The 45,496-nt window shown below is 61.7% G+C and carries 28 protein-coding genes and 1 tRNA gene; 17 read left to right on the forward strand and 12 right to left on the reverse strand.

Going from position 1 to position 45,496, the window contains the following annotated elements; all coding sequences use genetic code 11:
• Window positions 1-226 precede the first annotated feature (226 nt).
• Entirely contained in the window at window positions 227-1,351 is a 1,125-nt protein-coding gene (thiH, locus tag JNK74_22595) for a 2-iminoacetate synthase ThiH (protein ID MBL7648976.1), read from the forward strand.
• A 300-nt stretch (window positions 1,352-1,651) separates the two neighbouring features.
• Here thiH and rmuC read toward each other — a convergent pair whose 3' ends face one another.
• A complete protein-coding gene (gene rmuC / locus JNK74_22600) occupies window positions 1,652-3,172 on the reverse strand; it encodes a DNA recombination protein RmuC (GenBank protein MBL7648977.1) in 1,521 nt (506 codons plus the stop codon).
• 357 nt (window positions 3,173-3,529) lie between these two features.
• Here rmuC and JNK74_22605 point away from each other — a divergent pair, with 357 nt between their 5' ends.
• The 3 genes from JNK74_22605 (at window position 3,530) to JNK74_22615 (ending at window position 9,273) form a co-directional block, all read left to right on the forward strand.
• On the forward strand, window positions 3,530-5,638 hold the full coding sequence (locus JNK74_22605; GenBank protein ID MBL7648978.1) for a hypothetical protein: 2,109 nt from the start codon (window positions 3,530-3,532) through the stop codon (window positions 5,636-5,638).
• A 184-nt stretch (window positions 5,639-5,822) separates the two neighbouring features.
• Window positions 5,823-8,003, forward strand: a complete 2,181-nt coding sequence (gene recQ / locus JNK74_22610) for a DNA helicase RecQ (GenBank protein ID MBL7648979.1) — start codon at window positions 5,823-5,825, stop codon at window positions 8,001-8,003.
• 403 nt (window positions 8,004-8,406) lie between these two features.
• Window positions 8,407-9,273 carry a DUF1080 domain-containing protein gene (locus JNK74_22615; protein MBL7648980.1) on the forward strand — a complete coding sequence of 289 codons (867 nt, stop codon included), beginning with the start codon at window positions 8,407-8,409 and terminating at the stop codon, window positions 9,271-9,273.
• A gap of 297 nt (window positions 9,274-9,570) precedes the next feature.
• On the opposite strand, the gene JNK74_22620 is transcribed toward JNK74_22615, so the two are convergent.
• Entirely contained in the window at window positions 9,571-11,094 is a 1,524-nt protein-coding gene (locus JNK74_22620; protein ID MBL7648981.1) for a hypothetical protein, read from the reverse strand.
• 588 nt (window positions 11,095-11,682) lie between these two features.
• Between JNK74_22620 and JNK74_22625 the strand changes: the two genes are divergently transcribed.
• The 3 genes from JNK74_22625 to JNK74_22635 all read left to right on the forward strand — a co-directional run bounded on the left by JNK74_22625 (window position 11,683) and on the right by JNK74_22635 (window position 16,116).
• Window positions 11,683-12,798, forward strand: a complete 1,116-nt coding sequence (locus tag JNK74_22625; protein MBL7648982.1) for a hypothetical protein — start codon at window positions 11,683-11,685, stop codon at window positions 12,796-12,798.
• An 18-nt stretch (window positions 12,799-12,816) separates the two neighbouring features.
• Window positions 12,817-13,383 carry a hypothetical protein gene (locus JNK74_22630; GenBank protein ID MBL7648983.1) on the forward strand — a complete coding sequence of 189 codons (567 nt, stop codon included), beginning with the start codon at window positions 12,817-12,819 and terminating at the stop codon, window positions 13,381-13,383.
• A 354-nt stretch (window positions 13,384-13,737) separates the two neighbouring features.
• Window positions 13,738-16,116 carry a carboxypeptidase regulatory-like domain-containing protein gene (locus JNK74_22635; protein MBL7648984.1) on the forward strand — a complete coding sequence of 793 codons (2,379 nt, stop codon included), beginning with the start codon at window positions 13,738-13,740 and terminating at the stop codon, window positions 16,114-16,116.
• Window positions 16,117-16,438: 322 nt separating this feature from the next.
• On the opposite strand, the gene JNK74_22640 is transcribed toward JNK74_22635, so the two are convergent.
• The 4 genes from JNK74_22640 to JNK74_22655 all read right to left on the reverse strand — a co-directional run bounded on the left by JNK74_22640 (window position 16,439) and on the right by JNK74_22655 (window position 23,984).
• On the reverse strand, window positions 16,439-16,924 hold the full coding sequence (locus tag JNK74_22640; GenBank protein ID MBL7648985.1) for a hypothetical protein: 486 nt from the start codon (window positions 16,922-16,924) through the stop codon (window positions 16,439-16,441).
• A 43-nt stretch (window positions 16,925-16,967) separates the two neighbouring features.
• The gene (locus tag JNK74_22645; GenBank protein ID MBL7648986.1) at window positions 16,968-19,409 is read right to left on the reverse strand and encodes a PD40 domain-containing protein; all 2,442 of its coding nucleotides are present in this window, start codon (window positions 19,407-19,409) and stop codon (window positions 16,968-16,970) included.
• A gap of 78 nt (window positions 19,410-19,487) precedes the next feature.
• Window positions 19,488-20,435 (reverse strand): hypothetical protein, encoded by a 948-nt coding sequence (locus JNK74_22650; protein MBL7648987.1) that lies wholly within the window; start codon window positions 20,433-20,435, stop codon window positions 19,488-19,490.
• 219 nt (window positions 20,436-20,654) lie between these two features.
• Window positions 20,655-23,984 (reverse strand): NPCBM/NEW2 domain-containing protein, encoded by a 3,330-nt coding sequence (locus JNK74_22655; protein MBL7648988.1) that lies wholly within the window; start codon window positions 23,982-23,984, stop codon window positions 20,655-20,657.
• A 401-nt stretch (window positions 23,985-24,385) separates the two neighbouring features.
• Between JNK74_22655 and JNK74_22660 the strand changes: the two genes are divergently transcribed.
• The 4 genes from JNK74_22660 to JNK74_22675 all read left to right on the forward strand — a co-directional run bounded on the left by JNK74_22660 (window position 24,386) and on the right by JNK74_22675 (window position 32,414).
• Window positions 24,386-26,842, forward strand: a complete 2,457-nt coding sequence (locus JNK74_22660) for a hypothetical protein (GenBank protein ID MBL7648989.1) — start codon at window positions 24,386-24,388, stop codon at window positions 26,840-26,842.
• An 8-nt stretch (window positions 26,843-26,850) separates the two neighbouring features.
• Window positions 26,851-29,391 carry a hypothetical protein gene (locus tag JNK74_22665; GenBank protein ID MBL7648990.1) on the forward strand — a complete coding sequence of 847 codons (2,541 nt, stop codon included), beginning with the start codon at window positions 26,851-26,853 and terminating at the stop codon, window positions 29,389-29,391.
• 43 nt (window positions 29,392-29,434) lie between these two features.
• Window positions 29,435-31,258 carry a cell surface protein gene (locus JNK74_22670; GenBank protein ID MBL7648991.1) on the forward strand — a complete coding sequence of 608 codons (1,824 nt, stop codon included), beginning with the start codon at window positions 29,435-29,437 and terminating at the stop codon, window positions 31,256-31,258.
• A 67-nt stretch (window positions 31,259-31,325) separates the two neighbouring features.
• Window positions 31,326-32,414, forward strand: coding sequence for a hypothetical protein (locus tag JNK74_22675; protein ID MBL7648992.1), 1,089 nt, complete (start codon window positions 31,326-31,328; stop codon window positions 32,412-32,414).
• A 106-nt stretch (window positions 32,415-32,520) separates the two neighbouring features.
• On the opposite strand, the gene JNK74_22680 is transcribed toward JNK74_22675, so the two are convergent.
• The 3 genes from JNK74_22680 to JNK74_22690 form a co-directional block, all read right to left on the reverse strand.
• Window positions 32,521-32,597 (reverse strand) — tRNA-Val (locus JNK74_22680).
• Window positions 32,598-32,657: 60 nt separating this feature from the next.
• Window positions 32,658-33,314 (reverse strand): lysoplasmalogenase, encoded by a 657-nt coding sequence (locus JNK74_22685; GenBank protein MBL7648993.1) that lies wholly within the window; start codon window positions 33,312-33,314, stop codon window positions 32,658-32,660.
• Window positions 33,311-34,132 (reverse strand): metallophosphoesterase, encoded by an 822-nt coding sequence (locus tag JNK74_22690; protein ID MBL7648994.1) that lies wholly within the window; start codon window positions 34,130-34,132, stop codon window positions 33,311-33,313. Before JNK74_22690 ends, JNK74_22685 begins: the two co-directional genes overlap by 4 nt.
• Window positions 34,133-34,235: 103 nt before the next feature.
• Between JNK74_22690 and JNK74_22695 the strand changes: the two genes are divergently transcribed.
• Window positions 34,236-35,372, forward strand: a complete 1,137-nt coding sequence (locus JNK74_22695; GenBank protein ID MBL7648995.1) for a glycerate kinase — start codon at window positions 34,236-34,238, stop codon at window positions 35,370-35,372.
• Window positions 35,373-35,377: 5 nt separating this feature from the next.
• On the opposite strand, the gene JNK74_22700 is transcribed toward JNK74_22695, so the two are convergent.
• A complete protein-coding gene (locus JNK74_22700; protein ID MBL7648996.1) occupies window positions 35,378-36,214 on the reverse strand; it encodes an ion transporter in 837 nt (278 codons plus the stop codon).
• Between the two features lie 131 nt (window positions 36,215-36,345).
• Here JNK74_22700 and mutY point away from each other — a divergent pair, with 131 nt between their 5' ends.
• The gene (mutY, locus tag JNK74_22705; GenBank protein MBL7648997.1) at window positions 36,346-37,419 is read left to right on the forward strand and encodes an A/G-specific adenine glycosylase; all 1,074 of its coding nucleotides are present in this window, start codon (window positions 36,346-36,348) and stop codon (window positions 37,417-37,419) included.
• A 60-nt stretch (window positions 37,420-37,479) separates the two neighbouring features.
• Here the strand turns inward: mutY and JNK74_22710 are convergent, their stop codons facing one another.
• Window positions 37,480-37,953: a bifunctional nuclease family protein gene (locus JNK74_22710; protein MBL7648998.1), complete on the reverse strand. Its 474-nt coding sequence runs from the start codon at window positions 37,951-37,953 to the stop codon at window positions 37,480-37,482.
• A gap of 306 nt (window positions 37,954-38,259) precedes the next feature.
• Window positions 38,260-39,579 (reverse strand): hypothetical protein, encoded by a 1,320-nt coding sequence (locus JNK74_22715; protein ID MBL7648999.1) that lies wholly within the window; start codon window positions 39,577-39,579, stop codon window positions 38,260-38,262.
• 159 nt (window positions 39,580-39,738) lie between these two features.
• Between JNK74_22715 and JNK74_22720 the strand changes: the two genes are divergently transcribed.
• The 4 genes from JNK74_22720 (at window position 39,739) to JNK74_22735 (ending at window position 45,403) form a co-directional block, all read left to right on the forward strand.
• Window positions 39,739-40,875 (forward strand): LptF/LptG family permease, encoded by a 1,137-nt coding sequence (locus JNK74_22720; protein ID MBL7649000.1) that lies wholly within the window; start codon window positions 39,739-39,741, stop codon window positions 40,873-40,875.
• Window positions 40,872-41,960, forward strand: coding sequence for an LptF/LptG family permease (locus tag JNK74_22725; GenBank protein MBL7649001.1), 1,089 nt, complete (start codon window positions 40,872-40,874; stop codon window positions 41,958-41,960). The genes JNK74_22720 and JNK74_22725 overlap by 4 nt, the downstream gene beginning before the upstream one ends.
• A 461-nt stretch (window positions 41,961-42,421) precedes the next feature.
• Entirely contained in the window at window positions 42,422-44,926 is a 2,505-nt protein-coding gene (locus JNK74_22730) for a LysM peptidoglycan-binding domain-containing protein (protein ID MBL7649002.1), read from the forward strand.
• Between the two features lie 90 nt (window positions 44,927-45,016).
• Window positions 45,017-45,403 (forward strand): hypothetical protein, encoded by a 387-nt coding sequence (locus JNK74_22735; protein ID MBL7649003.1) that lies wholly within the window; start codon window positions 45,017-45,019, stop codon window positions 45,401-45,403.
• The last annotated feature ends 93 nt before the right edge of the window (window positions 45,404-45,496 follow it).

The following is a 45,496-nucleotide window of genomic DNA, read 5'->3' on the forward strand; positions in this document are numbered from 1 at the left end:
AGGTTTTGGCGCTAGATCGAAACTGCTCAGTCCATTTTTGATCAAATTTGGCGCTACGTCAACAGCTAACTATCTGCTACACAAACAATTGCAAAGAATCGAAAACTGGGGATCACTCAGATTCTAGACTCATGCCATGGACAACCCCGTCTCCCAACCGCTAAAATACGCTCTGTAGTGCGCGGGCCTCTCCCCACACCCCGCTTCCATCGAAAGTACCCCTCCCATGAGTTTCAAACCCCTTATCGAGCAGTGGCCCGCCGAGCGCCTCAAGCCCCTTTATCAGGAAGCCACCCAAGCCGACGTTGAGCGCGCCCTCGTCAAAGATGACCTGGACGTCGCCGATCTCGCCGCGCTCCTGTCCCCGGCGGCCAGGAATTTTCTGGAGCCCATGGCCCGCAAGGCCAACCGCCTCACGCGCTGGCACTTCGGCCGCACGATTTCGCTCTACGCACCCATCTACATCTCCAACCTCTGCGCGGCGGATTGCGTCTACTGCGGCTTCTCCGTGCGCTCGGGCAATAAGGAAAAGCGCGTCACCCTGAAGCCGGCAGAAATCCACAAGGAGTGCGCCGCCCTCGCCGCCATGGGCTATGAGAACATTCTCATCCTCACCGGCGAAGCGCCCAAAGCGGTGGACGTGGAATACATCGCCGAGTCCATCGCCATCGCCCGCGAATATTTCAGCGGAGTCTCCGTGGAGATCTACGCCGTGGACGAGCCGGATTACCAGCGTTTCGTCGAGGCCGGCCTCGAAGGCGTCACGCTCTACATGGAGACCTACCACCGGCCTACCTATGAGCAGGTCCACCTCGAAGGCCAGAAATCGATCTACGATTACCGCCTCGACGCCACCGAGCGCGCTGGCAATGCCGGGGTGCGCAAGCTCAGCATCGGCGCGCTCCTCGGCCTCCACCAGTGGCAGGAAGAGTTGCTCTGGGTCGGCCTCCACGCCCGGCACCTGCAAAAGCAGTGCTGGCAGTCGGCCATCTCCATTTCATTCCCCCGCATTCTCCACATGCCCGAGCGCTTTCAGGTGCGCGACTTCGTGAGCGACGCCGATCTCGTCCAGGGCATGCTCGCCATGCGCCTCTTTCTGCCCGAGGTTGGCTTCAATCTTTCTACCCGCGAAGCTCCGTCCTTCCGCGACAAACTCATCCCTCTCGGCGTCACCCACATGAGCGCCGGATCCAGCACGCGCCCCGGCGGCTACGCCACGCGCGGCGTCGAAGTGCTCGAACAATTCGAGATCGAAGACACCCGCCCCCCCGCGGAAGTGATCGAAGTCATCCGCGCCGCGGGCTACGACCCCGTCTGGAAAGACTTCGACCGCGCCTTTGATCACGCCTAGGGACTGACGCACCCACAGTGCCCCATGGAAAGGGGGTGCCCCCTCAGACCCGATCAGCACGGTGTATTAACGTCAGGACGTCGCCGGGTGTGGCTGTCCCGTCGTGCGCGAGGTCAACCCGGTTGCATCGATCGCAACTTCAACAGGCGACACGTCGTCTGCTTGCGTGACGATAGGTATCGTGGTCACCTCCCCCGACAACGGGACAGCCACACCCTGCGACATCACGTTCACGCATTCGAGTAATGGATTGATTGTGGCCAACGAAGGTCTTCAGCTTTACCGTGGGTGCGTCAGTCCCTACGACGCATCATCCACCAGCCGCTTCGGCCCCTGCTCCACGCCCTCCAGTTCCGGGATATCCCCGCCCTTCGCCGCGCCGAGTTCCTTGAACTTCCGCGCACTTACCAGCACCCGGCTTTCGAAGGCGCCCGCCGCCTTGTTGTAGGCGTTGTTAGCACGATCCAGGCCCTTGCGCAGCTCGTGAAAATGCTCCGTCAGCGTGCGGAGACGCTCATAAAGCTGCTGACCCAGTTCGCTGATGGCCTGGGCATTCTCCGCGAGCTGTTCCTGACGCCAGCCAAAGGCCACGGCCTGCAACAGCGCGATCAGCGTCGTGGGTGTCGCGATGATCACCTTGTGCGCCACGCCCCGCTCGATCAAATCGGGCTGCTGCTCCAGCGCCGCGCCGAAGAAGTGTTCGCCGGGCAAAAAGAGCACCACAAACTCCGGCGACTGCTCGAACTGGCTCCAGTAGGCCTTCGCGCCCAACTGCTGCACGTGCGCGGCCACATGGCGCGCGTGCTCCTTCACGCAGAGCGCGCGTCCCGCCTCGTCGGCCATCTCAAGACCGTCCAGATAGGCCTTCAGCGGTACCTTCGCGTCCACCACGATCCGCTTGTTGTTCGGCAGCTTGATCACCATGTCCGGACGTTGCCGCCCCTGCTCCGTGCCCTGGCTTTCCTGCTCCACGAAGTCGCACCACGCCACCATGCCCGCCATCTCCACCACGCGCTTGAGCTGGATCTCGCCCCAGCGTCCCCGCGACTGGGGCGCACGCAGGGCCTTCACCAGATTCGCCGTTTCCGCCTGCAACTGACCGTGGCCCGCCGCCAATACCTTCACCTGCTCCGTCAACTGCGCATAGGCCGAGGCGCGATCTTTTTCCACCGCATTGATCCGCGCGTTGACCTGTTCCAGCGACTCCTTCAGCGGCTTTACCAGATCGCCGATAGCGTTCTGCCGCGTGGTTAAATCGCCCTGGGCTTTCTCCTGAAACTGCGCAAGGTTCTCCCGCGCCAATTGGAGGAACGACTGATTGTTGGTCTTCAACGCTTCCGCCGAGAGCGACGAAAACGCATCACGGAAATGGGACTTCGCCTCTTCCAGCATGGCGAATTTCTCGTCCGCCGCGCGGCGTTCATCGTCCAGCAGCGTGCACAATTCCGAGATGCGCGATTTGTGCGTTGAGTTCTCCTCCCGCAGCATGCGGTATTCCGCTGTGGCATTGGCCAGTTGCGCCTCCAGCTCCGGAACGCGCGTGTTGCGCTCCAGACTCGCCGCCAGCCGCGCCCGGGCCGTCTGCAACGCCTCTTGATACTGCTCCAGCGAGCGCCGCCCCTGTTCCGCGTTGTGCTGCAACTGGCCGAGATACTTCTCCAACTGACGGATGCGTTCTTCCGCCGCGCCCTGCGCCCGATCCTGCTGACCCGACAGCACCGCCTCCCGCGCCTGCGACTGGGCACGCACCAGCAGCCACGCAAAGACACCACCCACCAGCGCGCCACCCGCCACACCCGCAAATAAATGCCACAATTCCATACATCACTCCCGTAACCGATCAACTCCGCGTCATCTTGCGCCATCATAACAATAAACCGATATCGGCTTTGTCTTGAACCACGGAGCCCACGAAGGCACGGAGAAGAGTGGGATAACGAGACACGGTTCTTGAAGAAAAGCATCTATGGATTCGAGCGTTCCACTCTCCATAGTTAACGCTCCGTGCCTCAGTGTGCTCCGTGGTCAAATCTCTTAGCGTCTTCGCGCCTTTGCGTGCAACACATCCCTGTTTCAATTCCGTGAAATTCCGTGCCCTTCCGTGGTTAAAGCCTTTCCATGGTATTCCCCAACCCAAAGATGCTACCCTGCGAAATCACCACACAGGAGCAGGAACCCATGTCCCAACCCACGCGTAGAACCGTCCTGAAGCTCGGCGTCGCGAGCCTTCCCGCCGCCGCATTCCTCGCCCAGCCCAAGGCCCTGGCGGCGCCAACATCGCCTCTTGCAGGCCCGGACGCCATCGAAAAAGCCTCCGTCTGCTTTCGGATCGGACAGCCCATCTGGGCCAACGAAGCACGCTTCAACGAACTCCTCGATCTCTTCGATGCCCATCGCGGCGTGACCGACGAGGTCACCCTTTTCACCTCCGAGACCCATCCGCCCCTGCCGCTTGATGTGATGTTGGCGCGCATGACCGTGCTCCAGGCGCGGATGGTATCGGCCCGCGCGCGGGGCTATCGCTCGGGCGTCAACATTCTCGCGACCATCGGACACCACGAAGAGAATCTGCCCAATTCCCTCCAGGGCGACTTTACCCCGGCCACCGATCCCAACGGCAACGTCTGTCGCGGATCCATCTGCCCCAACGATCCGGCGCTGCATGCGTATGCCGTCAAAGTCTACCAGGCCCTCCCTTCCACACAGCCCGACTACATCTGGATCGACGACGACGTCCGGCTTTTCGGCCATTCTCCCGTTCGGGCCACGTGTTTCTGCGACCGCTGCGTGGGGATATTCTCGAAACAGGTAAGAACGTCCTATACGCGCGACAGCCTCCGCGAAGCCTTCGGCGCGGGCACCTTGGAAGAGCGCCTCCAACTTCGGCGCGCCTTCCTGCAGCACAATCGCGACACGCTGAGCCGGCTGTTTGCCCTCATCGAGGGCACGGTGCACAAGGCCGCGCCGGGCATGCCCCTCGGCTTCATGACCGGCGACCGATTCTACGAAGGCTACGACTTCGACACCTGGGCCGAGGTGCTCGCGGGCCCGAGTCATTCCCCCGTGCTGTGGCGGCCCGGCGGCGGCGCCTATCGCGAAGATCGTCTCGACGACTTCCCCGACAAGGCCCACGCCATGGGACGCCAGGTGGCCCTGCTCCCTCAGCACGTCCGCGTGATCCAATCAGAAGTGGAGAGCTTCCCCTATCAGCGCCTGAAGAAGAGTATCCACACCACGGCCATGGAAGCCGCCGCCTACATCGCAGCAGGCTGCACCGGCACCGCCTTCAACGTGCTATCCATGTACGACGAGCCGCTGGACGAATATGCGCCCTTGGTCGCGGGCTTGAAAGAAGCGCGACCCTTCCTCGATCTACTCGCCGCCCACCAGGGCCGCGTCGCGCCCACGGGCCTGCACAGCGGCTGGGTGAAGGACACCTATGCCGCATCCAACCCCGACGGCCCTTGGCTCGGCGATCCCGGCTCCCCCAACTACTGCAACGAACTCTGGGCCACCGGCCTGCCCGCGGCCTACGCGGCGGAGCACGCCGCCGTCACCGCCCTCTCCGGCGATGGCGTCCTCGCCCTCAGCGCGAACCAGATCGAGTCGGCACTCGCGGGCGGACTCTACATCGACGGACCCGCCCTCACGCGCCTGAACGATCTGGGCTACGGCGAACTCACCGGCTTCGCCGTGGACAAGGTCGAGCACATCGACTGCATCGAAGAGTTGACCAGCCACGTTCTCAACGGCGACTACGCCGGACGCCGCCGCAACGGCCGTCAGTCCTTCTACAAATCCCCCGCCAGCCTGCTGCGCCCAACCGCTGAAGGGACGATCTCCCTCTCCCGCATCGTGGACTATACCTACAACGAAATCGCCCCATGCTGCACGGGGCTCTTCGAGAACAAGCTTGGCGGCCGCATCTGCGTCGCGGGCTACTACCCCTGGGAACAAATGCAGAACCTCAGCAAGTCCTCTCAGCTCAAAGCCGTCATGCAATGGTTATCGAAAGATACCCTCGCCGCCCACATCGCCTCCTTCCACCGCATCAACCTCTGGGTGCGCGAGACCGCGCCCGACCGATTCGCCATCGCCCTCTTAAACGCCTACGGCGATCCCGCCGAGGCCATCGAAATCATCGTGCGCACCCAACAGCCAACACTGACTTTCTACGACAACCACGGCACCCAGAGCGCCGTCGCCGCAAGCGCAACACAATCAGGAGAGTCCCGTTTCACTCTCCCAACCATCGAGCCCTGGGGCATGGCTTTCTTGAGCATATGATAAGGGATATACAACGGGCATAGACGAGTCTTATGTCATTCACGAAAGTCTGCCGAAGGTTAACCCACCTTCGGTAACCATTCCATCTCAAATGGTCATACAGCTTCGGAGCGTGCCTCGCTGCGCGGGATGACGGTACCTCAGAGCGCACCCAAGGCCCTGCCTGTGCTAAAGTATCGCCGTCATGATCACACCCTCCGCCAACACCCCAACCCCTGCGCCGCAATCCGTCGATCTTGCGGAAATCGTGCGCCGTTTCTGGGGTTATGGGAGCCTTCGTCCTCTCCAGGAAAAGGCCATGGAGTCCGTGATTGCGGGGCGGGACTCCCTGGTGGTGCTGCCCACGGGCGGGGGAAAATCCCTGTGTTATCAGGCGCCCGCCCTGGCGCTGGACGGCATGGCGATTGTCATTTCCCCCCTGATTTCATTGATGAAAGACCAGGTGGACGGCTTGCGCGCCGTGGGGGCTGGCGCGGCCTGCATCAACAGCAGCCTCACCGTTCGGGAGCGGCGCGAGACCCATGAACTGATCCAGGCGGGCCAGGTGAAGCTCCTCTATGTCGCCCCCGAGCGCGTGGTGAAGCCTGACTTCATAGAATACTTGAAGCAGTTGAAGGTGTCCTTTGTCGCCATCGACGAGGCCCACTGCATCAGCCAGTGGGGCCATGATTTTCGGCCGGAATACCGCGCGCTGGAAAGCCTGCGCGGGGCCTTTCCCGAGATCGCCTTCCACGGCTACACCGCCACGGCCACGCCCCAGGTGCGTGCCGATGTGTGCGCGTCCCTCAAGTTGAAGAACCCCGAGATCCTCGTGGCCTCGGCCGACCGGCCCAACCTCGTCTATGCCGCCGAACGCCGCACCGATGAAGTCGCCCAGGTCCTCGAAGTCGTCGAGCGCCACAAAGGCGAATCGGGCGTGATCTACTGCATCACGCGCAAGAAGGTGGAGGAGCTGTGCATGCAGCTCAACGCGAAGGGCCACGCCGCCCTGCCCTACCACGCGGGGATGGATGCCGCCACGCGCCAGAAAAACCAGGAGGCCTTCTCCCGCGAGGGTGCAGAGATTATCGTGGCCACCGTCGCCTTCGGCATGGGCATCGACAAGCCCGACGTGCGTTATGTGGTCCACACGGGCATGCCCAAAACCATCGAGCACTACCAGCAGGAGAGTGGACGCGCCGGGCGCGACGGCCTCGAAGCGGAATGCCGCCTCCTCTATTCCGGCACCGACTTCAGCCTCTGGGAATACCTGCTGAAAGACCAGGACGAAGCGTCGAAGAAGATCGCGCGCGCCAAGCTTAACGACATGTACAACTACTGCACGGGCGTCACCTGCCGACACCGCGTGCTCATGGCCTACTTCGGCGAGAAGATCGAGAAGACCCATTGCGGCGCCTGCGATCTCTGCCTGGGCAACGCGGACATGGTGAAAGACGCCCTCGTCATTGCGCAGAAGATCCTGTCCTGCGTCGTGCGCCTTGGGGACGTCGCCGGACCGAGCTACACCACGCTGATCCTCACGGGCAGCCGCGAGGCCCGCGTGCTGGAAAAGGGCCACGACAAACTGAGCACCTGGGGGCTGCTGCAAGAGCACGACGCGAAGAATATCCGCAACTGGATCGAGCAACTCGCCTCCCAGGGTTACCTCCGCAAGGCGGGGGAGTACAGCATCCTCGAAGTAACAACCAAAGGACGCCTGCTCCTGCGCGGCGAAGAGACGCCCCGACTGCTCAAGCCCGCCGAAGGCCCGCGCGCGCGTTCCCGCGAATCCGCCGCCTCCGCCAAGTCCTGGTCCGGCGTGGACAAGGCCCTCTTCGAGGCCCTCCGCGCCCTGCGCCGCGAAATCGCCCAGGAAAGCGGAATTCCGGCTTTTGCCATTTTCGGCGATGCCGCCCTGCGCGACATGGCGCGGCGAAAGCCGGGGAACAAGAGGGAGTTCCTGCAGGTCAGCGGCGTGGGCGAGAAAAAGTGCGCGGACTACGCCGCCCGCTTTCTGCCTGTCATTCAGCAATACACGGGCGAGAAAAAGTCCGCTGCGAAGACCGAGAAAGCCGCCAAGCCGAACAAAGCCCGCGACGAAGCCTTCGCCCTCTACAAACAGGGCTGGGGCATCGCCGAAGTGGCGGAGCACCTCAACCGCTCCAGTTTCCAGGCGACGATGCTGCTCAAGGAATACATCCGCGCCAACGGCATCACCGATCCCACCGAGTGGGTCGATCCCGTGGTCGCGGAGGATATCGCCTATGCCGTGGAAGAGATCGGCAAGCGTCCCATGGAGGATCTATTCGAGCGCCTCAACCGCGAGGTGGATGTCGAGCTGATCAGCGTCGTCATCGCCTGCCTGGAGAACGAGGGCGTGGTGTAACGTCTGAAATTGAAATAACCTCAAAGGACTCAAATAGAACGATAACAGGCTCACTTTTGTGCTCTTTGAGTTCTTTGAGGTCTATCCCCCTCTTTGTTGTCTGGCTGCTGAGCGGTGGGCCTGTGAAAAAGCTAATTTCGAGGACGCGATCCCGATTTCTTATTCGTGTGGGTTCGTGTCCATTCGTGGTTGAGTTTTCTGCCTGACTTCAGACGACTGAAATATTACGGCCTTTCCTTTTTCCGAGAAATTCCGTGCCCTTCCTTGGTCCCGATCTTATTGACCACGGAATGACACGGAAGTTCACGGAAAAGACCGCGTCTTCCAAAACCCGGTTGCGCTTTTGCTGGTCCGTATATTACTGTTTAGCGGTTCAACCTACCCCACAGGAGATTTTCTTCCCATGCAGAAGCAGATAGCAATCTTAACAGCCGCCCTTCTCACCGCCACCTTCACCTTCACCGCCGCCCACGCGGACTTCGACAAGCCCGTCGTTAAGCGCTGGACCAAGATGGAGAAGAACGACAAGGGCGAGATGGAAGAAGTGAAGTACATGACCATCGACGGAATCATGGTTCACGAGACCGACCCGAAGATCGTGCCCCAGCCGCCCATCGTGACGCCCGGCCCCGCGCCGGAGAGCGGTGTCATCACGCCCGCGCCGTCCGATGCCATCGTGCTTTTCGACGGCACGAGCCTGGACAACTGGACGGCGACGGACGGCTCGGCGACGAAGTGGATCCTGAAGGACGGCGTGATGCAGCCCACGGAGGACTCCGGTTACATCCAGTCGAAGCAGCAGTTCGGCTCGTGCCAGTTGCACGTGGAATTCGCCACGCCCGCCGTGCCCGAGGGCGAAGGCCAGGGCCGGGGCAACAGCGGCGTGTTTCTCATGGGCCAGTACGAAGTGCAGGTTCTCGACTCCTACAACAACACGACTTATCCCGATGGCCAGTGCGCCGCGCTCTATGGACGCAATGTGCCGCTGGTGAACGCCTGCCGCAAGCCCGGCGAATGGCAGAGCTACGACATCATCTTCCACCGCCCGATTTTTGAAGGCGACAAGGTTGTGAAGCGCGCCACCTTCACCGTAATTCAAAACGGCGTGCTGGTCCACGACAACATCGAGCTGAGCGGCGGCAACGGGTGGGAAGGCAGCCATTCCATCAGCGAATACGTCGCCCACGGCGACAAGGGCCCCCTCCAGTTCCAGGACCACGGCAACCCGGTGTCCTTCCGCAATGTCTGGGTGCGGGAACTCAGGGACTGACGCGCCCATATACGCCGGGGTGATCGACGTACCCCTAGATTGCAAGTCCTTTTGCGATGGATGGGCGTGATGCCGTTGGGCGTGGCTGTCCCGTCGTCAGCGGGGAAGTCTTCACTTTTCGGCAATACTTCGCGCGGTACATGTTGCCTGTTGCAATGGCGTGCAGAAAGAGCGGGGTCTACTTCCCGCGCGACGGGACAGCCACGCCCGGCGACGTATCATGCTCGCGTTGCCGAGCGTGTCTGGTTCCGGGGCCACTGGATCTGCCTGGTATCGTTGGGCGCGTCAGTCCCCTGGTCACTCCAGTGCCTTCAGCACTTCGGCCGCCTTCGCCTCATACAGCGCCTGCCACTCGGGGGCCAGCAGGCACTCCACGGCTTCATAGCCACCCATGGCGTATTCCGAGGCCGGCGGGCCGTAGTGGATGTAGCCGTTGCTGTAGGCGGAAATGAACGTGTGCTCGAAGGGCGACGCGCCCTTCACATTCAGCCCCACCGTCGTGAGCATTTCCGTGGGCGAGCTCACCAGCACGAAGTCGCCGATGCGCAGGCCCATGACTTCCGTGGCCACGGTGGTCTCGCCCGAGTCCGCGTTGATCTTCTGGTGCCGCCGCAGCGTGGCGATGTCGTCCTGGATCCGGGTCAGTTCTTCCATCGTGCGGATGTTCTTCATGTACTTCGCGAGGTAATCCCGATTCTGCTGGTCGATCATGCCGAATTCGTTCTCGCCGATGGACGCAGACTGCAGGTAGCGGTAGGAATAGTCCAGGGGATGCTCCGGGTCCATCAGGTGCTTCATGTACAGCGGCACGAAGGTCTTGAAGTTCAGGCTCATGCCCCGGAGGGAAGCGAGCAACTGAGTCTCTTCCTCCTTAAACGCCGCGATGCGCTCTTCGAAGTCGGCCTTGCGCGGCAGGGGCAGCGCTTCGTTGACGACCTTCAGGTTGGCGGGCTTTGTTTCGACCGCCCGCACGGCCTTCAGCGTGCTCAGCCCGAGGATGCGCCCTTCCGGCGCCGAGTCCCGCGCGCGGTTCACGTCCTTGTAGAGAATCGGCGTGATATCGCCGCCCGCGCCCTGAATGAATATCGCCATGGCGCCGGGCAGGTTGTCTTCGATCACCTCCGAGGCAAAGCCGGGGTAGTCCGAAGTCACGCCGCCCTCCGGCACGGTGACATAAGGGTGGCACGCGAAGTTGTAGAGTACGGCCAGGGTCGAGCCGTCGGCGCGATCGAGCCGCAGCACGCCGATCTCCGGATCCACCGGCCCCACGCTCTCCACCACGTCGTCCGGCGGAGAAGGATTGCTGTGGCGGATGGTCCAGCCCGTGCCATCTTTCAGGCGGAGCGTGCGGTTCATGGAGATGCGCTTTTCCTCGCCCGCTCCCGCACCCGCGGTGACGGGTTCCAAGGCGTCGTGGGCCCGCTTAACGGCGTCAAAAGCCCGGGCCACCTGCTCCTCGTGGGAGCACAGGAAATTAAGGGGCGGATGGTTGTGAGAGGCGTTCACCAGCACGTGGAGCGGTGGGATGCCCAGCTCCGCTTCAAGCCTGGCGCGCAGCTCCGGAAGGAAGGCGTCGGTGACTTCGCCAATGCCGCCGATGGCCGTGACGTCCATCGCGATGATCGCAACCTTCGTATCGCCCTGCGCGAGCACGAGGGCCTTGGCGTATACGGGGTCGTTGATTCGGAGGCCCGCCTCCACGCGGGAGATATCGCTCTTCGCCGCGCCCGCCCGCAGCGGCGCGGTGGGCTGGGCGAGGGCGGGGCGCGCCGTAAGCGTGGAAAGAAGGAGCAGTGCGAGACTGAAATAACGCAGGCGCATGGGGAGATTCCTGTCTGGAAATAGGGCAGCCAATAGACCATTCACTGCGTTGAGTCTACTGGCCGACGGCGGACAGGGTCAAACCCTGCGAAGGGTCTGCGGCGCGGTGCAATCCGGGGGCAGGGCCCGGCGCGGGGGCCATCCGTGTATCAAATCGGGACGCGTTCGGGCGAGTGTCAGTCTCAAAATCCTGCTAAACGAGGATTAGGCAGATTCCATGCAACACAGTATTCGAGAACGGAATAAAAGTCCTTGACATTTTCCCTCGACAGGTATAGATTCGAATTCAGCGGCACATGTCGCGGCAGTATCAGAAGAATATCGGGCTCATAACATCAAGGAAGAGGGCTTCCGCCATGTTCCTGTTCGTACGCCATCATGTCATACTCCGTAGCGCCTTCGTCTTCACGTGCCTTATTCCCTCATTTGACCATGCTCATATTGCCATCCAGCCTATCTGTATGCTGGGATGTAACTAGAGAAGGTATTCAGATTGATAGTATGACGGCAGTTTACACAATAGTGAACTTCGAGCGGGTTGAGATTAGGGAATGAAAAACGACAATGTCTTAGTTTGGGAGAAAAACGATGTCACGATTCAACACTCTACTTCTTTCCTTAATCTTCTCCCCCTGCGTTACCTTTTTCTCCCCCGCATTTGCTCAGGTCCCGGCAATCACTGAAGAGCAGGACGCACTCCTCAAGACCCTCATCACGCAAAACGAGGCAACCGTCCGGAAGATCGAGTCGAGCCCGCTTTATGTAGATTTCTCCTGGCACACAACCCAAACCATGGAACTCGTTTCCGTGGGCGTTGGGAAAGCGCTTTCCGGTGCCATGGTGACCGATGGAAGATCAAAGTATTGGAAACACAACGGTCTCTTTCGACAAGACCAGAGAATGAAGCATACGTGGACGGATACCGGCGAAATACGCGAGCGAAACACGATTACCGTCCTAAATGATACGTACTGCGCGCTCTATATCGAGGATGGTCGACAGCTCCAGCTCTATCGAATCGACGATCGGGCCAATCTGTATCCGGCGTTGAACCAAGTGCTCGAAACGTGTCCTGTCCCGGATATTTTCGAATTCGGAATGCGATACAGCACCACTCGCAGTCTCAGGAAAGCTTTTGAGTTCGAGATGCTCCATGAGCCGCCAGCCTTCCAATGGACCCCACTCGAATCTTCCGCCGCCGGGCGGTCACAATACACGATTAAGAGCGACTATATAACGGAGGGGTTTGCAAGACCATGCTCGGTAACGGTACTAGATCCTCAATGCGGTTTTCTTGTATCGGAATCTTCTACATTCAATGAAAAGGGCGAAGCATTTTATATTGTCAAGACGCAGTTTCAGGACTTGGGTGATGGAGTCTGGTTCCCGAAATCCGCCACACGTAGTATTTCAGAGCGAGACGAAAAAATGTCGCTGCAAGTCAATGAAGTGCACGTGGGAAACCTGAAGGTCGACGAAGAGTTTACGCTGGAGGCCATGGGTTTCGACAAAGAGAAGGCGATTATGTATGAGTACTCGAGTAGAGGAAGACAACGAACTGTAAAAGGTTTTTGGGAAGGGCAATGGGTGCCGTGGGAGATTCTCCCAAAGGAAAGGAGGGAGGCAATTTCTGAAGCGCAACATGAAGTCGAGAGTAATGTGTCGGGTATGAAGAAACCAACCCTAAAGGAGATTGAACCATGAACACTAGAAAATGGATGTGTGTCGCGGGGGACAGTCGTTAGAACTCTGGATTTTCCATGGCCAGCAGGCGCAGATTTTAGAATTGAGGACATCCGTTACGACAAAGAAATTGGTGAGGCCGATCTCCAAAACTATTCAATGGAAAGAATGAGCACAGTAAGTCTTAAACCCGCCTCAACTTTGGGGTATGGGACTTTTACCTCTACAGTAGAAATAGTCACAAATGATCGTGAGCAGTTGATCTATACACTGCCTGTTAAGGGATATGTTGAATGTCCCATCGAAATCGTCAGTGATAGACTGGCTGCAGGGCTGATCGAGCGCAATAAGAAAACGATGGTTACTGCAGAGTTCAGGTCACCTTACGGTAATCCGATCAGTGTGTCCAAGGTTGAATACTTGAAGGGGACCGCAAGTAGTTGGCGTTTGCTGGAAGAGAGGAATGGCATCTACCCATTGGAGTTTGAGCTTGTTCCTCCTGACGATCCGAAGAGTAAGGTGTCTATTGCTTTGTTGCGAGTCGAGGTATCTGCCGGTACCTACAAGAGAACATTCGAGATAGAAGCGATGGGCATCATCAACTGACCAGGAGCCCGTGGAGTTGATCGTCCGAAGTGAAGAATCACGACGCGCGAGTTCTACCAGGATTCTCGTATGAGCAGAGTCAGGACTTTGCTGTTTGTGTGTATCGCTGCAATCGTGATCGCTGTCGTGTTCGCCCTTTCGTCGCGTCGCAATCTGTCACCGGTTCAGAGCACTTCCCAGTTGGATGGGTACCAGGTGAGGACGCCGCTGGCACCGACTGTACCGCCGGTGCCCGAGGCCCAGCGGGCCATGTCTTCCAGGCCGATTTCCGCGAATTCCAATCCATGTACGCTTCGAGGCAGAGCCTACCATAGTGATGGGACACCAGGTGCGGGAGTTGGTGTTAGTGTCCGCTTGGTCTCCGAGGAAGTGTTCGGTACGACCCACGGTGCGGATGGTGGCGACGCGCTGATCCAGCCGAACGAACAGGGTGAATTCACCATCGAGAACCTGCCTTACGGCCGCTATGCGGTGGAGGCCGAGGCGGAAGGCCAAATTGCCTGGGCGACCTGCTCCCTCACCCGCGAGACTCCGGTGGCGGACGTTCTGCTCGTCCTTCACGATCCCACCGGGATTGCAGGGCGCGTAGTAGATGCTACCGGCACAGGCTTGGCTGCTGCGGTGGTGTACCCGCTGCGTCATGACGGAATCGCACTACGGCGCGAGGAAATACAAAGCAACGGGGTGGTGACAGACGGACAGGGAAAGTTTTCATTGCTCCACTTGGAGGAGGGAGACTGGGTGCTTCAGGCGGCGGCGCAGGGTTTCGCCGCGACCACTTCTGCTACATTCCCATCCGGTACGCGAGAGGCCCTGATCCAACTGGACGCGGGGGTTTCCGTGTCTGGGCGGATCGTGGAGCGGTCTGCACCTGCAATGGATGTAAGGCTGACGCTGGCGACTGCCGGGAGCAATGCACCCGAAGTGGCGGCGCGCTCGGATGAAGAAGGTGTCTTCACCTTCGAAACAGTAGGGCCGGGGAATTACGAATTGCGCGGGGAAAAGGCGGGCCGAATTGTAAAGGATGCCCCCGTCCGAATCTCTGTTGCCGACAAAGCGCAGGAGGGCCTGGTGCTCGAACTGGTGCAGGGCGGAACGCTCCATGGGCATGTGATCGATCAGGACAGCGGTAGCGGAGTTCCCGAGGTTATCGTAAAGGCCCTTCTGGAGGATGGGAGCAGACTCAGCCACCTGTCGGAAGCGTCGGATGGCGAGGGACGCTTTGCGGTCATGGGACTGAATCCGGGTACGTATCAGGTATATCCCAAGGAAGCCCCGGGATATTCTCGTTCCGGCCGTGGTTTGAATCCGCTGATGGTTACGGTCATGCCCGGCGAGAACATTGAGGGGGTAACCATTCTGCTGGGGCGCGGCATTGTGGTGTCGGGCCATGTCGTTGATACCGGAGGCAATCCGGTTGAGGGGGCCTTTGTTCACGGGAGGCAAGCGGGATGGCAGGATCAGCAGACCACGGGGAAGGATGGCGCGTTTACGCTGGCACGCTTGAATGGCGGCGAGACGATCAAGGTTCTGGCCAGTACCACAAGCGCACGTTCTCCCGAATACACCCTCGACATTCCGCCCGAGGGATTGTCGGAGGTGGAGCTGGTTTTGGAAATCCCGTGCGAAGGACTGATTGCGGGTGTCGTGGTGGACAGTCGAAGCCAACCTTTCCGCGGCCAGCTTTCTCTCTCATTAGCGGATGAAGGCAGTTACCACACGACGAACCGCACAGCGACCGATGCCAAGGGCCGCTTCCTCTTTCCAAATGTGGCGGCAGGCAGCTATCGGATCGGCGCCCTGCCCGAGCAGGGTACTGGACAATCCATTTTCGAGATTCACATGAAGGAGGGCCAGCAGATCCGCGATTTGCGGCTGGTTTTCCAGCAGGAAGATTTCCTGGAGATCGCAGGACGTGTGGTTGACGACGGAGGTTCGCCGCGAGCCGCCAATCTCCGTCTGGATCAACAAGACGGTCTGAATACCTCCTCACAATCCATGGGCCAGACGGCGGTCGACGGCACCTTCCGCTTCAAGGGGCTGTCCGAGGGCACCTATGCCATCACCGCATCCGCAACTGGCTATTCCGATGCTGTCGTACGCGATATTCAGGCAGGGGCCAGAGACGTCAACATCGTACTTTCCAGTCGATTGAGCATCCGCGGCTATGTAGTCACAAAGAAGAATGTTCCCATCACGGATTTTGAAGTCGTGGTTGTTCAATCAGGTGTTGATGTCGATTCTTTGGGTCTCTTCGTTGTGCCCTTTAAGTACTTCTCGAATTCCGAAGGGGCCTATAGTCTCGCCGTGGACGAAGGAGACTACGATGTGGTCGCGCGGGCATCGGGCTACGCCATGGGCCGGGCCACGGTGGGTCGGGTAGCGCCCGGCTACGAAGCCGATGATGTGATCATCGTGCTGGAGAAAAGATCACCCATTCTAGGGCGCGTGATCGATGGGGAGGGTCGTCCTGTCCCGGGCACAGCCATTTTTCTGGGGGCCCTTCCAGACGGGGCTGAGCGGCTCACCGGATATGCCGCGATGGTCACGGATTCGGAAGGGCAGTTCGAACTGTGGGCACCGGAAGCGGACCGTGTCGTGCATTTGAGCGCTTTCCATCGTGCGGCGGGCATCGGCGAGTTCGTAGGAAGCATTGACTCCGACGGCATCGTCGAAATCGCGCTGATCCAGAGCGGTACTTCGCGCGAACCCGAAACCGTGGAAGCGGAGTAAAAAAAACGTCGCGAACAACGCGGAGGTCTTGCCGCGACATTTCTTTCACGGGTACGGTCCTCCTGCCGCGGATCTTCGACCCCGATTCACCGACCACCTCACCCGCAATACTGACGACACGAGCCCGCCGGCCGCAGTCCCCATCCTCGGTGCCATCTCAACGTCCATTTTCCACCGCACAGCACCCTAGCCCCATATCCGCCAATCCCTTCCCCGCGCGCCACGTCAACGTCCGATCCCAATCTATAGGGAGGTACATCAATTCCTCCCCACAACCGGACTCATTTTCAGGGAGGGAAAACCCCATGCAGATGCCCCGACGCTACGACCCCACCAAGGGCGCCAAGTTCCACGTTTCCATCGCGACGTCCGTGCGCCGGAGTACGATGTCGAGGGGATCGCGGTCTGTTTCCAGGATTAGGACGATCGGTTGATCGCCGTCGCTAACGAGGCGGCAGAAGGCATAGGCCACTGCCGGGGCTTCCGAGGCGATTTCGAAGATTCGGTTGAAATTCAGCAGGCCGGAGGCTTCACTGAATACGCCCCGCCACGCGATCTCCCCTCCCGAGTCCAGGGCGATGTTGTCGCCTTCGGCGGGATTGGCGCCGCTTTCACCGCCGGCTTTTTCCAGATAGTCCTTGTAGAAGCCCACGCACTGCTTGCCGTGAGCCATGATGGGTCCGTTGGGCAGGGGGCCGGCCACGTTCCACAGGGTGATGGAACCGTCGGCGCGGAGGGGCAGGGGCTCCTGGGCGCTGGCCCCGAGAACAAGAGCCAAGGCAATCAGGACGAAGAACAGATTTCTCATTTCGGAACACCTTGTTGTGATCCACTCCTGCGACGATGGATCCTTACTGCAGGGTGGGATGGACGATTTCGCCCCGGAGCTGGGCCGCGCCACCTTCCTTCTCATACACGCCGTAGAATACCGAGCAGGAATCCAGCCACACCGTCAGGCGGTGCAATTCCTCATCCGAAAGTTCCACGCCGTAGTGGCCTTCGGTCAGGAGGGCATAGAGGCGCGAGGCCCTCGCACCGAATTTTCCGGGCGTGGTGCGATGGGGGTTTCCGTACTGCCAGTATCCGAAATCGGGCGCAAGACTATGATAGGAGGCCGTCCATATTTTGGCCCCGTCCGCCACCACTTCGCCATCGAGGCGCGGGGCCTTCTCATTCTCCTGATGACACTTCACGCACTTGCTGTCCAGCACCGGTTGAACCAGGCGCGGGTAGCTGAAGGGATTGGTTCCGTCCACATCCGGTGTGAGGGGCAGGGCCGCGCGCTGAAGAGCAATCGGCTTGTTGTTGGTGATGGCAGGCGCTGCGGACTTCTGCTCGTGGCAGCCGTTGCATGAGAGCCTCTCGCCGGGTTTCAGATAGGTGGAGGAGCGCATGGACTGGACGGCGAGGCCGTTTTCGTCGAGCGCTTGAAAGAAGAGTTCCACATTGGGCGGCACGATGAAATGAGCGCTTCCGTCGGCCTCCACAGGCGTGGTGCCGAGAACATAACGCGCGAGGATGACGGAGTCCGCGCCTTCCTCTCCGGGCAGTCGCATGCCGATTTCGTGGGGTGGTTCGCCCGAAGGCACCGACATGGGGATGATCTGGTAGACGCGCAGCGCGGCGATTTTCGCTCCCTCAGGCCAGGGGGTCTGGCTTTCATAGACATTGACGAGCGCCACCGTGGCCTGCGCGGTGGGGTCGTCGGGGAGGGGCGAGGGGATTACGGGCGGTGTAACGCGGGCCCGCATGGGGATGGGGTTCTGGCAGGAGATTTCCGGATCGCGGTAGAGGAGTTCGCGGTTCCCGAAGGCGTCCACGAGGTAGATGCCGTAGTTGCCCACGAGATCCTCGTTGCCCTGCCGCCCCTGCTCCGGCTTCATGCGCCCGTCATAGGCGCAGAGGAAGTAGTTCTCGCTCAGAGGCCACGGCGTGCCGTAGACCTGGGCCCCGCCCTGCGATTCCGGGAAGTCCACCTCGGGCGTCACCCGTTTTACCGGGGCCATACCGTCGTCGTCCTTTACCCGGGGATCCACCAGAATGATCGAACCGAAGGCCTGGCCGTGATGGGGCGCCGCTGTAGCCGCATATTTGTGGGAGCCGGGAACAGCGCGGATGTCCAGTTCCATATCGGCCCGCGATTTGCGCGGACTGAAGTTGCCATGGACGGCCCGGGAATCGCGTCCGTCCGGCGTGGTGATCCAGGGGTGGTGGGCGACGCAGCCATGGCGGTCGACATAGTCCCAGCGCGTGTAGATAAGCTTGCCATCGTGGGTGACGCTGGGATTCCACTCGTTGGTCTCGTGGGGACTGAGGCAGCGCATGTCCGCACCATCCGGGGCCATGTCGTAGAGCGTGTAAGTGGGGCAGACCCGCCCGCAGCGGAGGTAGCCGCCCCGGCGTTCGGAAATAAACGCGACCCGGCCATCCGGCATCCAGCAGGGATCAAAGTCGTTCCAGGTGCCGTCGGTTAGTTGGGAGAGCCCGGAGCCGTCGGTATTGACCTTGAATAGGTGGAAGCTCCGGCCCTGACTCCAGTGGCCCCGGGTCGCGTCGGTGTGAAACTGGTGGGCGGTATCTTCGGTGCACTCCGTGTACGCGAAGAGAATCTGCTGACCATCCCAGGAGAGATCGGGGGAGAGAAAGGAGCCTCCCGCAAGCGACTGACCCGCCAGCCTTCCGCTTTCTACGACGGAGGCGCTGAGGATATCGGTCGCGGCGGACGTATTATCAAAGGGCGCGGCCAGTTTGAAGAGTCCGCCGCCGGGTCGGGCATTGACGCCATAGTACTGGTCGCACATGTGATTGAAAGTCGCGCGGTGGCGCTTCAGGAAGAGCAGGTTGTCAAAATCGAGGAGGGGGTTCGAGAAGGCAATTGTCCGGCGAAGTTGACAGGCCTCGTAATACAGGGCGCGCCGCGCCTCCAGAGACTCAACCGGGACGCTGGCAGCGCGCAGCACCAGTGCATCAAGCCTGTCCTTGAGCGCGGGCAGTTCGGGTGTGGGGTTCGCAATGAGATCCGACAGCAGGGCGTCCGTGCGCCGGAGTACGATGTCGAGGGGATCGCGGTCTGTCGCCTGGATGAGGGCCGCCGTATGGAGCACCTGAGGTCCCAGCGCGGCAATGGCCTCGCGGCGCCCCAGGTTCTGAAGGAGCAATTCATACTGGAGGTCCGCCTCCGCGATTGGAGGATCCTCGGCCGTGGCCGGAGCGCCCGTGAAAGACGAGATTACCAGCAGCAGGCCCATACAGGCCAACGTCGGGCGCAGGGGGGATCGCGAATAGCGTTTCAAGGCTGGAACTCCTTATTCACCGCCCTGTGTGCCCGCGCGGGAAGCCGCAGGGCGTTGGGCGTGATCGTGTTCAGTCGATCAATGCAATACCTCCCCGGCGGTCGGGTCGCCGGGCACGTCGAGAATCTGGACGCTGGAGATGGTCTTCATCGTCTTGTGGTCCTGGAAGGTCCACACCACTTTCTTGTCCGGAGTGACTTCGATGAGGTGGGGCGCTTTCCCGAACTGGTTGTGGCCGACCCAGTTCGACAGGACGGTGTTGCCATTGGGCAGGCGGTGGATACCGGCGATGAACTTGAGGGAAATGCCGGGAAGCTCGTCATGCTCCACTTTCCAGACGACCTTGCCGTCCGGGTCCACTTCCATGGCCATGGCGGCCTGGTGCATGTCGCCGCAACTGATCAGGGTGTTGCCGTTGGGCAGGCGGATGGCGGTGTGGGGGCCGCCGGGGGCGGGAATTTCCCGAAGCACCTTGCCGTCCGGCCCATACTCCCGCACGATCTCTTCACCGGAATGGGCAACGAGAAAGTTGCCGTTCGCCAGCTTGCGCGCATTACGCATGTAGACGTGTCCGCCGTCCGTGCCCTCGGGCAGGAGGCGCAACTCGCTCACGACTTTCCCTGCGGGATCCACTTCGAGCAATCGCCCGGTGTTGCATTCGCCGATGAAGGTGTTGCCATTGGCCAGGCGCTGGCAGGCGTAGATCTCGGCCTGGGCGCTGTAGCGGAAGACCACTTCTTTGGCCTGATTCACTTCAGTCACGCCGGTGCCGGTGTTGAAGAGCAGGTTGCCGTTGGGCAGCATCCAGATCTCATCGCAGGCACCGCCGGTATCGTACTCCCATTCCACCGCGCCATCCGCATTGACCACGAAGACTTTGCTGCCGCTGTAGTCGGCAGCGGCAAAGCGATGACCTTTACCGGTCTGAATGGACTCGGAAGCGGCGCTTTCCTGGGCTGGGGCTTGGCCCGTCAAGAAAACGAACAGGGCCAGGGCCCCAGTCAATGAAGGTAGTACACGACGCATTTGATCATTCTCCCGCCTGAACGTTGAACCGCAAATTTACGCAAATCCGCGCAAATTTTTATGGCATGTGATGAAAAGAGTTTGGAACCGCGAATGAACGCGAATAAACGCGAATTGTTGGTGATCGAACTTCATGGGAAACTTCGCTGAAATCTTTGCAATGTGGATTCGCTACGTTCACCGATCTGTCGGCGGTCGATGGGGTACATGATCTTGAAATTACTCCAGCGCCGGCCCTTCGATGCGCTCGCCCCGTTGCTGGCGCGCCTGGTCTTCCGGCGAAAAGGTGCCGTAGAAGAGGGCGTTGGCATCCATCCACGTCACTAGACGGTCGAAGTCTTCCTGCTGAAGCTGGACGCCTTCGTGTCCGGCCCGGAGCATGGTCATGAGTTCGCTGGCCCGCGCGCCAAAGCGGTCGGCGCCGGCGGCGGGTTCGCTGTTGGCTTCCAGGCTCGGGCCCCACGCGGAGAAGGGTACGCGCCGCGCCAGGACCTCGTAGGATTTCGTGTAGTGCCCCTCCGGCGCGCCGGTCAGCACGATGGGGGTTTTGCCGGGTACGGCCTCCTGATTCTGACCGTGGCACGATACGCAATGGCGATCGAGCACCGGTTGGACCAGGATCGGATAGCTCAGCGGCCTGGAGCCGTCCGGCCCCGGCGTGATGGTGGAGGGCGGACGGTTCAGGGCGATGCCCGCGGGCACATGGGGTGGCGCAGTCATGCGATTCTCATGGCAGCCCACGCAGGAGGCTTTCTCGCCCGGCTGAAGATAGGTGACGCTGCGCATGGTGTGGATGGACTGTCCGTGTTCGTCCAGCACCTGAAAACTCAAAGGTATGCCCGCGGGCGCGCGGAAATAGGCGGAGCCATCGGGCTCGACGGGCACGGTGCCGAGCACTTGCTTGCCGGGCGACGCGTTGGCGAGGCCCACGGAGGGGTTGTTCGCATTGGGCGTGGTCTTGGGCAGCACCTGAAGAATGCGCATGGCCTTGACAGCACCGGCGGGAAGCGCAACGTTGCTCTCGTAAACATTCTGCACGTAGTAGGTGCCTTCCTGTCCCAGTCCGGGATCCAGCATGCCCGGAAGCACGTGGGGCCGGGGGCGCGGACGGATCGGTACGGGCCACTGGCTGGCGATGTTCAGATCCCGGTAGAGGAGTTCCTTGTTGCCGAAGGCGTCCACCAGGTAGAGCCCAAACATGTTGGCGCGGTTTCCGTCGGGTTCGCCGATGAGCGCGTCGAAGCTGTACGCCGCGAGGAAGTAGTCTTCTGAGAGGGGCCAGGGGCTCCGATAGCAGTGACCGGGCCAGCGCTTTTCCTCCTCCGGCGTGACGTATTCCGCGGGGCTTCCCGGTGCGTGCCAGTTGCTGGGGCGCACGTGGGTCTCGCTCTCGGGGAAGGGCGCGTCCGGGGTGAGGCGCGTGATGGGCTCCGCGCCGTCGATCCCCTTGGTGGTATCGAGGAGAATGATCGAGCCGGCGGTCATGGCGTGGTGGGCGGCGGCCGTCGCCATCACGTGGGGCGAGCCGGGGACCGAGCGTGCCTCCCACACGCCCACGGGGCTGAGGGTATTGTTGCCATAGTAGGCCAGGGGCGAAGTGCCGTCGGGGCGTGTGGTCCAGAGCTGCTGGTAGTGAACTGCGTTGCGATCCACATAGTCCCAGCGCGTGTAGATGACCCGGCCATCCTCCAGAACGGCGGGATCCCACTCCTGGGTCTCGTGGTAGGAGATGGTGCGCGGATTACTGCCATCGGCTTCGGCGGTGGCCAGGGTGTAGACATCGCAGGGGCCCGCGCCGCAGCGGTGGAAGCCACCGCGCCGCGTGGAGATGAAAATGAGCTTGCCACTGGGAAGCTCTTTAGGGGAAAAGTCGTTATAGGGCCCTTCGGTTATCTGGCGGAGTCCCGTGCCGTCGGGCTGGATCTCGTAGAGGTGATAGAAGCGCTGGAGTCGCCCCGGATCGGTTTTCGGGATCATGCTCGTCACCGCGCAGAAGGCAAAGAGAATTCGGTCGCCCGCATAGGAGACCTCGGGCTGCATGTAGCTGCCTTCCGGGAGCTGGCCCGCCGTGAGGCTGCGGGCGGCCATGCTTTGCCCCGGGGTATCCAGCACGAAAAGCCCGCCGCCCGGCCGGGCGCATCGGCCATAGTACTGGGTGAGTTGGTGACTCATGTCCGAAGAGACATGCTTGGTGAAGAGGAGCGGGCCCACATCGGCCAGGGGATTGGCCAGGGCGATCTGGCGACGGAGCTGGTGGGCTTCCCGCCACAGTTGCTCCCAGGCCGGATCTTGCGCATCGGTCGCGGTGCTGGCGAGGGTGGAATAGCGGTCGCGCAGGGCCTGCCAGGCTGTCAGCGTCTCCACGGGGAGCGTGCTGCCTCCCTGGAGATCCGCCACGAGGCGATCGCCCCGCGTGAGGAGTCGCTCGATGGCGGTCCCATAGGTCACAGGTTCACGCTCGGTGCCGATACCGTCCTGCATGCGCCAATCCCATTCGACGAGCATGGATTCCATGGCGGGGCGCAGGGTGGGGAGCACGGGCGGCGGATAAACCTCTCCGGCGGAAGCCTCGGGCAGGGCGTGGAGCGGGAGCGTCCCCGAAGGGCCGACCCACTGAAGATTTCGCCAACGCACGAGGCACTCCGCGCCGCTGCCCCGGGTGCGCAGGCGCAGCGCGAGATCCTTGCTGGCCCCATTCACCGCGAGGGCAATTTCATTGGCGCCGGGCTTCAACAGCTTGGACTGGATTGTGCCGCCGTCGATAGCCAGACTGGCGTCCACGCCGTCGCCCTGGAGCAGATCAAGGGTGGCCTTCACCGTGAAGGATTCCGGCGCATTCGCAACGGGAATGAGCGATTCGACGGTCTCACCATCGCGCAGGCAGAGTGCGAAGGCGTCGCTGCCCAGCCGCGCGGCCTGGGGGCCTTGATCGTTGGCGATGAGGGAGAAGCCCGCCACCTCGGCGCTGGGTGCCGGGGCCGCGGCTCCGCCGAAATGAAGAGAGGGCGGGTCAAAGCGGAGGGCATCGGGATCGCGGTGGAGTCGCGCCAGGGCCCAGTTGGCCATATCGCAACTGATGCCGTCGCCGCCGTCCGCCGAAACGAGTCGTAACTCGCGGGCCCCCGCCAGGGAGACCTCGACCGCCTTCGGTGCATCGCTATCGGTCATGAGGCCGCTGTCGAAGCGCAGTTCGGCATCGACATAGGCCTGAAACACCACACTGCCCTTTCCGCCGCCCTGCCATTGGACACCGACCTCGGCGGTAAAGGCTGTCCAGGTTCCGGAAGGCAGGGTGTACACGAGTTCGCCCGGCGCGTGGTGGCCGATACCGTGATCGTAGACCGTCTCGCCAATTCGAAGGGGGGCGGGCGGTTTGCCGGGCGCGGCGGTGGCGGTGTCCATCCCCAGTGTGCCCCAGCCCTGAACCGTTTTCGTCAGGACGGGTTGGTGGACTTCCCCGAGGCAATCATGTGCCTGGGTAAGGGCGGGCTGGGCGACGAGGGCCGCCAGCATGGGTACCCAGTGTACGTAGAAGCGCGTTGCGTTCATGTACATAAATCCTCCCCCGTAATAGGCCGTGGAGCGGGGCAGCGTGTGAATCACCTGCGGTAGTGGGCGATTCGTCGGGCGGGCGTTGGATACCTGGCGTCGGGGTTGCGTCGGGGGCCGTGGTGCTCGAGCGTTAGATGATTCTGTCCCCTGTCATCCTCGATCATGATACGCCTTTCCTGAGGCGGGCGCAACGGTAAGAGTGAAGGCGCCGCCAGTGTCCGCATATATAGGAATGGCGGGTCCCCCTTCTGCGCCACAACGGCCCGCTGGGAATGTGTTGACGCGCGCTGCATTCGTGTGCGACCATGAAGTCAGGGGACGGGGGAACCCAAGCGTCCCAGTTGCGCCGTGTGCGGGTTGTTTTCAGAGAGCGTCCCGCACTTGAAAACGAAGTAGCCATGTCTGCCCGGCTTATTCAGACGGTACTTTTCACGATTCTCGTGAACGCCGGCGGGATAGCTCCCGCTACCGGTACCGCCCCTTCCATTGATGCCGGTTGTCGCATCGAGTTTGAGGCCATTTCCCAGCAGATGGCGGAATTTCGCGCCCACCCCGAGGGCGAAGACCGGCTCCGAAAAGAGAGCCTTCACCCGGCGGCATTGATCGAGCCCACCGATGTTCATCCCGTGGATGTGGTGTTGCGCCGGACGCGGGCACTGATTCAAGATCTCGAAACGATGCAACCTGCCCCGGATCTCAGCCAGGAGAAGGAAGCGCTTACCCTGCTTGCCGCGCGGCGTCTGGAATCTCTCGCCAGCGGCGTGACGGGCGATTCGGGCGGGCAGTTCGTTGAGGCTTGCGCCCTCCGGCGGCGCATTGCCTTCAAGAATCCGTTGTTGAATTTTGACCGGATTGCCTTCCTCACGCACCAGCGCGCGCGCTATGAGCACATGGTCGATCAGTACTATGGTTTTCACGCCGAGCCGGTCGGTGGCCTCTTCGTTTTGGAACAACCCTTTTCGGAAGATCCCGTGCTGCGCGAGCCCCTGAAGGACGTCCCCATTGCGAATGGTCGACTTCAGGGGAGGACACTGGCTGACGGATCCTTTATTTCGCTGGATCTTGACTTCGAAGGGCAGACTTTTCTCTTTGCCTGGTCCGAGGCTCGCGTACCGGTTCCGCCGGAAGATCTCACGCCGCGAGAGAAGCTCTTCACACCGGAGAGCACCTACCATATCTTCAAGGCGGACGTGGCCGGGACGACCCTTACGCAGTTGACGGACGGGCCGGTGAATGACTTTGACCCGTGCTGGCTGCCGAATGGGCGGATTGCTTTCGTTTCGGAGCGTCGGGGTGGCTATCTGCGCTGCGGACTTCGTCCCAACCCCACCTTCACGATCCACGGCATGGGCGCGGACGGCTCCGACATCATTCCGCTGAGCTTCCACGAGACCCACGAGTGGCACCCGAGTGTGAACAACGACGGCATGATCGTGTATTCGCGCTGGGACTATGTGGATCGGGACTCCGACATTGCCCACCACCTCTGGCTGACCTATCCGGACGGTCGCGATCCGCGTACGTCCCACGGCAACTATCCAGCTTTCCGCGAGGCCCGCCCCTGGATGGAGCTTTCGATTCGCGCCATACCCGGTTCGAGGAAGTATGTGGCTGTATCCACGCCGCATCACGGCCAGAACTACGGATCGATGGTCCTCATCGATCCGGCGATCCCCGACGACGGCGCGATGGCGCAATTGAAGCGTATCACGCCCGACGCGGCCTTTCCCGAGTCCGAAGTGTGGCCGGGTGTATCGTGTGAGCCTCACAAGGGCAAGAACCTGCGCCGCGCGGAGCGCTACGGAACGCCCTGGCCCTTGAGCGAAACGTACTATCTCTGCGTGTATGATCCCGGCCAGCGGCACTATGGGCTCTACCTGGTGGATGCTTTTGGCAATCGGGAATTGCTCTATCGGGATCCCGCCGTGGCCTGTTTGGATCCCATGCCCCTTCGGCCTCGCAAGAAGCCCCCGGTCATACCATCGCGCACGCAGCAGGCTGCGGAAGACCGTGCTGGTGACGCGCCGAAAACGGGCTATCTCGCGGTGATGAATATCTACGAAAGCGGCTTCGCCTGGCCCGAAGGCACAAAGATCACAGCGATGCGTGTGATCCAGTTGTTCCCCAAGACGACCCCGGCGGCGGACGATCCCCAGATTGGCGTCGGGGCGCAGTCGCTCGTCCGGGGGGTGCTGGGCACGGCGCCTGTGGAGGCCGACGGCAGCGTGTACTGCGAAGTGCCGGCCGGGATTCCCATTTATTTTCAGGCCCTCGATGAACGGGGCCGCGCCGTGCAGACCATGCGTTCGGATACCTACGTGCACCCCGGCGAGTTGCTATCGTGCGTGGGCTGTCATGAAGACAAACAGAAGGCCCTGCCGGTGGCCACGCCCGCCACGCCGCTGGCGATGGGGCGGCCGCCGTCCATTCTCCAGCCCGAGGTGGAGGGGGCTTACCCTGTCTTCTTTCCGAAGCTGGTGCAACCGGTTTTGGACGCGCATTGTGTGGATTGCCACGCGAAAGAGGCGTCTGCGCCCAGCCTGGCTGGAAACAACTTTGGAAAATGGGGATGGCCCGAGTCCTACCAATCGCTCGCGCCCTTCGCGTGGGCGAAGCATGGCGGCAATGGCGCACTGGCGAAAAACAAAACTTCCTACTCCGTTGCTGGAGACGTGGGCGCGCTGGGCTCCGCCCTGTTGCCCATCCTCGAAGGCGAGCATTATGGCGTGAGCTTGACCGACGCCGAACGACGCCGAATTATGCTCTGGCTCGATTGCAACAGCGTCTTCTATGGCGCGTATCACGACGCGGAAAAACAGGCGAAGGGCGAAACCGTGATGCCCTGGCTGGAATAGGAGGCCCCATGGGTCAACGCGCACTCTTTCATGTACCGATCGCGGCGGTCCGAAGCCTGATGGCGATGCTTTTCTTATGCTGTTTGCAGTCCGTGGGCGCGGCCGGAATACCCCTTCCCGTCCTGGATTCCACTACCGATACACTTCTGGCGCAGGCGCTGGCGGGCCCCATGTCCGCGGCGGATGAGATCGTATTTGCGCTGCGTAAACCCGGCAAAGACGGGCATTGGTATGCCAACTTCAGCTATTACGCCGAGGGGCCGCAGCGCGTGACCTACGAGCCCGGCGGCAAGCTGCTTAAGCTCAATCTGCGGACGGGGGTATTGACCACGCTGCTGGACGACCCCGAGGGCGGTATTCGCGATCCCCAGGTGCACTACGGCGGAAAGAAGATTATCTTCTCCTATCGAAAGGGCCAGGGCACCCACTACCATCTCTATGAAGTTGGGGTCGATGGAACAGGTTTGCGTCAGTTGACGGACGGCGACTACGATGATATCGAGCCCGTGTATCTGCCCGATGGCGGGATCATGTTCGTATCCAGTCGCTGCAAACGCTGGGTGAACTGTTGGCTCACCCAGGTGGCGGTGCTGCACCGCTGCGACGCCGATGGCACAAACATCCGGCAGCTCTCCAGCAACAACGAGCACGAGAATACACCGTGGCCCCTCCCCGATGGGCGCATCCTCTATCAGCGCTGGGAGTATGTGGACCGCAGTCAGGTGCATTACCATCACCTATGGACCACAAATCCCGACGGCAGCGGTCAGATGACCTACTACGGCAACATGGAGCCCGGCATCCTGATGATCGACGCCAAGCCCATCCCCGGCACGGGGAAGGTGCTGTCCCTGTTCTCGCCGGGCCACGGGAGCCGCGAGCACGCGGGCAAACCGACCATCATCGACCCCAAGGCCGGGCCCGACGCCCTCGGATCCGCCCGCACCGTGCACGAGGATGCGAACTTCCGCGATCCCTACCCCCTGTCGGAGGACCTCTTTCTCATCGCGCGGGACCAGCGCCTCTACCTGATGGACGGGTCCGGTGCGCTTCAGGTGATCTATGAGATTCCGGAAGCGGAGCGGGCCGCAGGCTTTACATGCCACGAGCCGCGCCCCATTCAGTCTCGCCCTCTCGAACTGGTGATTCCGCCCCGGAGCAAACCGGGGGAGAGCACCGGTCGATTCGTCCTCGCGAATATCTACGAGGGCCGCAACATGGCCGGCGTGGCACCCGGCGAGATCAAGAAGCTCCTGGTGCTGGAGTCGCTGCCCAAGCCCATCAACTATACCGGCGGCATGGAGCCCCTGAGTTATGGCGGCACCTTCACGCTGGAGCGGGTCATGGGCACTGTTCCGGTCGAGCCCGACGGGTCGGCCTATTTCGAAACGCCCGCCCTGCGCAGCCTGATTCTGGTCGCCCTCGACGAAAACGATCTGGCCGTGAAGCGGATGCAGAGTTTCTTCACGGTGCAGCCGGGCGAAGTGATGAGTTGCGTGGGCTGTCATGAGCAGCGGACCCGTACGGTGCTTCCCGCGTCGGGCCTGGAGGCCATGAATCGGGAGCCGAGCCACATCGAGCCCATCGCCGACGTGCCGGATGTGTTTGATTTTCCAAGGGACATTCAGCCCATTCTCGATCGACTCTGTGTGGACTGTCACGACTATCGACCGGGGATGCAGGGCGGCCCCATGGCGGGTCACGTAATACTGACGGGGGATCGGGGACCACTCTACTCCCACAGCTACTTTACGTTGAGCGCCCTGCGCCAGTTTTCCGATGGGCGAAATGCCCCGAAGAGCAACTATGCGCCGCGAACCCTGGGCAGCGCCGCCAGTCCTCTGCTGAAGATGCTCGAAGGCACCCACCACGGTGTGCGGGCCACCGAGCGGGAACGCAAAATGGTGCGCCTGTGGATCGAGACGGGCGCGCCCTATCCAGGCACCTATGCCGGGCTTGGCTCGGGCATGGTGGGCGGCTACGCGGAGAATATCATCGATCGGCGCGACCTGTCGTGGCCCTGGGTGGAGACAGCCCGGCGTGTACTCGGCAGTCGTTGCGCTGCCTGTCACAGCGGTCCGCTGGCCTTACCCGAGTCTCCCTCGGACAACATGGGAATGCCGCCCTGGGAAATCAAGTACGGCGACCCGCGCCTTCGGTTTTCCCGGCACATTCTCTACAATCTGAGTCGGCCCGAGCGCTCTCTTCAGATTCTGGCGCCCCTCGCGGTGGAAGCGGGCGGGCTGGGCATCTGCAAGGGCACGGACGGGTCGGCGGTTTTCAAAGACACGGGCGACAACGACTACCGCACGCTGCTGGCGGCGATTGAGGAGATCAAAGCCTATCTGGACACGGTCAAGCGCTTTGATATGCCGGGATTCCAGCCGCAGAAGCCCTATATACGTGAGATGCGGCGCTATGGCATTTTGCCTGCGGACTTCCCGGATGACGGCACGGTCAATCCCTACGAAACCGATCGCGCTTACTGGGAGTCGCTGTGGTGGAAACCACCCGCACCAGTCCAGCCCCTGGCCAGCCGGGCGCAATGAGCGATGAGGCTGTCATGTCGCCAATGATTCAGGAGAACAGCGAGTGAGACATACGATGATTCAAAGCGTTTGCCTGCTGCCGGCCGCGCTGATTGCGGTACTGGTCGCAGGAGTGGCCTGCGGCGAAGATATGTATCATTCGCCCCTGGCCCTCGCGGCGTCTGGTGACCGTGTGTATGTGGCGGACCACACGGCGAACCAGGTGGTTGTCTTTGATGTCGCGGGGAACGTGATAGTGGGCGCCATCGCGGTGCCCGGACCGCCCACCGGACTGGTGGCCGCGCCCGACGCGACGCTCCTCTATGTCACCACCGGCGGGCCGGACGGGCAGGTCTGTGTGATTCGTCTCAGCGACGGGGGCATCGTGTCCACCTGGCCCGCAGGGCATACCCCGGGCGCGCCCACGGTCACACCAGACGGCAAAACACTCTTTGTCTGTAATCCGTTCAACAACAGCGTCACGGCCCTCAATCTATCCGGGGGGACGATGGAGCAGACGATTTCTGTGGGCCATGAGCCGTCTGCCGCAGTGATGACGCCCGATGGCGCACGACTCCTCGTGGTCAATCTTCTTCCCGCGAGCCGCGCCGATGGCGATTATGTCTCCGCCACCGTTGATGTTGTTGATGTCGCTGGAAGGATCCTTCTAGGTTCGGTGAAGCTTCCCAATGGCAGCAGCAGCCTTCTGGGTATTGCGCTGTCGCCTGATGGACAGTTTGCGTATGTGACCCATATCCTTTCCCGCTATCAACTGCCGACCACCCAGCTCGAACGGGGCTGGATCAATACGAATGCCGTTACCATTATCGACGTGGCGCGAATGGAGCCGTTGAATACCATTCTGCTGGATGACGTGGACCTTGGCGCGGCCAACCCCTGGGGTATTGCCTGCACCGCCGACGGGAAGTGGCTTTGTGTTGCCCACTCCGGTACCCACGAACTCAGCATTATTGACCGAGCCCGCCTGCATGAAAAGCTGGCGGCGTCGGCCGCCGCAGGTGTAGCGCGGGACGTGCCCAATGATCTCTCTTACATACTGGATCTGCGCCGGCGCGTTCGATTGGAAGGGAAAGGTCCGCGGGGTATGGTCGCCCTCGGTTCGCGCGTGTTCGCCGCCGAGTACTTCAGTGGCACGGTCGCGTCCGTCGATCTGGCCGTTGATGGGGTGCCACGGAGTCAATCCTTTGCGATCGGCGCCCAGCCTGCCGCGTCAGCCCGGCGCGCGGGCGAGCTCTTTTTTCACGACGGCACGGTCTGCTTTCAACAATGGCAGAGCTGCGCCAGTTGCCATCCGGGCGACGCCCGCGTGGACGGACTTAACTGGGATCTGTTGAACGACGGTATGGGCAATCCGAAGAATACCAAGAGCCTGCTTCTCTCCTACGAAACACCGCCCACGACGGCAGTGGGTGTGCGGGAAGACGCCATGATTTCCACACGATCGGGCATACGCTACATACTGTTCAATCAAGTGTCCGAAGAGCATGCCGCCGCGGTGGATGAATACCTTAAAGCGCTCAAGCCGGTGCCGAGTCCCCGCCTGGTGCAGGGCGCGCTTTCGCCCGCGGCGGAGCGGGGCAAAGTTCTCTTTGAGCGTGCGCAGTGCGGCGTCTGTCACCCGGCTCCGCTTTACACGGACCTTCAGACCCATGACATCGGTACGGGCCGCGGCCGGGAAGCGGAAACGCCCTTTGATACGCCGACGCTGATGGAGATCTGGCGTACTGCCCCCTACCTTCATGACGGCCGCGCGGCGACGTTGAAGGAAATGCTGACAACCTTCAACGAGAAGGGCGCGCACGGGGACACCGCGTCGCTGAGCGCCAACGAAATGGACGAACTTATTGAGTATGTGCTTTCCTTGTAGCGTAGCCGGACGTCCTTGCTCGCGTCCGGGATGATGCAAGTGCGATTTGAAGTACTGAGGAGTGTGTATGAAGACGGAACAACAGGGCGTGCAGATCGCGTCGCCTCAGGGGGCTGGTTGCGGTTCCCATTTCATCACGGTGCCCCGTGCGCCGGGGGAGTCCCTCACCGGGGTTCTCGAGCGCGCCATGGCGGCCTTGCAGGAGACCGGCGCCGCGCTCGTGTCCATGGATATCCTGGGACTTCCTTTCGCGTCCGGGCTTCCCGCGGTGGAAGCCGTGACCGGCCCGGTGACGTGGCCCCTGCTCTGGATTGCCGGGCCGCGCCTGGCGGAATCGGGAGGGATCCAGCTCTGGGCCGAGCGTGATGCCACCGTGAGCCCTGTGCAGCTTCGCGGCCAGGTGGTGGGGTCGGTGGTGGATCTGCCCGCCGCGACGCTCTGCCGCCTGGGCGGAATCAACGGACGAATCCCCACCCGGACTGAAGCCGAGCAGACCCTCGCCGCGCTGAACCAGATGGAAGACGCCCTGCATGCGGTCGGTATGGACTTCACCGATACCCTGCGCACCTGGTATTACAACTGCGATATCGTTTCCTGGTATGGCGATTTCAACCGGACCCGTAACGAGTTTTTTTCAGCGCACCGGGTTTACGAGGGCCTGCTGCCTGCCAGTACGGGCATTGGCGCCTGCAACGTGAGCGGATCTTCCATCGTCAGCGGGTTAATCGCCGTGAAGCCGAAGAACGAGCAGGTCCGCATGGCCGCCGTACCCTCGCCGCTCCAGTGTTCCGCCACCGACTACGGCAGTTCCTTCAGCCGCGCGGCCGAGCTCGTGCTGCCCGACTGGCGCCAAGTCTTTATCTCCGGTACGGCCAGCATAGAGCCTCACGGGAAGACGATTCACGAGCGTGATATCGACGGGCAGATACAGGTCACGATGGACGTCGTCGAGGCGATCCTCCAGTCCAGGGACATGGGGTGGGGCAACGTGACCCGCGCCATTGCCTACGTCAAGCATCCCAAAGATATTCCGCGATTCGATCAATACCGAGTCGACCACGGACTGGAGTCGTTGCCCATCATCACGATGACGGCGGAGGTCTGCCGCGACAATCTGCTCTTCGAAATGGAAGCCGACGCGATCAGTACCACTTAGCAAATCGCCGCCCTCGTTGCGCCCGGATATCGGGATGCTTCGCACCGCGGGAGTTCGCGGGGCAAAAAAAACCGCGCAGAGAAGCTCTGCGCGGTACGTGTTTAAATGGTGGGCGATACAGGACTCGAACCTGTGACCTCTGCCGTGTGAAGGCAGCGCTCTAACCAGCTGAGCTAATCGCCCGAAGGACCCAAATAGTAGCACAGGCCAGACGTGCCGCGCAAAACTTTGCCCGGCGGGGGGCTATTTGCGCGACGCGACGCTGACCGCGAGGCAGAGTTGGGCGGCGTAGTAGAGGGGGAGGCCGATCAGGGGATTCCAAGGGCTGGGGGTTGCGAATTTCTGCCGCGCGACGAAGAGGTCGGAGGCGTAGAAGAGAGCCGCGCCGATGAGGATGAGCGGGGTGGCCCCGCGACCGCGGGTGCCTGTTGCAAGGGCGAGCATGAGGCTGATGACTGCGATGTAGGCGCAGACCGGCAGCTTCATGGGGCCGAGGTGTTCTTCGAGCCAGAGGTAGACAGCGGTCGCGGGGATGAGCAGGAGCACAGCGGCCGCGAAGGTCCAGCGGGTGTTGGCGCCGTGGATCATGAAGGCGACGGCAAAGCCGAGGTGCCCCAGGAGAAAGGCGACAAGCCCGAGAAGAAATGAAGTGTCCGATCCCCTCGTGAGGAAGTAGTCGCCCCACCAGCAGAACACGAGTGCGGCCAGGATCGTTCGTCCGTAACTTCCGCGCAGGGCGCCCGCCGCCAGTGCCGTTGCGAGGAATCCCGTGGATGCGGCCATCTTGACCCCGGCGCTGGACATGAATCCGCTCCAGCCGCCGGCCAGCATAAGGGCCAACGCGGCCGTCGTGAAAATTATCGTGGCCGCGATGACCCTGACCTGTTTCTGATCGTTCACGATACGGCGATGAACTCGTGCGTTACGGTCTCGCCTTCCATGGTGAAGACGCGAAATCCCTTCTCCTCCGTGCCGTCGTCGTTGTCCACCGTGGCGCTGCAACAGGCCGTGGTCACGAAGAGCACGCCGTCCCGTTCCTCCTCCTGATTGCCGTGGTAGTGGCCCGAGGCCACCAGCTTGAGGTTGTAGCCCGCAAAGAGGGCAAGCACATCGTCGGCGTTGGTGGCGCGCTCCCCTTTCGTGTTCGGGGCGAGGGGGTGGTGGGTGAAGAGGGCGAGCGGCTTCTTCTTTTCCGTGTGGGCCAGTTGATCCCGGAGCCAGTCCAGGCTGGACTGGGGCACGGTGGTCTGGCTCGCGGTGCCGTCGCAGGTATCCAGGCCGAGAAGCACCCATCCCGCGTTGCTCTCGCGCCACTGCGTTTTCTTGAAGGCGCGCTGATAGAACTCGTACTTGTTTTCCGTGGCCGGGTTGTTGTCGTGCTCGCCGGGAATGGCGTAACAGGGCTTCACGAGGCGACCGAGGGCCTGCTGCGCCAGGTTCGTTTCCGGCAGCGTTCCATGGGTGGTGAGATCGCCCAGCACCACCGTGAAATCGATGGCCTCGTCGCTGTTAATCCGGTTCACCGCGCGGCCTACGATGCCCCCGCTTCGCGAGTCGAGCATGTGGAGGTCGCCGAGGGTGGCGAACTTGAGAATGCCGTCGTCACCAAACTCGAATTCGGGGGTAATCTTACCCAGCTTGCTGTTCTCGATTCGGGCGCAACCCGCCAGGCCGGCCAGGGCCGAATAGCCCAGGAAATTTCTGCGAGAAACCTTCATGCAATCGCTCCTTGTAACCCAGTTCTGAAAACGGGTATTGTTCGCATACCCGTGTCCCTGCACAGCGGACCGGTATTGTACCACCTTTGGATTGGACCTGCCCATGCGCGTAGTCGTCGCCCCGGATTCGTTCAAGGAATGTCTGCGCGCGAGCGAAGTGGCCGACGCGGTCTGCGCCGGCTGGCTGGAGGGCATGCCCGATGCCGAAGTGATCGCTTTTCCCATGGCGGACGGCGGAGAAGGGACGGTGGAAGCGGTTGTCCGTGCGGCGGGCGGCACATTGATCACGCGGACGGTATCGGGCCCGCTGGGCGCGCCGGTGGAAGCGAGCTACGGTCTTATACAGAACGGAAAAGTGGCGGTACTGGAAATGGCGGCGGCCTCGGGCCTGGCCCTGGTGTCGCCGGAAAAGCGGGATCCATGTCGTGCGTCGACGCGCGGCACCGGTGAGCTCATTGCCCACGCGCTGGAACAGGGCGTGGACGACGTGATCATGGGCGTGGGCGGCAGCGCCACCAACGATGGAGGCGCGGGCATGGCGCAGGCTCTGGGCTATCGCCTGTTCAACAAGCGAGGCGAGGAGCTGGACGGGGGCGGCGCTCGGCTTGTGCAACTGGATCGCATCGACGCCTCGGAACGGCACCCCCGACTAAACGAGGTGAACTTCTATGTCGCCTGCGACGTGGACAATCCGCTCTGCGGCCCGGAAGGTGCGAGCGCCGTCTACGGCCCGCAGAAAGGGGCGACGCCGGAGGATGTGCTCATCCTCGACCATGCCCTGTCGCACTTCGCCACCGTGGTGGCGCGGGACATGCGGGTGAGTCTGGGCGACATGCCCGGTGCGGGTGCGGCGGGTGGATTGGCGGGCGGACTGATGGCCTTCGCCGGGGCCAAACTGGAAAACGGCCTCGATCTCATCGCAACGCTATGCGGCCTCCACCAGGCCCTGGCCGGTGCGGATCTCGTGATAACCGGCGAAGGTAGCCTTGATCACCAGAGCACCTTCGGGAAGACCCCATCGGGAATAGCGAGGATCGCCCGCGCGTTCAACGTACCCGTCATCGCTTTGGGCGGTCGCGTGGCCCACGAGGCCGACGCTTTGCGCGATCACGGCGTCACCGCCATTTTCTCCATCTGTCCCGGCCCCATGAGCCTGGAAGAGGCCCGTGCGGCGGCGGTGGAGAATCTCCGATTTACCGCGCGACACCTGGCCCGTCTCTGGCGCGTGGCGCGCGGCTGAGCCATTCAAAACTCCAGCGGCACCCCGCAGTGCATGCAGAACTTCGCGTCGCGGTGGTAGCAGTGGCCGCCGCACTCGCGGCAGGCCTGCGCGACCATGTCGCGCCGCTCCGTGGCCCGGGCAATCTCCACACTCATAATGCCCGTGGGCACCGCGATGATGCCATAGCCCAACAGCATGATGGCGGTCGCGATGAACTGCCCCAGGGGCGTCACGGGCGAGATGTCGCCATAGCCCACGGTGGTGAGGGTCACAATGGCCCAGTAGATGCTTGTGGGGATACTGGTGAAGCCGCTTTCCGCGCCCTCCACCACATACATGAGCGATCCCGCGATGGTGGCCAGTGTCAGCACGGCAAAGAGGAAAATCGTGATCTTGCGCCGACTATTGTGTATGGCATCCATCAGCAGGTCGGCCTCGCCGATATACTGGGCCACCTTGAGCACCCGGAAAATGCGCAGCACCCGCAACAGCCGCACCACGAGCAGGTAGTGGCTGCCGGGAAAGATCAGGCTGACATACGTGGGGAGAATGGCAAGCAGATCGACCATGCCGAAGAAGCTCCGGGCATAGCGCAGGGGATTGCCCACGCAGGAGAGGCGCAGGAGATATTCAAACGAAAAGACGATGGTCAGGAACCATTCCAGCGCATGGAGAGTCGGGCCGTAGTCGGAGCGCAGCGACTCCACGCTATCCAGCATGACCACGACGACACTGAATAGGATCAGGAGGATCAGGGTCACGTCAAAGAGGCGCCCCGCCGCCGTGTCCGCCTCGAAGACTATCTCATGGGCGCGGTGCTGGTATCGCTCGAAGGCGGATTGGACTTCGTTTTTGCTCATGGTTCACAATCTCCGTTGGGCGGGCCGCCGCGTCGGGGCGCGGTGACAATACCGACAGCGTACACTACACCACCTGACATCACTTCATTCAGCCCGGGCGCCCCGCGCGGGAATACGAAAGCCACGGGAGTATGCAAAAGGCACCCGCCATCCGTAAAGCCCTCCTGCGCTGGTTTCGCGAGGAAGCCCGCGATCTCCCCTGGCGTAAGACGAAGGAACCCTACCACGTCTGGCTGTCGGAGATACTGCTTCAGCAGACCCGCGTGGATCAGGGGCTGCCGTACTACGAACGATTCCTCGCCGCCCTGCCTACCCTCGAATCCCTGGCCGCCGCGTCGGAGCACGACGTGCTCAAGCTCTGGGAAGGACTGGGCTACTACACGCGCGCGCGGAATCTGCACAAGGCCGCACGCCAGGTCATGGAGCAGTACGGCGGTCGCCTGCCCGAACGGGCCGACTTGCTCCAACTGCTCCCCGGTGTGGGCAAATACACCGCCGGGGCCATCGCCAGCATCGCGTTCAACGAGCGCGCGCCCGTGGTCGATGGCAACGTCAAGCGTGTGCTCAGTCGGCTTTTCAACATCGCCCAGTCCATCGATGACACGGCGGTGGATAAGAAGCTGTGGGCCCTGGCCGACGCCCTTGTGCCCGAGAGCGACCCCGGAGATTTCAATCAGGCCATGATGGAGTTGGGGGCGCGCATCTGCACACCGAAGAAGCCGGACTGCGGCTCCTGTCCCGTCGCCGGTGAGTGCGAGGCGCATAAACGCGGCGTGCAGGAGAAGCGCCCCGTGCGCAAGGCGAAGAAGGCCGTGCCCCACAAAGAGATCGTCGTGGCGGTTATCGCGAAGGATGGGCGCTATTTGATCGGCAAGCGCCCGGCGGAAGGGATGCTCGCAGGGCTGTGGGAGTTTCCCGGCGGCAAGCTAGAAGCGGGGGAAAGCCACCAGGACGCCCTTCGACGCGAGTGCGAGGAAGAACTCGGGGTGAAGGTCAAAGTGGGGGGGATGATTGCTTCGGTGAACCATGCCTACACGCACTTGAAGGTGACCTTGAACGTGTATCGCTGTACGATCGAGAAGGGGAAGCCGAAATCAAAGATCCACGATGAACTGGCCTGGGTCACGGCGGATGAGTTCGACCAGTATGCCTTTCCGAAAGGGAATCACAAGTTTCTGAGTCTGTTGAGAGAACAGTCATTTTGAGAATCGGTGCCATAGGACCTGTGGGACTGATAGGACTTATCCCACTAGGTAAGGCGCTCTTCAAAACGGGCTATCGTCATCCCCATCCGTATCGTCGTCTTCATCATCGGCCTCACCGAGGATGGAGGCGTCCTGTGCCGCGCTTTCCATCACTTCTTCGGCGACCATGATGGGACAACCAACGCGTACGGCGATGGCGATGCCGTCGCTGGGGCGGGTGTCGATGCGTAGGATTTGCTCGATGTGTCCTTCGTCGTTTTTCTGTTCCACGTTGAGGTGGGCGAGAAAGGTCTCGTTTTCGAGTTTGTAAATGTTGACGGAGGTGAGTTCGCCGCGCAGGCCCACGAGGAGGTTGCAGATAAGGTCGTGGGTCATGGGCCGGGCGGTCTTCTCGCCCAACAGACCGATTTGAATGGCACTCGCTTCCGGGAGGCCGACCAGAATGGGGAGCACCTTATTTTCGTGGCGCAACAAAACCAGCGGATACTGATGTTCTTCGGCCTGGCTTACGCCCAGGATCTCAACTTCAAGCATGGCTACCTCCTGTCCTTGGCGTGATTATACAGAAAAGTATCGTGGACTGCCTCATGCGCTTTGGGTGATCTGGGCGCGTGAGCGGAAGAGCGTGGGTGTGAAGCGGGTTACTTTACCCCATGGAGAGGCATTGCGGAGGGACTTTAGTCCTTGGCAGGACAACTCTTCAATTCAAGGTCGTGACGTCAAACGACAGGACAGGCCCGCCGGTCAGGAGGCGCGACGCGGGGGATAGTGGCGTTGGTGACGGCGAATCTACTCCACGAAGCGTCCTCGCGAGGCGACCCTGTCCCTACGCATGTGTCCCTACGCGATGTAGTTCAACAGCGCGTCGGCGACCTGGCCTTTGCTGCCGTCGTTCTTGAGGTAGGAGGCAATCTGGGTGATTCGATTGCCGCCGGCGGCATTCTGGTCCACATCGCGATAGTTGAGCAGGATTTCGTCGATGCCCGCATCCGCGAGCCCGATCAGTTCACCGGCTTCGGTCTGGCCGTTACCGTTGTCTTTGAAAAGTTTCAGCTCGTTGAATATGGCGTCATTGCGGTTGATCGTGCCGTCGCCGTTCAGATCGAATTTGCGGAGTTCCTCGAAACCATTGCGCGCGCCATGCTGCTCGCCGAATAGCTCCAAGCCGCTGTTGATCCGGCCATCCTTATTGCGATCAAGGGCGAGGAAGGCGTCGCCACCATTTACAAAAGCCGTCTGCTGGGCGCGCCCGGTGCCCATGAGGTCGAAGCGCGCGCCCTGCCGGTAGTTGCTGAGTTCGACACCGTCATTGTCCAGATCGAATACGATGGGGTCGCCCTGCTGCACTTGGGTTTCGGTGGTGGTGACGGAAGCGCTGAATTCAAACTTGAATTCGAGCTGCACGGAGGTGGACTGTGCGGTCGTTCCCGATTTGCCCGATTGACCGGCGGCGTTGCCCAGGCCCGGGGCCGCGCCAAAGTCGCCCGAGAGGGCCTCCAGGAAGCCGGACACGAATTCATTGAAGAGTTCGTCCAGGGATTCGGCGTTGAAGGCGCCATCCGTGCCGTCCAGTTGGGAAAAGAACTGATTGATAAACTCGTCCGCTTCGCCCAGCAACTTCTCGGTGGCGGCGAGCAATTTGTCCATGAGCTCGTTGGAGCCATTCGCCCCCTCGGCGGTCTTTGCGAAGCCGTTCAGCGCCGCGCCGGAGATGGAAAGGGAGAACTCGAATCGCGTGGAGATTTCGCGGCTGGCCGCATAGAGGGAGGTCTGGCGTTCGCCGTCGAGGTTTTCGCCCGCCTTCTCCGTGCGCTGCTGGAAGAGGGCCAGTTCCTCGAAGCGCGTCTCCTCGAAGAAGTCAAAGGTGAGCTGGGTTGTCTCAAGCGAGGCGCCCGAGCCGCCCTCGGCCCCGCCCTGGCCCAGTTTAAGCTGGGTGGAAGAGAGTTGCAGCGAGAGGGATTGCCGGGTTTCCAGGGAGCGGTAGACCGCCCCTTCAAACGCTTCCGTGAGGGCCTGTTCCTGGTTGGGTTGGACTAGGGCGGCATCCCGTTGCGGGGCGGGACGTGAAGGAAGGAGTGCGGCAGCGGTACCGCTCCCTGGAAAGTTGGAAAATCGGGGGGCATAGTTGCTTGCCAGAGAGGATAGCGCAATGGTTCCCATGTGTATAGTCTCCTCAATGGAAGAGTGAGTCTTAAAATCCGTCGCAAACCGTTTATCGGCGGATCGGGGCGATTCTTTAGCCCAAATACAGCGGCGAGGTGAGCCGGGGGGCCGATTTCCGGTATACTCCCCCCTCAACCCCCTGAAAGTAGAGCCCGAGTGACCCTTCTCACCCGTTATACCCTCCGACAGATCTGGATCCCCGCCCTGATGGCCGCCGTGGTCATCAGTTTTGTCGTATTGCTCGGGACCATCGGCGAAGAGGTTCAGAACCTGCTGGAAAAGCTGCCGGTCGCCCAGCTTACCGTCCTCGACATTTCCCGTATTTCCCTCTACTCCCTGCCCTCGCTCGCCGGACTCATCGTGCCCGTGACCTTCCTGCTGGGCATCATGATGGCCTTCGGACGGATGGCCCAGACCAGCGAGTTGACCGCCGCGAAGGCCGCCGGCATCCCCCTGCGCCGCCTGGTGCTCCCGATTGTGGCCACCGGGGCCATTGTCAGTGCCGCCTCCTTCTTCCTGCTCGATCAAGCTCAGCCCTGGGCCTTTCAGCGCCTGTCTTATCTTATAGGCAGTGAACTGCCCCTGCGCGTCACGCTGGATACGGTCCCCACCGGGGTGATGCACGAATACGGTGGCTGGCGGGTCTACATCGGCAGCCGCGATGCGGATCGAACCCTGCACAACGTGATCGTGCTCCAGGAACGGGAGCAGAATATTCATGCCCACTATGCCAAGTCGGCCCGGGTTATCGACGAAAACGGTGTCGCGCGCCTCGAAATGAAGGACGTCTGGCCGATCCAGGAAAATCAGATGACGGTCAATGTGGAGTCTTCCCGGATCACCCTGCCCCGCCTCCAGACCTTCGAGCGGGAAGGACAGCGCCAGGGGTGGACCCTGGCCCGCCTGCTCCACGAAGAGGGCGTACTTCGAGAGACCGCCAAAGCGGGCAACAAAGTTATAAAAGTGGAACTGGCCAAGGTCCGCAGCGAGATCGGCGACCGGCTTGCCTTTCCCCTCATGTGTCTCGCGGTCAGTGTGGTTGCGGCGCCTGTTGGCGCGCGGGCCCGCCGTTCCGGGCGCTCCTTCACCTTTTCCAGCGGCCTGATCATTGTTGTGGCCTATTTTGTACTCCGGTCGATGCTCAACGGAATCCTCGGCACCGTTGCCGAAGCCGCCATCATGAAGGGCGGCGAATTGCCGGATTTGACCGTGGTGGTCCTTCTTTCCCAGGTGCCAAATCTGGCCCTCATCGGCGTGGGGCTGCTTTTCCTGTGGCGGGTGGATCGCGTATGAACCTCTATGACCGCCGACTCGCCGTCAGACTCCTCGGGGCCCTGGCCAGGACCCTGCTGGCCTTTGTACTGCTCTATATCGTCATCGATCTGCTCACGGCCCGCCAAAGCTCCATCGTGAAATATGATATCCCCTGGCCCATCGTGGTCCAGTATTATGCCAGCCACGTGCCCACCTTCATGTTCAAGTTTCAGGCCCTCGCCCTCGCCCTGCTCGTCGCCACGCTCCTGGTGCTGGGCAAAGCCGCCCAGGACCACGAGATTACGGCCCTGCTGGCCGGCGGGGTGAGTCTCGGCCGTATCGCACGCGTGCCCATTCTGCTTGCCCTGCTCCTCGCGGTGGCTGTCTTTGCCTTTGAGAACACCCTGGGAATCGAGTCCGCCCGAACCGCCAACCGCATCGACCGGGAGTACTTCCGTCGATTTACCCAGGCCGACGGGGCCGGGCCGAGCTGGACCAATCTGGGGGAGAAGAAGTGGTCCTGCCACATCCTGCGCTTCAATCCCGTGGCCCTCACCGGCAAGGATGTGTTTATTCACGCCTTCACGGAGAACGGCATGGACGAAATCCGCGCCAACCGGATTTACTGGGATCCCGAGCGAAACCAGTGGATTCTGGAAGACGGCCGCTGGGCCTCGTTCCGTCGGGACAAGTCCACCCGCAGCACCGCCCTGATCAGCCAGCAGCCCGCGCCCTTCAGCGAATCACCCGAGATGCTCTTCGCCCTGAGCCAGCCGGCGGAGGGCAAGTCCGTCACCACGCTCTACCACGACTTGAAGAGCGCCGAGGGCATGGGCGTACCCGCCGACAAAGGGTGGGTGGCCTTCCACACCAAATTTTCTCGACCGATCCTCTGCTTTGTCATCGTTTGGCTCGCCATACCGTTTGCATTGAAGATACGCCGGGGCGGGATCTTTATCAGCTTCGGCATCAGTATCGCGCTGGGACTCGCCTACGTGATGCTCTATGCCATCTCCGTGGGCCTGGGCACCATCGGTCTATTGCCGCCGCTGGTGGCGGCGTGGCTGGCGACGGCGGTGTTCATGGTGGCGGGCATCTATTTGTTCCGGCGCATGCCAACCTGATACCGTGTGGGGTACTGCGGGCGCGCCTGCGGACTTAGCGGAGCTGTCAGGCTGGCAAAGTGAGAAATTCAATACTAGATGCACACAAAGTAGCTTGACACCCCACAAGATGTAGAATAAACTATCCGAAGTTCACGGGAGGACCAAGTCTTCTCGATACCCGGCGGGTCCCAAACCGGATCACGAGCGCAAGGCCGCTCGGTTCCACCCACCGCGCGGCCGCGGGTGCCAGTTATGTTCTGGAGGATACTTGGAGATGGGCCCAATCGTTTTGCCAGGGGGAGGTATTACCCGGCGAAGCGACCACGGGGAGGTGACACGGGAGGAAAGCCCCCAAGGCGACCACCGCGCCCACCCGCGATGAAGGTGTGGCCGATCCACACAGACAGGGTCATGCGCTAAAGGCAGGCCTCGGATCGCCACGCAATGCCCTCACTAACTAAGGAGCTTTTCAGCCTTCTATGAAGAACTATCACTTTTTTACCCTATGCATACTAACACTGGCGCTCACTTTCGTTTCCGGATGCGCCACCACCAGCAAGAATGCCGCACGGGACACCGAACAGTTCGAGCCCCTGCCCCCCACGGCCGCCGTGGAGGCCGAGACGCTGGAGGCCCTTGAAAACGCCGGTGCGCCCGGCACGACCGGCGCCAGCCGCTCGGTGACCGACCTGCTCCGGGAAGCGGACCGGGCCTTCCAGGCCGCCAATGCCGCCCAGGAAGCCGGCGACGAGGAGGCGGCCCTCCGCCAGTATGTCCTCATGCTGGAATTGTTGACCGAAGCCGACCTGGACCCCAAGATTTTCTATTCGTTGCGGGAGGAGTTCGGGGCAATCCTGAACGGTTCCACCCAGAACGCCGGGCTGTATCAGGCCCGCAGCGCCAGCCCGCTGGACGATGGGGCCGTGGCGCCCACGCCCGCCCAAGGTACACCGGGCGATCTTTCCGCGTTCCAGATCCCCTTTCCCCTGCCGGAACCCGTGTTGCAGGAGATCGACAAGATCCAGAACAGCTATCCCAAGAATTTCCAGATATTCCTGGACCGCAGCCACAAGTATCTGCCCCATATCCGCCAGCGACTTCGCGAAAACGGCATGCCGGAAGAGTTGGCCTACCTGGCCCTCATCGAGAGCGGATTTCAGCCCAAAATCGTATCCCGCGCCGGTGCGGGCGGCATGTGGCAGTTCATGCGCCCGGCAGCCCAGCGCTTCGATCTCCGCGTGGACTCCCATGTGGACGAGCGCTACGACTGGATCAGCGCGACGGACGCCGCCATCGAGTATATGAAGGCGCTGTACACCCATTTCAATGGGAACTGGCCGCTCGCCCTCTCCGCCTACAACATGGGCGAAGGTGGTCTGGAGCGGGCCATCGCCTCCAACGGCGGCGAAACCGACTTGTGGAAACTGTTTGAGACGCCGCCCGCGTCCAACCGGATCCGTCTCGAAACCAAAGAATACTTCCCCCGCTTTGTGGCTTCCGTAATCGTCGCCCATTCTCCCGAGCGCTACGGATTCAAGGTCAACCCCGTTCCCCCGGAAGAGGTGGTCCAGGTTCCGGTGAAGGGGGCCTATTCCCTCAGCCGCCTGGACGAGCAGATGGGTTACAGCGAAGGCACGCTGGCCCGACTCAACCCGGCCCTCCTGAACGAGACCACGCCGCCCACGGGTTCCTATCACGTTCTGGTTCCCAAAGCGGACACGGAACGCTTCGCCAGCGCTTTGACCAGCTCCGAGCCGGTTACGGTCCAGTATGCGAGCGACACCTATAAGGTGAAGCGCGGCGAGACCGTATCTCAGATTGCCACGCGCCATGGCGTTTCCGCCACGGAACTCATGCGCATCAACGGCATCCGCACGGCCCGGGGCCTGCGCGCCGGCGAAACCCTGAAGCTGCCCGGTGGCGCCTCCGAAGGCGTGGGGGGGAATCCCGGCGACGCGCTTGAATCCGTGCAGCCGGAAGAGGTCGTCGTGGCCAAGGCGGACAAAGCGAAATCCACCTCCGACCGCAAAGCGGGCAGCGTGGGCAAGTCCAGTCGCACCAAAGCAACCTACACGGTGAAGCCCGGCGACACCCTGTTCGATATCGCCAAGGCGCACAAGGTGTCCGTGGCCGATCTTCAGGCCTGGAACAACAAGGGGCGCCGCGAGCGACTAATCGTGGGTGAAAGCCTGCAGGTTGGCGACACGGTCGTGGCCGAAGCGGAAGTCGAGCCCGCCGCCGAGTCCAGCGCGCCGGTTAAGGTTGCCGCAAACGATAGCGGCGAGTTTCATGAAGTGAAACCGGGCGACTACCCGGCGAAGATCGCCCGCGACTACGACGTGCCGCTGCGCGATTTCCTGGCCTGGAACAACCTCGGTTCGAAGTCCACGATCAAGGTGGGCGACAAGCTGGTGGTTGCCGCCGGTACGCCCGAGCAGGTCCGTGGCGGCGCCGAGCCCGCCGCCAAACAGGCGGCCGAAAAGGCGCCGGAGGCGAAGGCCTCCACGAAGAAAGAAGAAACGGGCAAGAAGGAAAAGGCCGAAGAAAAAGAGCTGAAGCTCGCCTCCGCCGCGCCCGACAAGAAAGCCTCCGGCGACAAGTCAGCCGAGAAAAAGAAGACTTCAAGCGCCAAGACCGAAGCCACCATGCACACCGTCAAGAAAGGTGAAAGCGCCGGCGTCATCGCCGAGAAATACGGCGTGAAGTTGAGCGAATTCCTTGCATGGAATGGCCTCACCTCCAAGTCCGTGCTGCAGGCGGGCAAAGCCTATAAGGTCTCCGGCGGCGGCGAAGCGGCGACCCCGCCCTCCAAGCGCGCGGCCGCGGCGCCCGCCGAAACGACGCACAAGGTTTCCACCGGTCAGAATCCCACCACGATCGCCCGCCGCTATGGTGTAAAGATCAGCGATCTTTACAAGTGGAACAACTGGCCGAAGAACCACGTGCTCCAGGTGGGCGACACCGTGGTGATCCGCAAAGGCTGATTCAGTCGTACGACCGTCCAATTCCATCGCGCCGCATTGCAGTTTCAGCAATGCGGCGCTTGTGTATCGCGGAACAGAAAAGGGGACGTTATGAGCCGAAACAGGACATTCATTGGCGCGGTTGGATTTATGGCGTTCACGGCGCTGATGGCTGCCGGGTGCGCCAGCGGCAAGGCCCCGCGCTTCCGGGAGAATTCCCCGATGGAAATCGCCTCGGCCCGACTTGTTCTGGAGCAAATCAAGGAGGGCCTGAGCCGGAGCTACCCCACGGGCGCCGCACAGTTCGACATGGGCGAACTCGACGAGGGCTGCGCCGTGCTGCTGGTCGAAATAAACGGAAAACCCATCGGCGCCGCCTTCTGGACGTCCCACGACATCGTGCACTATGTCAACGAACCCGCACGGGCGCTTAATCCCGCCTTGCCCGCGGCGCCGAAGCACATAACGGAGAAACGAGTGCGCTCAGTCGCGCACTGAGGCGGGCGAAATGGGACTTATGGGTCTTATGGGTCTTATGGGTCTTATGGGTCTTATGGGTCTTATGGGTCTTATGGGTCTTATGGGTCTTAT

The sequence above is a fragment of the Candidatus Hydrogenedentota bacterium genome, assembly GCA_016791475.1.
In the GTDB taxonomy this organism is placed as follows: Bacteria; Hydrogenedentota; Hydrogenedentia; order Hydrogenedentales; family JAEUWI01; genus JAEUWI01.

What these genes read in the sequence shown, in the direction of transcription:
- thiH (MBL7648976.1), top strand. Translation starts at nt 227, where the DNA reads ATGAGTTTCAAACCCCTTATCGAGCAGTGGCCCGCCGAGCGCCTCAAG.
- rmuC (MBL7648977.1), bottom strand. Translation starts at nt 3,172, where the DNA reads ATGGAATTGTGGCATTTATTTGCGGGTGTGGCGGGTGGCGCGCTGGTG.
- JNK74_22605 (MBL7648978.1), top strand. Translation starts at nt 3,530, where the DNA reads ATGTCCCAACCCACGCGTAGAACCGTCCTGAAGCTCGGCGTCGCGAGC.
- recQ (MBL7648979.1), top strand. Translation starts at nt 5,823, where the DNA reads ATGATCACACCCTCCGCCAACACCCCAACCCCTGCGCCGCAATCCGTC.
- JNK74_22615 (MBL7648980.1), top strand. Translation starts at nt 8,407, where the DNA reads ATGCAGAAGCAGATAGCAATCTTAACAGCCGCCCTTCTCACCGCCACC.
- JNK74_22620 (MBL7648981.1), bottom strand. Translation starts at nt 11,094, where the DNA reads ATGCGCCTGCGTTATTTCAGTCTCGCACTGCTCCTTCTTTCCACGCTT.
- JNK74_22625 (MBL7648982.1), top strand. Translation starts at nt 11,683, where the DNA reads ATGTCACGATTCAACACTCTACTTCTTTCCTTAATCTTCTCCCCCTGC.
- JNK74_22640 (MBL7648985.1), bottom strand. Translation starts at nt 16,924, where the DNA reads ATGAGAAATCTGTTCTTCGTCCTGATTGCCTTGGCTCTTGTTCTCGGG.
- JNK74_22650 (MBL7648987.1), bottom strand. Translation starts at nt 20,435, where the DNA reads ATGCGTCGTGTACTACCTTCATTGACTGGGGCCCTGGCCCTGTTCGTT.
- JNK74_22655 (MBL7648988.1), bottom strand. Translation starts at nt 23,984, where the DNA reads ATGAACGCAACGCGCTTCTACGTACACTGGGTACCCATGCTGGCGGCC.
- JNK74_22660 (MBL7648989.1), top strand. Translation starts at nt 24,386, where the DNA reads ATGTCTGCCCGGCTTATTCAGACGGTACTTTTCACGATTCTCGTGAAC.
- JNK74_22665 (MBL7648990.1), top strand. Translation starts at nt 26,851, where the DNA reads ATGGGTCAACGCGCACTCTTTCATGTACCGATCGCGGCGGTCCGAAGC.
- JNK74_22675 (MBL7648992.1), top strand. Translation starts at nt 31,326, where the DNA reads ATGAAGACGGAACAACAGGGCGTGCAGATCGCGTCGCCTCAGGGGGCT.
- JNK74_22690 (MBL7648994.1), bottom strand. Translation starts at nt 34,132, where the DNA reads ATGAAGGTTTCTCGCAGAAATTTCCTGGGCTATTCGGCCCTGGCCGGC.
- JNK74_22695 (MBL7648995.1), top strand. Translation starts at nt 34,236, where the DNA reads ATGCGCGTAGTCGTCGCCCCGGATTCGTTCAAGGAATGTCTGCGCGCG.
- JNK74_22700 (MBL7648996.1), bottom strand. Translation starts at nt 36,214, where the DNA reads ATGAGCAAAAACGAAGTCCAATCCGCCTTCGAGCGATACCAGCACCGC.
- mutY (MBL7648997.1), top strand. Translation starts at nt 36,346, where the DNA reads ATGCAAAAGGCACCCGCCATCCGTAAAGCCCTCCTGCGCTGGTTTCGC.
- JNK74_22710 (MBL7648998.1), bottom strand. Translation starts at nt 37,953, where the DNA reads ATGCTTGAAGTTGAGATCCTGGGCGTAAGCCAGGCCGAAGAACATCAG.
- JNK74_22715 (MBL7648999.1), bottom strand. Translation starts at nt 39,579, where the DNA reads ATGGGAACCATTGCGCTATCCTCTCTGGCAAGCAACTATGCCCCCCGA.
- JNK74_22725 (MBL7649001.1), top strand. Translation starts at nt 40,872, where the DNA reads ATGAACCTCTATGACCGCCGACTCGCCGTCAGACTCCTCGGGGCCCTG.
- JNK74_22730 (MBL7649002.1), top strand. Translation starts at nt 42,422, where the DNA reads ATGAAGAACTATCACTTTTTTACCCTATGCATACTAACACTGGCGCTC.
- JNK74_22735 (MBL7649003.1), top strand. Translation starts at nt 45,017, where the DNA reads ATGAGCCGAAACAGGACATTCATTGGCGCGGTTGGATTTATGGCGTTC.